This window comes from Deltaproteobacteria bacterium, assembly GCA_019308995.1.
Classification (GTDB): Bacteria; Desulfobacterota; Desulfarculia; order Adiutricales; family JAFDHD01; genus JAFDHD01.
Map to the genome: position 1 here is coordinate 1 of JAFDHD010000005.1, position 57671 is coordinate 57671.

Below are 57671 nucleotides of genomic sequence, written 5' to 3' on the forward strand. Positions count from 1 at the left end.
TGGTGCAACACCTGCATCCTTCCGAAAGACTCGATACCCAAAGGAGTTATCTGGGGTGAATCCCCGACCTTCAAGCCCACAAGGGTTGCTCCTCCGGGAACCGGCCCCTTCGAGGTGGTCGAGTACCAGCAGAAGCTTCAGGCGGTCTTTGCGCGGCATAAGGACTACCATATTTCCGGGTTGCCTTACCTGGATCGGGTAATCTTCAAATGCATTTCGAAAACTCAACCTCGAACCATGGCTCTTCGCGCTGGCAATCTGGATTACATTTTCGGTGTAGAATCAAATTACGCCAGCGAGCATCTTAAGGGTCATTTAGGAAAACTTGACGATCCTGAGCAGCCCCCGCCGGTTTATATCGAAAAAGATAAGATTTTCATTTGGGCCCGGCAAACCGAGTCAACGCATGCCTTATTTGCTAATAGTCATGATAAATTGGGAGATTCTCCGTTTAGGGATGTCAGAGTCCGGAAGGCCTTGGACCTTTGCATTGACCGCAAAGTGTTAACCAAAGTACTGTACGATAAACTGATGGTTCCCACGATTCAGGGTTTTGAGCCCGCCGTTTCACCATGGGGATTTGAGGATATCAAACCAAAACCACCGGACATTGAAAAGGCGAAAAAGCTGCTTGCTGAAGCAGGATATCCCAATGGCCTGGATGTGGTATTTCACATTACACCAACCTGGGGTAAACAGGACCTCATGGCCCAGATTGTTCAGCAGATGGCCAAGCCGGCCGGATTCCGCATGAAGATTGTTCCGGAGGTGGGGTTGCAGTATTGGAGTCATATCAGGGCGCGAACCTACCATATCATGGTCTATGGCCTGATGGGTGAGGACCCCATGAACTTCTACCACTACTACCTCCATACCCGCCCGGAAAAACCGTATGACGGCTATGCCTTACTTGGGGGGAAGGATAAGGTCATGGATCAACTCTTAGATGATATGGCTGGTGAAGTAGACTTCCAGAAACGAAAGGCCAAGTTCAAGAAGGTCGTCTTGAGGTGCAATGAAAAGGCCTATATCATTCCTTATGGAAATTCGGTGTCGGTCGCGGGTTGGAGCGAAAAGGTAAAAAACTTTAAGCCTCAGAATTATTATTTCCCGGAGCAGGCCTTTAGAGAAGCCTGGATCGAAAGATAACCATAACCAGCGGTTTTTTGGTTTTAAAATGGGTCAGGCCGGCCTGACCCGAGGATAAAGTTTATTGGTATTTAAAAAATGGGTTGACTTAAAAAGAGTTATGTAATAAAGAAGCATCCAATATGGTTAATAGGGTCTTAAAAGATAGGTAATTTTTTGCAGTCATAGCAGAACCACGGTTATCAGGTGCGTCTAGCAAAAGGAATTTTATAAAAATTGGTATGCATCATCCATTTCCAGTTCTTATGCCTAGCGCTCCCCCCTGGAAACCAGCTTACATAGATCACCTTAATTAAAACCCTTCTTTGTTTATGGTGTTTAGTGGTGATTTACTACACATATGGCTTTGAGGTGACGTGGAAATGAGTTTTACTCAATTCCTGATACGAAGGCTTCTATTCGTTGTACCCACTATCTTTCTGGTCACTGTCGCTGTATTTTCCATCCTTCAATTGGTTCCGGGCGACCCTGTTGACGCGTTGCTGGAAGAGGGGATGCAGGATGAGGAGATGCGGGAAATCATAATCAAGCAGTACGGTTTTGATAAGCCGATATACGTTCAATACCTTCGGTGGATGGGGAAGGTGCTACAGGGTGATCTCGGAAGTTCGATCCTGCATGCCAGGCCGGTCTCGGAGATAGTAGGCGACGCCCTTCCGCGTACGGTTTACCTTACTATTGCCGCCATGGCGATTGCATTGATCATCTCTTTTCCCCTCGGTATCTTTGCCGCGGTAAACCGCAAGTCCTGGGTGGATTATACAGCGCAAGTCACTGCATTAATCGGGTTATCCGTGCCCGGGTTCTGGGCCGCCTTGATGTTGATGCTCTATTTCGGCCTTATGTTAGGGTGGTTCCCGGTGGTGGGCTATACGCCTCCCACTGAAAATTTTACTGACTTTCTGCACCATCTGACCCTTCCGGCTTTTACTCTCGGGCTGGAGATGGTGGCTGTTCAGACCAGGATGACGCGTTCAACCATGCTGGATGAGCTGAACAAGGATTATGTCCAGACTCACCGCTCTCAAGGCCTGCCTGAGAGACAGATCATTGCGCGTTATACACTTAAAAACGCCATGATACCCACTTTGACCATTGTTTCGATTCGTTTTGCCGCGCTCCTGGGGGGTACGGTGGTTATCGAGTCTGTGTTTGCCTGGCCCGGGATCGGTCTCACGATCTATGACGGCATTATGACCAAAGATTTTCCAGTGGTTCAGGGCGGGATACTGGTGCTGGCCTTTTCATTCATCTTTATAAATCTATTGGTGGATATCGGCTACAAATGGCTGGACCCCCGTATTGTGCTTGAATAAAGAGGCGAATAAAAGATATGGATCAAGATAGAACAATATTTATGGAAACCGGCTTGAAGGGGGACGTCGCCCGACTTTTTCGGCGTTTCTGGTCATCCCTCGGCCTCCTGTCCGAGTCCCGCCTCGCCCTGGTCGGGTTAATTATTTTCACCATTGTGATGGTTATTGCCTTGATTGCCCCGTGGCTGGCTACGCACGATCCCCTCCATGGAGACTACCTTAGCATCAACGCCTCGTCAAGCCGTGCGCACTGGCTGGGTACTGATAACCTTGGGCGGGACATTTACTCCAGACTGGTGTATGGCGCCCAAAACGCCATGCTGGTGGCCTTCATCGTTGTACCCCTGGGTATGTTCGTGGGAGTCATTATAGGAGGGATCCCAGGCTATTTCGGCGGTAAGGTTGACAACATTATGATGCGTTTTACCGATGCCGCGCTCTCCTTTCCCGGTTTGATTATATTCATGGCCATTTTAGCCATACTCGGGCCGGGCCTGTGGCAGGTCATCCTGGCTTTGATCCTGGGGGGAACGCCAAGTCTGGTTCGATTCACCCGCGGCCTGGTCCTTGCGGAACGAGAAAGGGATTACGTCAAGGCCGCCAAACTGATTGGTGAGAATGACCTCCGCATACTCTTCAGACAGGTCATCCCCAATGTCTCTTCACCATTAATCGTTATGGCCACCGTCAGGCTCGGCGGGACCCTGCTGATCTTTGCCGGCTTAACTTACCTGGGCCTGGGGCCTCCACCCCCGGAACCCAGCTGGGGGCTGATGCTCAATGAAGCCCGGGACCTCATGGAAACAGCGCCCATGGTGGCCGTCTATCCAGGGCTGGCCATCTTTGTAACTGTTCTGGGCGTGAATCTTCTTGGAGATGGGCTTCGAGACGTTTTGGACCCGAGATTGTCGGAAAAATGAGTGAAAATCAGGAATTTCTCGTTGTAAAGGATCTGTGTGTCTCCTTTTATCTCAGAGCCGGTATCTTACAGGCCATTAGAGGGGTAGACTTAAATCTCAAGGCCGGAGAAACCATTGGCGTTGTGGGCGAATCCGGCTGCGGAAAGAGTGTCATGGCCAAGGCCATCATCCGCCTCAACCCCACCCCCCCGGCCAAAACCACGGGCGAGGTGTATCTGGACGGTATTGATGTCTTTTCGCTCTCAAAAGGACAGATGCGGGACGTTCGAGGGACCAAGACGTCCATGATCTTCCAGGAGCCCATGACGAGCCTTAACCCGGTCTTCAATATCGGCCAGCAGATGACTGTCGTCATGACGACGCATTTAAAGATAACAAAAGCAGAGGCCTTGGACAAGGCGATCGGACTCCTGGGAAAAGTCGGCATCCCCTCGCCCAAGGAACGCCTGAAACAGTATCCGCACGAGCTTTCAGGCGGCATGCGGCAGCGGGTCATGATGGCCATGGCCCTTTCCTGTGATCCAACCCTCTTGATCGCCGATGAACCCACCACCGCACTGGATGTGACTATTCAGGCCCAGATCTTAGACCTGCTGGCTGAGACGATAAAAACGCGCGGCATGTCTTTGATGTTGATCTCCCACGATCTGTATGTGGTCGCCGATGCCTGTGACAAAATTTGCATTATGTACGCCGGGCGGCAGGTCGAGAGGGGGCCGACCGAAGAGGTTTTTAAAAACCCGCGTCATCCTTACACCATTGGGCTGAAGGAGTCGCAGCCCGCTATTGGGGAGAAAAGAGACTACCTGAAACAGATTCCCGGAATCGTGCCTGATATGCTTCAGGTGCCATCCGGGTGCGCCTTTCACCCCCGGTGTAGTTATGCTGAAGAAATATGTAAAGGCAAAATCCCGGAACTCAAAGATGTCGCCCCGGGGCACTCAATCGCGTGTCACCTGTTTGATTAGTAAGACTGAGGATAATGGCTGAAGTCATGACCACTGATACGAAAACCGGTTTCGACCAGAACACCCCGATTCTTGAAACCAGAAACCTTTGTAAATACTTCACCGTAAGATCCAGAGGCAAAAAGGTCGCACTCAAAGCCGTAGATGAAGCGACCCTGAAAATCTATCCGGGCAAAACACTCGGCCTGGTCGGTGAAAGCGGTTCTGGTAAATCCACCATCGCCTTCACCATAGTCCAGCTTCACAAACCAACCTCAGGCGATATCCTCTTTGAAGGACAGTCCGTGGCCCACCTGAAAGCCCGAGCCTTAAAAAATTTTCGCCAACACGTCCAGATGGTCTTCCAGGACCCATACAGCTCTCTTGATCCGCGCCAGATGCTCAAGACCATCGTCGAGCGTCCCTTAAAGCTGCATACGGATCTTAATAGCGCGGCTCGTCTGGATAAGATTATCGAGATTCTGAATCAGGTTGGCCTGGACACAGGCCAGCTTTATAGATACCCTCATGAGTTTAGTGGGGGGCAGAGGCAGAGAATTGCCATGGCGCGCGCCCTGGCGGTCAATCCTCAGATGGTCGTCTGCGATGAGCCGGTCTCAGCCCTGGATGTGTCGGTCCAGGCCCAAATACTCAATCTCCTTAAAAAACTGCAGGAAGACCTTGGCCTGGCCTACCTCTTCGTTGCCCACGATCTCAACGTGGTGCGGCACATTTCTCATGAGGTCGCGGTGATCTATATGGGTTGCATTATGGAAACCGCGCCCACCGAGGAACTCTTCAATAACCCGACTCATCCTTACACTCGAGCCCTCTTAGCCTCCATGCCAGGGCTGGAGAGAAAGGATGCGAGCGTAAGATTGATCGGGGAAATCAGTTCGCCTATTGATCCACCTCCTGGATGCCGGCTCGCTTCCAGGTGCTCGGTGGCCAAAGAGGAATGCCACCGGATAACGCCAGAGTTAAAAGAAGTATCGCCCGGGCATATGGTAGCCTGCCTTTTTTAAGGCTGTTTTGAATACACGGTATTAATATCTCTTCCCAAATTACTCGCCTGCCTCTTTCCGGCTTTCCCTGTCAATGAGCCTTTTCCTCAATTCAGTCCTTAACACCTTGCCAATGGGACTTTTAGGCAAAGCGTCCACAAATTCTATATATTTTGGTTTTTTAAAACTTGCCAGATTCTTCTTTGAAAACTCGATAACCTCCTCCGCCGTCATCTGCTCCTCATTTTTTAATACCACGGCCGCACAAACCTTCTCGCCCCAAACCTTATCCGGCGCACCATAAACCGCGACCTCCACAATCTTGGGATGGCGATAGAGAATATCCTCAACTTCCTTGGGATAAATGTTTTCCCCGCCGCTGATGATCATGTTTTTCTTTCTTTCAACAATATACAGAAACCCGTCCTCGTCAAATCGGCCGAGGTCCTCAGTGTAAAGCCAGCCGCCTCGAAGCGCTTCAGCCGTTTTTAGAGGATCCTTGTAATATTCCTGCATGACGTTAGGGCCGCGCACAATGATCTCTCCAACCTCCCCCGGGGCGACATCGCCGCCTTGCTCGTCCACAACGCGCACCTGGATGGAAACCGGCGGCAGACCGACGGAGTAAGGCTTTGATGCGGTGTACTCTTCCGAGCGGGATGTCGTACCGCCGCAAGTCTCGGTCATGCCGTAATTTTCAATAATACCTGCCTTTGAGAAAACCTTTTTCAGTTTGTTTCTCGTCTCATCGGGCATCACCTCGGAACCGGACATAAGATATCTCACCGAGCTCACGTCATAGCGATCAATATCTGGTTGCTGAAGAATCATATTGTAAACGGTGGGGGGATTCCCAAGTCGGTTGACCTTCTCCTTATGGATGAATTCAAGCATCTTTTGCGGGTCGAACTCCTTGAGAATAATGAGGGCAGTTCCATTAAAGATGTTACCGGTAAGGTTGGCAATAGAACCGGCGTGAAAGAGCGGATAGACCGTCAGCGACTTCATATCAGGCTCATCTTTCCTCCCGGCGGCGGCGTTTATGTTCATCCAGACCCAGTTCTTATGCGTGGCCACCACTCCTTTTGGCTTGCCCGTGGTCCCGGCGGTATACAAAATGGTGGCTATCTCATCTTCTTTGACTTCTCCTGGCGGCTCCTTGGTGGATTGTCCCGGTAATTTGGCCTCTAAGTCCATGAAACCCTGGGAGGGATTCCTCCCAAAAGAAATGAGCCTCTTGACCTTTTTGATTTGAGGTTTTATCTGGTTGATGACATCCTCGAATCTATTCAGAAACAGAATGGTGGAGGCGTCGGAATGATCAATAATATAGATGAGTTCTGCTGGCGATAATCGAATGTTCAATGGGACAAGGACGGCCCCCATCCGCCAGACGGCATAAATGGACTCTACAAGCTCCATGCAGTTGGTGGCAAGGATTGCGACATGATCGCCCCTCTTTACCCCCAGGGCCAGCAGGGCGTTGGCTCTCTGGTTTGCGCGATCATTAAGCTGAGAAAAGGTAGCTCGCGCGTCCTCGAAAATAATTGCCTCATTATGAGCAAACTTGCTGGCATTCGTACTCAGAATGGAACTGAGCGTCATTTCCATGATCTAACCTCCGTTTTTATTTTCTCAATGATATTTTCTTTTTGTTTTCACAGGCCGGGTTTAGCATTAAAGACCCTGTTGCTTCTTGCGTTTTCGTTGAATCTTTTACTCATTCATGAGATACATAATAGACATGATCAATAAGACTCTTAATACTCTGATAAGGCGCTGTCTAAATAAATAGTGGGCTACCTGACCATTGTCAATTAAATTTACCTCTCGATTTGAAGAAAGTTGACTTTAATACTGGATTTTAAGAGCATTGTCTTGTTTCAACTAGGGTTTTACCAGGAGGCGGTTACCCTTATTGATAAAATATGGTAATAATCAGAAACAAAGATTCTGTGCCTGTATTTTGGCGGTCAGAGCTACATAATTTCAACGATCAGAAGTGAGGCGAATCATGAATCTGAGTGAAATCTACGAGAAAGGCGCAAGTATTATTAATGAGCAGGACTACGGCCTTTTGCTTGAAGGGGTGGAGACAGGATTTGTTCTAACCAATAACCGACGGGTCATGGATCGTTACACCTTCAGGCAGATGGTAATTGACGCCTTTGAAGCTTCCACAAGGTGTCAGGTTCTGGGAGTGGAACTGGCCACGCCGGTGATCATGTCGGCCATAACCATGCCCATCCCGGCCATTGCTGCTGACGGTCTCATGAAGGTGGCCCTGGGCCTCAAGGAAGCCGGTTCCCTGATGTGGACCGGCACCCCTGTCCCCGGAAACCTGAAGGAGCTCGCCGCGACCGGCGTTCCCTTCGCCTCCACGGTTAAACCTTTCAAGGATCGAAAAAGGGTTTTTCAGGAGCTGGAACGTGTCCAGGATGCAGGCGTCACCTGGGCCGGTATCGAAATTGACGTTGGTTATGGAACCAAGATCAAGGACAGGGCCATTGTCTCTGACTGCGCGCCGCTATCTCTGACTGAACTGAAAGAGATCAGAAGAGCTGTTTCCGGAATCCTTGTATTCAAGGGCGTGCTGAGCCGTGCCGACGCCTCCAAGGCCATTGAAGCCGGCGCAGACGGAATCGTGGTCTCCAACCATGGGGCCCATACCCTTGACTACCTCCCTCACCCGTTCCAGGTCATGGATGAAATCATGGAGGTTGCGCAAGGAAACACGGTGGTCATGGTGGACGGCGGATTTCGGCGCGGCAGCGATGTCCTGAAGGCATTGGCCTTTGGAGCCTCCCTGGTGGGCCTGGGCAGACCGATCCTTTATGCTCTGGCCGCTGACGGCCAGGCGGGCGTCCAAAGTCTCGTCGAGGAGATTACGGCTGAACTGAAACGGATTATGAGCATGGTCGGCGCTAAAGACCCGGGCAGCGTCAGCCGTGAAACCTTGATATCTGATGGAGGAGAATGATGATTTCAAATTTAAGCAGCAGCGATAAAAGCAAGAAGTCTGTTCCGTGGGCAACCCTGCCTCTCGGACCGGCTGAACTTTATGACATGAAAGAAATTCTTGACGAAAATACTCTGGAAACTAACATTATAAAAGATGAAATTATTGAAAGCACGGCCCGGCCCGGAAAAAAGGTGCGCCTTATCCACCTGACCTTCACCAGCCAGAACTGGCATGGGTTTGTCTGGAATCATACCGCCCATATTTATGTACCGGATGATTACAAGAATAAAGGAAACGTGGGTATCATCGGAACTGCCTGCTCTTTCTGGGACGAGGATTCTGAAAGGGCGTTTATCCAGGATACAGGTCTGGGAACTGAGGCGGAATATGCCGAAGGCACTGCTCTGGACCTCGAGACACCTATTATGATCTTCCCAACTCCCCCGGAAGAAATCAATGGCATGCACGAATCAGACCTTATGGGCTACGCCATGGGCAAGGTCGTTGAGACCGGCGACATTACCTGGTATGGCTACCACGCCATAGCCAAGTCCTATCTTCGGGCCATCACCCTTCTGCATTCCCTTCCAGACATACAGGCCAAGCGGGCGGTTCTTTTTGGCTGTTCCAAGAGAGGCAATGCGGTCTGTGTTGCCACGGGAGTGGACCCGGAGCGAGTGGCCGGGGTTATGCCCACCTGTTATCCAGGCGGGAATCACCTGTACATGATCGCCATGAAGTTTGCTCAGCTTGGTCCGGATATAGGCGGACCCTTTGAAGAAAGGGAAGGGCCCGGATACCAGCCTGCGTCAGTATTACTCCGCGCAATGAACACACCTCTGGGATTTCTATTGCTGCTGTATTTCGACCCTTATCTCTGGCGGGACAAAATCAAAGCCTCTTATATGCTGGCTCTAGGAACCAATGACGAATTTTACGGCCTGGGTACGCCTAACGAAATGATCAATCAACTTCAAGGCGATAAGGCCTTTCTGGCTGTGGACAACCTTCCCCATACCTGGGTATCGGAAAAACATCTGGCCGCGTGGAGAACGTGGCTGGCCCATACTTTTTACAAACGAAAAATTCCAACAGTGGAAGTGGATGCTGAAACCACCTCTTCCAGATTGAACGTAAAAGCCGAGATCAAGTCTGAAACTTCGATTCAAGGAGTTAAGCTCTTTTATGCCTATAATCAGACAACAGACTGGCGCCTGACTACCTGGTTTTCTTCCCCCATGAAGGCTGAAAATGAAATTTATTATGCCCAATTAGAGTTGAAACCAGGCGAAAGCCTTGCCTATTATGTTGAAGTGGAGGACACCGGCCTGGGCGGTCCCGGATATATAAGCTCACTGGTTGAAATTATTAAATAGAATTATTTAAGGGATATACGATTCACTCTAATTTTTCTCCTGTTAAACAGGCGGAGGATCTATTCTAAAAAAGGATGAACCGGGCCATTTCAAACAAGAAAGGATGGCGAACAGGCTTGACCCCGTGTCGGTACGAACTTGACAACCAGCGCCTGCGGGCAATGAAGCAGATCGTAATACGGAACCTGCTCATTCTACTGCTCCTGCTGACCATCGCCACGGTCCCTGGATGTGCGGTCAATCCGGTGACCGGCAGGCAGGAACTGGCCCTGGTCTCAGAATCACAGGAAATTCGACTCGGTGAGGAGCATTACGGACCGAGCCGACAGATGCAGGGAGGGGACTATGTCGTTGATCCAGGGTTGAATGAGTATGTAAAAAATGTGGGACTGCGGCTGGCCGCCGTAAGCGACCGTCCGAAACTGCCTTATGATTTCGTGGTCTTGAACAACTCCGTGCCCAATGCCTGGGCCTTACCCGGAGGTAAGGTCGCTATTAACCGCGGGTTGTTGCTGGAACTTAAAAACGAGGCCGAACTGGCGGCCGTTTTGGGACATGAGATCGTTCATGCCGCGGCTCGACACGGCGCCAAAAGCATAGAGCGCGGTATGCTCATGCAAGGCGCTATCCTGACGGCCGGTATTGCGGTTCGAGACAGCGAGTACGTGAATTTCGTGATTGGCGGCGCTCAGATTGCCGCGGGTCTGATCCAGCAGAAGTACAGCCGGAGCGCGGAACGCGAGGCCGATTACTACGGCATGTTATACATGTCTCGAGCGGGATATAATCCGCAAGCGGCAGTTGACTTGCAGGAACTATTCGTTCGTTTATCAAAAAGTCGAGACCCTAACTGGCTCGCAGGCCTGTTCGCCAGCCATCCCCCCTCCAAGGAACGCGTCGAGGCCAACCGCGCCACCGCCCTCAGCCTGCCTTCCAGGGGAAAATTAGGCGCCGAAATCTACCAACGCAAGATCGCTCACCTGCACAAGACCAGGGAGGCTTACCAGGCTCACGACAAGGGACGGCAGACGCTGAGCAAAGGAAAAATAGGGCCAGCCCTGACCCTGATACAAAAGGCCATCAAGATTGAACCCAGAGAGGCGACTTTTTATGCCTTGCGCGGGGATGTGCGTTTCAAACAAGGCCGATATCAGGATGCCTTGAAAAACTATAACCAGGCCTTGAACTTAAACAATCAATTCTTCTACTTTTTCCTCCAGCGAGGTTTAACAAAGACCAGGCTGGGTGATCGTCCGGGAGCACGCCGCGACCTGGAAAGCAGTAAGCGCCTGCTGCCCACAGCCACAGCTTATAACGCCCTGGGCAATCTCTACCTGGCTGACGGGGATCGGCAAAAGGCGAAGCAGTATTTCAAGACCGTGGCCGGATCTAAATCCGAACCAGGCAGGCAGGCGCTGCGCTCACTCATCCGGCTGGACCTTCCAGAAAATCCCAGCCTTTACCTCAAGGTGCGGACCGGCTTAAGCAGCAGGCGTTACCTAATTGCTCAAATCTCCAATCCAACCCCAGTGCCGGTCAGGAACATACAACTTACGATCCGATACCGCGACAGCCGCGGCCAGCTGCGTGTGAGTACGAGAACAATTCAAGGGATCATCGCACCGGGCCGGGTCGTACAAGTTTCACTGGGAGTGGGGCCAATCAAAGACACTGCCGCCTTACGTGACGTCTGGGTCAGGGTGGTCCGCGCCCAGGTGGCAGAGTGATGTTTAGAGATTCAAAAGGAAACGGAATTTTACTTACGAAAGAAAACTGCTCTTGCGGAAAGCCGAGTTAGCCTGCTATTAACTATAATGGCCAAATAAATCTAATAAAATGCTTAGGAGGATTCAATGGCTAGTTTTACAAATCGTATGATTCGGGCCGCCAGATTAGACGTTAACCTGTATGAAGAGGTTGAGGCTGACAGGGGTGCGCTGCGACAGGCCGTGGGTGTCGTTGTTCTGGCCAGCATAGCAGCCGGTATTGGAAGCATTGAAACAGCAGGGTTCAAAGGCATCATTGGAGGGACCATCGGGGCCCTGATTGGGTGGTTTATCTGGGCCTACATAACATATTTTATTGGCACGAAACTTCTTCCTGAACCCCAGACCGAGGCAAATCCCGGTGAACTGCTGCGAACGATCGGCTTTTCGAGCTCCCCTGGGTTGCTCCGAATATTTGGCATCATCCCAGGTCTCAACGCGATCATTTTTTTCATCACCTCCATCTGGATGCTGATCGCAATGGTTATCGCAGTGAGACAGGCACTAGATTACAAGAGCACCCGGCGCGCCGTAGGGGTTTGCATTATCGGCTGGATTATTCAAGGCATAATTCTCTGGATATTACTCTCTATTTTTGGAGGGTTCGGAGGACCAGCCTGAGGCTTTGCGTTGAGTCTAGGATCGGTTTGGCCGGCTTATGTCTTCAGCGGCTAAAGTTTTAAGGAAATCTTCGGCCTCGTCAGGCTTCATTCGATTTATGACATACAAGGCAAAACCTTTCCCGCCTAACTCCTGGACTATTTTACGCGCCCCTTCAGCGGTGACATAAACCTGGCAGCGCTTGCCGCCGTCTATGATGCGCTTGAGCAGGTCGAGCCACTTCTCGACTTCCGGCTGCCCGGCTCCTGGTATCCACTGAATCCCGGCCAGGTTTTCCATGGCGAGTAACATATCCAGGTGAGGAATCTGTCCCTTGCCATCAAGGTGATAAAAGGCATGATCCATGATTTCAAAACAGGCGTTCAGATCAGGGAGCACAAAACTTTCGAACATCTCGGGTGAGATCATATAGCAAAAATCACTCTGGTGCATGCAGGTCCGCTTGGGTGACCAGACAGCAGCCCAATTGCAGGTCCCTCGGCCGCCCTTTTCAATGATGGCATTGAGTTCATTATAGTAACGTATCCAGGCCGTGGTGATCTCTTTTGACAGTCGCATCACCTCGTCCGGCGCATCGTACAAATCATATAAAAGCTGGTTGGTTGTGCGAAAGGAGGCCAGAATATCGAGATTGCCTCCTATGTCCGTGTGGGCCACGGCGACTTTATCGCCCCATCGTTCCACCGCGCCGCGGGTTAGACTCAAGACTCGCTGCCACCAGATGTTGTCGGCATCATAAGCCAGATGTAACTTTTCTATAGGCACCTGCTGTGGAGCATCAAACCAGATAGTATGCTGATCTGGCATGCTGTGAACATTCGCGCCCAGGAAACCGGCGGCAATGCCCGGGCCGTGATTGTAAAAAAATTTGGGCCAGGCGTCCCCGTAATAATAAGCCTTCTCCATTTGCTCTTGAAAAATATCAAGCACCTCATTAACGGGCAGCTCCAGCATCCATTCTCTCGTATATATCTTCCTGGAGCCAAAAATCAGGGGATTGAACGTTTCCATCATGATCATCGGTCGGTTAAGTTCGCCCGCCCACCATACCGTCCAATCGCGTTCAATGCGCTCCCAGTCCTCTACAGTGAATTTGAGGTTAATGCTCATTGATACTTAAAGCCTCCTGATTGGCCGGTCTTGCTCTAGAAAAAGGAGACACCTAAAAAGGCTTGGTTGATGCGGTGTCTTGTATCGGGTATGAATGACGAATAAGCGTGCGTCCCGTCAGCTATATGTGCCCAGCGTGTCCACCAGATGGCGGATCAAACGAAAATTTTCAACCTGAGCGCCGCGCGGCGTGACATCTGCGCTTCCTAACAAAACGCCCCTGAACGGTTTGATACGTTTGATCAGGCCCGATATTTCAGCCTTCACAAAATCCGTATCCTGGCTGATAAAGGTGGTTGGGTCAATACCGCCAATGACCGTCTTTTCTGAAAGATTGGCCGCGGCTATATCTAAGGGAAAATCGCCGGTGGGAGGCGGAGGGACATAGGTTGATAAAGATACATGCTTCCAATCGGCTCTAATTTGCTAAGCCAATTAGCTCTTTAACCTTCTTAACGGCGCTTGCAGCGTCAGGGGCATAGCCATCAGCACCGATCTGCTCCGTATAAGCTGCCGTTACCGGAGCTCCACCAAACACCACCTTGACATGCTCATGCAAACCCGCATCGTTCAGCGCCTGTATAACTTCCGCGGCAGAAGGCATGGTGGTGGTCAACAAGGCCGACATCCCCAGGATCTGGGGCTCTTCCCGCCTGACCGCCTCCAAGAAATCTTCCACTGAAACATCCGTTCCCAGGTCAACAATCTCAAAGCCGGCTCCTTCCAGCATCAGCCCCACTAAATTTTTTCCGATGTCGTGAAGATCACCTTTTAGCGTACCCAATACCACTTTACCGGTGGGTTCTATGCCGGTTTCGGCTAACAGCGGTCTCAAGATCCCGATTCCGGTTTTCATTGCCCGGGCTGATATCAGCATTTCAGGAACGAAAAAATCTCCGGCCTCAAAGCGTTTTCCAACTTCATCCATTGCTGCGATAAGGCCTTCTTTCAGAATGACTTCAGGAATTATCTCAGCCTCCAGAGCCTGCTTCACTCCATCTTCAGCACCTGGGGCATCCCCCTCAAGAACTGCTTTGTAGATTGTGTTCAGGACCATTAATACTCCCTCCCGTCAGGAATGATTTTTCATTTACCCGCTGAATATAGCAAGTGAATTTAACACAACCTTATAGCGAATTCCACTAAATCTATAATCCAAGCAAGTATTGACCATGAAAGGACATCGGTCAGGCTGAGCCAGACCAGGCGGGGGATTCAGATTAGATTTAAGAAAATGAGGGAAAGGGAAATGGTCACGCAAGAAAGCAGACCTTAAGGCAAGGCATATCTTTCAGATTCCCTTTACATCGGATATCTTACAGACGTTCATCTGGTTCATACCATTCAACTAGCGGCGGCTCAAGCTCAAGCGCTCCAATGACAATCTTTTCCAGTTTGTCATGACCTTTTATCAAAAGGATGGACCCTATTTTTTGTGCGGCTTTGTGTGCACCTTCATCCTCTGCCTTGTTGAGAAAAACAAAGCGTCTGGCCCGGGAGGGGCTGCCTTTCATGAGCCCCTGATGGTGCAGGATAATCCTGGCCACAGAATCTTCTGTGACCGGCTTTCCCGGCGGCAGACCGGTAATTTGTGAATAAAGCCGCGACCTGAAGACCCATTGATCCTCCAGGGGTTTACCCACAGCGTCCAGGCCGATCATTGCTACCACCCATCCGGAGCAGGTTGGAATCACCGGCTCGTGCGATGCGGGCGCTTTAAGAGGTTTGCGGGCGGCCCCATCGGCCTCCACCAGAATCCACCTAAACAGACCGGTTTCCCAAAGCTGGTTGATAACGTAAGGCTTGAACCCGGTCAGCTTCCCCTGGGAGGCGAGATACCCACAGGCGGCCGTGATATGAGCACACTCCAGCTTGAATTTTTTGGCCTGCTTTACAACCTCTTCGAGATCGGCCGAAATTATTATGCAGGGGGATTGCTCCTTGGATGGCTTATAAATCTTGGTGGTGGTAGTGGTGAGAACGGTCTCGCCCGCGTCCGCGAGCTCTCTGGCGAGGCGGAACATAAGCGTCGTCTTGCCACCGGCGCCGACCAGACTTATCACTCCGCCACCCTTAAGCAGCAGCTTTTCGCGAAGGGACGCCATTTACGACTCGTTGAACACCCTGAGGATGGCCTCCAGCACGCCCCCGCCAATGGCCCGCGCCTTATCTGAAATAGTGCCGCAGTAACTCACATCCCCCCTGGGGTCAATATCCCCGATTTTAAGGCCTCTGTTGACCTGCACCCCGGAGGCAATCAATCCTCGAATCACGCCGCCGATCCTGGCTCTGACTTCATTTCCGTTCACGTCACCGACGATCTCATCGGGCTCGACCTGATCACCGATTTGAGGGAACGACCTGAAGAGGCCATTTGAAGGGGCTCTCAAAACCCTCTCTGCTGAAGACCCCAGGATCTCTCCGGGCACCCCTGTATTGGATTCTGCCTGGCCGGAAAGAATAACTCGGCCGAGATTGTGACCCCGGTTGGTTTCAATAACCATATGCACATCCTGTCCCGCAGTAAAACCCGGTCCCAGACCTATCACCAAAGAGGCTTCCCTCATAGTGGTTCCAAGATTTCGTTTGGCCAGGATAGCATCAACCACCACGTCAGGACCCATTTCATCAATGGTCTCCCAGCGGGGATCAACAATAACCGGAATCTGCGTCTGTTCCCAGGCGCGGGCGATTTCTTTTACGCCCGCGGCTCTAACCGCCTCCACCCCCTCAACCGTCTTCAGCCCTTCATGAAGAGCTTCACAAAAGGAGACCTCCCTTCTCACAGCCAGGGGCCGGGGGATCTCCATCATGAAGAGTTGACGTATTCTTGCCTGGTAGAGCCGCCAGGCGACCGCGCTTGCCATCTCGCCCGCGCCCTTCAGGCCGACAATCAACTCATTTAAAGCTTTTCCAGGCTTCATATTCCCCTCTTAACATCATTTTCCAAAAGGACAGACCGGATAACGACAGTCCTGGCAATTCAAGCACAAACCACCGTGGCCCATCTCGGCGATCTCATGCCTGGTGATCTGCCTCCCGGCCAAAACCCGCGGCAGGATAAGATCATAAACCGTTGTTTCGTAGTAATAGACGCAAGCTGGTAAACCCAGAATCGGTATCTCGCCAAGAATGGCATAGAGAAACATGGCTCCAGGCAGGATGGGACTGCCGTAGCAGATGATCTTCGCTCCAGCCTCCCTGACACCCCTTCGCGTCACATCATCCGGGTCAACAGAGAGCCCTCCTGTAGCCAGGATCAGCTCACAGCCAAGTTCTTTCAATTCCAGGATGGCCTGTGAGATAGCCCTGGCATCATCAGGAACAATAATCTTTTTCATGAATTGACAGCCGTAATCAATGACTTTCCTGGCCACATACCGGTCGAATTCATCCTTGATCAGACCCTGGTAAATCTCTGAACCGGTAACCACGCCGCCAACGCGCATTTTCCGGTACGGGAGCATCTCAAGGATGGGCTTGTACCGCTCGGCCAGATTCTCAACCTTCTCGATTTTCTTACGCGAGATGGTCAGGGGAATGATCCGCGTAGCGGCAACCGTCTGATCCTTTCTGCCAGGATAGTTCGTCTTGAGGGTCGAAACGATAATATTACCCAGCTTGTTTATCCTGAGAAGCCCCGCCACATTCACTTTCAGCAAGCCGTCTTTGAGGCTGACGATATTCGATTTGCCTTCCACCGGTTCGGTCCATCTTAAGTTATGGCCGGAGATGGCGCGGGCAATACGGAGAGCCGCTTCGTCTTCATGCAGCTGACCTTCTGGGAGATCAAGCACGTAGAGGTATTTCTTTCCGAGCTTGAGCAGCTCGGGCACGTCATCCCCCGTAACAATATGCCCTTTCTTGAAACCTACTCCTTTGAATTTTCCAGGAATAATCCGGGTTATATCGTGAGCTAAAACTGTTCCGACCGCATTTTCAACCTTTATCTTTTTCATCTATTAACTCTTAAACCTCTTCAAAACCGTGATATGACGTCACTTCACTCCAGCCCTGGACATATCAAAAATTCTTCGAGGATTATAGAGAGTAAGCGCCAAAAGTAAAACACAAATTAGAAGTCAATTTGTGATTGTATTGGACAGAGTGACAGCAATAATTGTAATATTTTTTTTTGATCATTCTTTATTGTCTTTAAAGAACCAAAGGCAAATTCCCTTACAGGGCGGATAAACGGGCCGACCGAGGTTGAGGCCAGGACTTTTTTAATCGAAAAGAGAGCATGCTATTAAGCCTCAACGTCGTGGTTCTTGTCTCAACTTTGCCTTCAGGCTGTTATCCGTGCTAAAATAAATGAAGGGGAAAAGCAGAAACATTTAGTTGGAATTCCGGGCACCAAGGTAAAAACTATGACTAATAATATATTTTTACAGGTAGATAAATTTTTAAGTCGCGGCAAACGAGTCGTTCTGGCTCGAATCGTGGCCCGCAAAGGTTCGACGCCGCGTGCTATCGGTTCAAAGTGCATCATCACAGAGGATGGAACCTTGGTCGGAACGATTGGCGGCGGTTTCGTGGAGCATGTAGTTCTTGAGCAGGCAAAAGACGTTTTCCGGGAGAAAAAATCTCATATCCATCACTTTGAGCTTACCGGCGAGGACTTATCCAGGGCGGACATGCTGTGCGGAGGCGTTCTGGATGTCTACCTTGATCCAATATTTCCTGAGAATAAAGACACGATTGATTTATTCCGAACAGTAACAGAACTGATTGAAACCGGTCTGGGAGGAACCTTTTTAACCTTGGTTTCTGAGGGAGCCTCTGCTCTGGATACTGGAAACAGAATGCTCATCAAAATAGACGGTTCCACACAAGGTGAGATCCCTGAATTAATGGGGAGCCTGGAAAGGCTCAGCCTGGCTGACAAACCATCCCTAATTGAATTTCCGGAACTTGAATTTCAAGTTTTTGTGGAATCCATCGAACTCGATCCCGTGCTTCTGCTGTTTGGCGCCGGCCATGTCTCCGCTTTCGTCGCCCGCCTGGCAAAAATGGTCGGCTTTCAGGTGGTCGTGATTGACGATCGTGCCGAATACGCCAACGAGGAAAGATTTCCCCAGGCCGATGAAATTCACGTCCTTCCGTTTCCCCGGGCCTTTGAGCCTTTTCAGGTCACTCCAGACTCCTACATCACCATCCTCACCAGAGGGCATACGTCTGACAGAATCGTTCTGAAATCAGTCCTTCAGACAGACCCGGCTTATATCGGCATGATTGGCAGCCTAAAAAAACGGAACACGATATATCAGGCCCTTATGGAGGAAGGGATTCCCAGAGAAAAGCTCGACCGGGTCTGTTCGCCCATCGGAATCGAAATCAACGCCGAAACACCCGAAGAGATCGCTGTCAGTATCGTGGCGGAACTGATTAAAACCAGGGCTAAAAGAGTCGGTGAGAAAATGACGCCATCATTGGTTGTAAAATCGAAGACCTGAGGCTCGGAAAGGCGATGATTCATAAAGATCATATGATCTCGGGAGTAATCCTGGCCGCAGGTCGGTCCACCCGTATGGGCCAGGTCAAGCAGCTTTTACATTTCAGAGGCCAAACCATCCTGGGCCGGATCGTGGAAAATGCCTTTAAATCTTCCTTACAGGAGATCATCGTGGTCCTTGGCCATGCTGCTCAGCAAATCCAGCAGACCGTTGATCTTCACCGTGTGAAAGTGGTCGTAAATGAACATTATGACCTGGGGCAGAGCACATCAATTAAGGCGGGCCTGGCAGAGGTCTCGGACCAGAGCGCCGGCGTGATGTTCATTCTGGGAGATCAACCACTAATAGAGGTGAAAGTAATTGATGCGCTCATTGAAGGCTATCGCCAGGATAGAGCCTGGCTGGTGATTCCCACCTGGCGCGGCAGGCGAGGCAACCCCGTGCTTATCGCCCGCTCACTCTTCCCTCGGCTAAACACACTAATTGGGGATCCAGGGGCGAGAGTGCTTTTTGAGGAATATGCAAAGCAGATCAAGGAAATTGAGGTGGAAAACGACAGTATTCATTTTGATCTGGATACCTGGCATGACTACACTGAACTGAAAAAAAGGGAAGGCGCAACTCCGCCGAACCGGTGCGGTTAAGTTTTTCTCCCGCACTTTGATAACGAATGTCTTTAGTCACAACATTACTTATTGTGATTACTGAAAGGGCGTCGGGGACATTAATTCCTCTACCTGCTGAAGGTATTCTTAGCGCTGGCACAGGGTTGTGAAACAGAAAGTGTTTTTATAATTACTCTTGGACAAGGATCAATCAGAGCTGACAGCAATCAGAAAGGAATGCGGTATGTCGAATTTGGAGATTTGCTTTATGACTGCCACGGAGTTGTGCGACCGCATCCGCGCCAAAACCCTGTCGGCGCGGGAGGTCATGGAGGCCCATCTGGCGCAGATCGAACGGGTTAACCCCAAGGTGAACGCCATCGTTACGCTACTGCCCGATCAGGCCATGGACCAGGCCAAAAAGGCTGACGAGGCCCTGACCCGGGGCCAGGAAATCGGACCGCTGCACGGTCTGCCCATGGCGCATAAAGATCTGGTACTCACCAAAGGCATCCGCACCACCTTTGGCTCGCCGATTTACAGGGACTTTGTCCCGACTCAAGACGACCTGATCATAGAGCGGCTGAAAAAGGCCGGGACCATAGCCATGGGCAAGACCAACACGCCTGAGTTCGGGGCCGGTTCGCAAACCTATAATGAAGTCTTTGGGCAGACCCTCAACCCATACAACACCACCAAGACCTGCGGCGGCAGCAGCGGCGGGGCGGCCGCGGCCCTGGCCTGCGGCATGCTGCCTCTGGCCGATGGCAGTGACATGGGCGGCAGCCTGCGCAATCCGGCCAACTTCTGCAACGTCGTCGGGTTTCGCCCCTCTCCCGGCCGGGTGCCCATGTATCCCAGACAGGTCGGCTGGACTACCTTCTCGGTGCAGGGCCCCATGGCCCGAACGGTCGAAGATACCGCGCTCATGCTGAGCACTATCGCTGGACCTGACCCGCGCTCACCCATCGCCCTGACTGAGCCGGGCAGCCTGTTTGCCCGCTCCCTTAAACGAAATTTCAAGGGGACGCGCCTGGCCTGGAGCCGCGATCTGGGGGGACTGCCCGTGGACGGGCGCGTGACTGCGGTCATTGACGGGCAGCGAAATGTCTTTGAATCCCTGGGCTGCCAGATCGAGGATGCCGAGCCGGATTTCTCAGGCGCGGATGAGGCTTTCAAGGTCTGGCGGGCCTGGGTCGTGGAACTGGGCATGGCCCGCCTGCTGGAGACGCGCCGGGATCAAATCAAGGACACACTGATCTGGAACACCGAACAAGGCATGAAGCTGACCGGCCCCCAGATCGGGCGGGCCGAAGTCCAGCGCACCCGGCTCTATCACCGCGTGCGGGAGTTCATGGAAACCTATGAGTTCATGATCCTCCCGGTGAATCAGGTGCCTCCCTTTGACGTGAAGCAGCCTTATATCACCGAGATCAACGGCGTCAAGATGGAGACCTACATTGACTGGATGAAGTCCTGCTACTACATCACCGTGACAGGGCATCCAGCTATTTCAATGCCCTGCGGCTTCACGCCCGAGGGTCTGCCCGTGGGCGTCCAGATCGTCGGCCGCCACCAGGACGATTTCGGCGTTCTGCAATTAGCCTATGCCTTTGAACAGGCCACCGAATTCTGGAAACAGCGGCCGCCAATAGTGGAGTGATTCAACGTTTATCTCCTCGTCACCCAGAGAGGTAGATGGAGGCATCCCTTTTTCACCCCTCACCTCAATCCTCTCCCGCAAGGGCTCATCTTTACCCACAAGTTTTTCTTTGTCACTCTTTCTTACAACTCGTTGAAATTACATAATAATTTACCATGAAAAAAAATCTAGACTTTTCAAGGTAAATATGGCATACCATATTATGTGAGTGCCAGATTCGTTCATACCGAAAAAATGCAATCCTTTTACCCTAATAGTGGTAATGGATTGAATGCTAAGCCGGGTCATGCCACAGAGGATATAGCAGAATGGGCCATGCGGCAATACAAAACCCTGGACCTCCCCGACGCTCGTTTGGAAAGAAGGTGTCTTAGGACTGTATTGACTTTGGCCAACAAACCTCAAGATAGTATTAACCAAGCTTCTGAGAACTGGGCGCAAGCCAAAGGTGCCTATCGATTTATTGAAAATGATCGAGTCACATCTGAATCCCTCCAGGCACCCATTGGCGATGCGACCGCCGATGCTTGCGCCAATCAAGACACTATTATTGCGGTTCAGGATACCACCACCCTGAGCTTTGGCAGTGCACGCCAGGCTAAGGGATTGGGAACGATTAACGACTCCTCTTCCGCCAGGGGCATGTTTTATCACCCTGTTTTGGCTCTTCGAGAAGACGGCCTCGCTCTCGGCCTTCTTGATCAGCAGCACTGGTGCCGGGAACCGGAAGTCAAACATAAAGCTAAAGACAGGTACAAACGATCCATCAATGAAAAAGAAAGCGGCAAATGGCTTAAAGGTGTGGCGGCTGCTAATTTGGCCTTGAAAACCAACCTGTCTAAAGATAAGCGCCCTAAAATCATTCATGTTTTTGACCGTGAAGGTGACGTGCACGAAGTCTTCCAACTCATTGAGACGCTGCAAGACGGGGCCGTGATCCGTAGCGCCCATAACCGCCGGGTGGTCACTGACCATGGCCACGCTGATTACGCCCACGACTTGGTCCGTAAGGCTCCGCTTCTTGGTGAAATCACCATTGATGTCCCCCGAAAACCAGGCCAGAAAAAACGAAAAGCCACCCTTCAGCTTCGGGCCGTAAGAGTGACTTTGACTCCAAAAAAACACAAACATCCCGACCGTTATCCCATCACTCTGACCCTGGTTGAAGTCCGGGAGATTATACCGCCAACCAAAACCACACCTCTTCACTGGCTGTTGTGGTCCAACGAGACCGTTCATGATCTCAATGGGGCTGGACGAATCATGCATATTTACACTATGCGCTGGAAGATTGAAGACCTTTTCTTGACCCTTAAACAAGGGTGTCGGATCGAGAAAGTTCAATTTGAAACCTCGGAACGCCTGGCCAAAGTCGTCTCATTACTTGCACCCATCGCCTTACGTATCCTCCAATGCCGGGACTTGGCCCGGCTGGAACCCGAGGCACCAGGCACCGTGATTCTCAGCGAAGATGAGTGGAAAACTTTGTGGGCTTATATCCATAAAAAAACGCCTGCAGAGGGTCAATCTCCGCCAAGTTTAAGGCAAACCGTTTTATGGATCGGCCGCCTAGGGGGCCATCTGGGCCGAAAGTCAGACGGTATGCCAGGGGTAAAAACCTTATGGCTAGGCCTTAAGGACCTGACCATCATGACGATAGGGTACAAAATAGCTCAAAGCTAAAGCCAAAAATATTTTCTATTTAAATTCCTTGGTAAATCCTCTATATTCAAACACCGATATTGCTTCTATTTGCCTACTCCCTTACCCTTACATCCATTTTTTAACTCTTGTGGGTAAAGATGAGCGCAAGGGGAGGAGGGTTTTATTTGAGCATCCTTTCGAGCAAGGCTAAACCCCGCTCCAACAATCCCCGAGTTTCGCCATTCAAACCTAGGAGCGGGATTTATTCCCGCCCGAATCATTCTGCAATTGGCGCGAAGAAAATTGGAAATTATCTGCCCGGGTTGGTTTCTGGTGTCAGGGAGGCGTTTAAAAAGTGATGTATTGATAAAAGTATTGAGAAAAAGCATCAAAGGGTTAAGCGAAATCGCTTAGCCCCTTGATTTTATTTGGTCGGGGCGAGAGGATTTGAACCTCCGACTTCTTGCTCCCAAAGCAAGCGCGCTGCCAGGCTGCGCCACGCCCCGAAATTATTATTCGATTTTCCTTTGTCTAGTCCTGCAAGCGGCTGCGCACCCAGTTCTGATAGGCTTGCAGGCCCTTAACCAGCGCCCGAGTGATGGCGTCCCGGTAAGCCTGGCTCAAAAGCCTTCTTTCCTCTTCCGGATTGGTCAAGTACCCCACCTCAATCAGCACCGCCGGGCGGGCCGCGCCAGCCAGTACAGACAACGGCAGCCCCAGCACCTCCCGACTCCTGATCCGAAGCACCTCACTTAAGGCCTGGTTGACTTCACCGGCCAGCCGCCGACTGGAAATAATAAAAGGGCTCTGCGCCAGGGCCCATTCCACGGGCTGCCCCGGGGCTGGCGGTTTCAAGGATACCCGATCCGCCAGGCCCTCTTGAAGGCTGTAATCCTGAAAAAAAACTCCGAAACCGGACTGCGCCCGCTGGGCCGCCCCCCCGGCGTGGAGGGACAGGAAAAGGTGCCCCTTGACGCGATTCACCACCGCGGTCCTTTCAGCCAAACTGGGATTTTCATCCCCGGTCCGGGTCAAAAAAACCCGCACCCCAAGCTCATCTTCCAGAACCATTTTAAGCTGACGGGCAAGCGCCAGGGTCAGGCGGCTTTCCGTCAGCCCGGTGGGGCCGGTCACACCAGTGTCCTCTCCGCCGTGGCCCGGATCAATGACCACCCGTTCTACGGTTTCTGACACCTGGCCCTGAAGCCGCTCAGCCTCTTCTGCCGCTATTGGCGAAGTGGCATAACAAAAGGCCGTAAGAGCCAGGAATATCACAGAATAAACGCGCACAGTCAAACCACGACGTATGAAATCATGTCCCTCTGGCAGTGTCAAGAATTTTATCAGGCAGGGAACACGGCTTCTTGACATCCACCAGTGCCTGTGCTAGTCTTGAGAGGTCTAATCAAAGATTTCCCATTTTTTTGGAGGTATGCCGTGGCCGACGAAAATGACACGCGTTCAGGTAACGGTACAGACCTTGATGTAACTAAAATCCTGGACGAGGATGTTGATTTTGAACTGGAAGACGTCCTGGTCGAGGAGGATGAATCTGCCTTGAGCGCGGTAGTGGAACCGGCTGAGGCCGGGGCTTCTTCCGAGGAGACCGAACGCGGTCTCACCCTGGAAGACATTGTTTTTAGAGATGAATTTGAGGCTCAAGTAGAAGGGGAAGTTGATTTTGAGCTTGAGGAGGAGGCCGAAAAGGGGGAGTTGAGCTTTGACGAGGAAGTCCAAACTCCGGATACGCCCGGTTTGGAAGAAGTTGAGGAAGACCTTGATTTTGAACTGGATGAGGTCGTCGAGGAGGCTCCTGAGATGATCGGCGCCGAGGCTGAAGCTCCTTCGGAAGAGGAAGACCTTGATTTTGGACTGGAGGACATCATTAAGGAGGCTCCTGAGGCCATGGAAGCCGAACCCGAAGCTCCTTCCCTCGAAGTCGAGGAAGCGGATGTTTTTGAACCAGAAGAGTTTCCTGAAGCGGTTGCCGAACCGGCCGAGGAGATACCTGCCGCTCTCATAAGCGAGGCAGGGCCGGTGGATGAACGGTCTCCAGCGACTGAGATGGCCCGGAGGCCCGGTGGTGTGGAAGTCCCTGCCCTGGATCAGGAACGGCTGGAGGCGATCGTCAAAGAAACCGTCCGGGAGACGGTCAGCCAGGTCCTGGAAGGCATACTGCCTGGCGTGATCGAGGAGGTTGTGACCCGGGAGATTGAAAAACTGCGGGCCGAACTGGAGGAGATTTGATGCGCCTGTTTAGAGGAAGCCTGTTTTTTGTAACTAGCCCCTCTTGAGGGGCGTTTGAAAAGAATATATTCCAAGGGATTGGCCCGAGGCTGATCCCTTCTTTTTTCTGGAAGGCTGGACGCAAAGGTTTTGACTTGCCTATGTTCGGGCTTTGCGCTAATTTAGCCGGACGTTTATCAATGTGAGATACAAACGGAGTGGTACATGACGACCGAAAAACTGGATAAGGCCTACGAGCCGCAAAAGGTTGAAGAGCGGTTTTATAGATACTGGGAAGAAGGCGGATATTTTCGGGCGGATGAAAACAGTACCGAGGAGCCTTATACCATTGTCATCCCTCCGCCCAATGTAACCGGTACCCTTCATCTGGGACACGCCCTGGACAACACGCTGCAGGACATCCTGATCCGGTATCACCGCATGAAAGGGTATAACGCCCTGTGGCTGCCCGGCACGGATCATGCCGGTATTGCGACTCAGAATGTCATGGAACGCCAGCTGGTCGAGGAAGGCACCTCCCGGGAGGAGCTGGGCCGGGAAAAGTTTGCCGCCCGCATCTGGGAGTGGCGCAGGCGGTATGGAGGCATCATCATCAACCAGTTGAAACGCCTCGGTTCTTCCTGCGACTGGAGCCGGGAGCGTTTCACCATGGATGAAGGGCTTTCGGCCGCGGTGAAGGAGGTCTTTGTCAGTCTTTATGAGCAGGGCCTCATTTATCAAGGAAACCGCATCATCAACTGGTGCCCCCGCTGCCAGACCGCGCTGGCTGACATAGAAGTCGAACACGAAAACCTCAAGGCTCATCTGTATTATGTCCGCTATCCCCTGGCCGAAGGCGACGGGCATCTGGTCGTGGCCACCACGCGTCCCGAGACCCTGCTCGGGGATACTGCCGTGGCGGTCAATCCTCAGGATTCCCGATACAAAGATTTCGTGGGCCGCAAGGTTGTTCTGCCTGTATTAAAGAGGCAGATCCCTGTTATTACCGATGATTATGTGGACCTGGAGTTCGGCACCGGGGCCCTGAAGATAACCCCGGCCCATGACCCGAACGACTTCGAGATCGGGCTGAAGCATGACCTGCCTTCTGTCAGGTGTATTGACGACGTGGGCCGTATGAACGAGGAAGCCGGTCCTTATCAAGGGCAGGATCGGTTTGAATGCCGCGAAAACATCGTGGCTGACCTCGAAAAGGAAGGGCTTCTTGAAAGAATCGAAGATTATCAGCACGCCGTGGGTCACTGCTACCGCTGCAAGACAATGGTTGAGCCCACCCTTTCCAAGCAGTGGTTCGTCAAGGTCAAGCCGCTGGCTGAAAAGGCCGTGCAGGCCGTGGAACAAGGCCGCACCCGCATCATCCCGCCCAACTGGGAAAAGACTTTCTTCGACTGGATGAACAATATCAGGGACTGGTGTGTTTCGCGTCAGATCTGGTGGGGTCACCGCATCCCGGCCTACTACTGCCAGGACTGCGACGAGGTCATTGTCAGCCGCGAGCCGGTGGAAGTTTGTCCCGCCTGCCAGGGCTCGAAGATCGAACAGGATTCGGACGTCCTGGACACCTGGTTCTCGTCAGGCCTCTGGCCCTTCTCTACCCTCGGCTGGCCGGAAAAAACCAAAGACCTGGAGGTGTTTTATCCGACCACCGTCCTGGTGACCGCCTTTGATATCATTTTCTTCTGGGTGGCCAGGATGATGATGCTGGGGATTCACTTCATGGGTGATGTTCCGTTTCGAGAGGTGTACATCCATGCCTTGATCCGTGATCCTGAAGGCCAGAAGATGTCCAAATCCAAAGGCAACGTCACCGACCCTCTGGAAATTATGGAAAGATATGGCACAGACGCCTTTCGTTTCACCCTGACCGTCCTGGCGGCCAAGGGACGGGACATTCGCTTGTCTGAGGAGCGCATCGCCGGATATGCCCACTTTGTCAACAAGCTCTGGAACGCCGCCCGCTTTACCCTGATGAACCTGGAGGGCTTCAGCCCGGAGCGGCTTAAACGGCCTGTTCTGGATGAAAAGGCCCTGACCCTGGCTGACGCCTGGATCATGAGCCGGATATCCTCCATAACGGCCGAAGTCGAAGAACACCTGGCTGGTTATGATTTTGACCGGATGGCCGGCTCCCTGTACCAGTTCGTGTGGCATGAATTCTGTGACTGGTATCTGGAACTGGCCAAGCCGGTGCTTTACGGGGAGGACCCCATCGCCAGAAGGCAGACCCAGGCCGTGCTGGCTCACGCGCTCTCGGTCATCCTGCGGCTGCTCCATCCAATCATGCCTTTTATCACCGAGAGGATCTGGCAGGCCCTGCCCGGGACAGACGAAAGCATCATGATCGCTCCTTTCCCCTCCCCGCAGGCCGGTAGGCCTGACCCCGAGGCCGAGCGGCGCATGGCGCTCATTCAGGGCGTCGTTACGGCGGTCCGTAACATCCGGGGGGAGATGAACGTCCCGCCTTCACAGGAGGTTGAAGTCATCGCCATGGACGATAACCCGGAGAACCGGCAGCTCCTTAAGCAGCAAAGGGGAGACATCCTGAAACTGGTCCGAGGCAAATCCCTTGAGGTCGCCCCTCCCCAAAAAAAACCAGAAGGCGCCGCGGCCGCGGTCGCCGGGGCGGTCGAGATCTTCGTCAAGCTAAAAGGCATAATTAACCTTGAGAAAGAAGCTCGCCGCCTGCAAAAGGAACTGGAAAAGGTCGCGAAGGAGATCGCCCGGTCGGGCCAGAAGCTGGCCAATGAAGATTTTCTGGCCAAAGCTCCGGCTGAAGTCGTGACGCGGGAAAAGGAAAAGAACCGGCTTTTGAACGAAAAAAAGGAGAAGCTGGCCATGAACCTCGAACGAGTGGAAGCCCTGAGAAGGTGAGCGCCATGCCTCCCTTTTATCTCACCGAGATTATCCGCCTGGCTCTGGCTGAGGACGTGGGCAGCGGAGACCTGACCACTTCTCTGATCGTACCTCCCTCTACGCCGGCCCAAGCTGAGATCGTGGCCAAGCAAAATTTGGTGGCGGCTGGACTTGAGGCGGCGCGCCTGACTTTTGAGACAGTTGATACGGCTGTTGATTTTGACCCGCTGGTTGCAGACGGCGGTCAGGCGGTTTCAGGCCAGGTTTTGGTCCGGCTGGCTGGCCCGGCTGCTTCCATCCTGACTGCTGAGAGAGTGGCGCTCAATTTCCTGATGCATCTGTCCGGCGTGGCCACGCTGACCGCCCGGTTCGTCAATGCGGTCAAGCCGCACCGGGTTCGAATTGTAGACACCCGCAAGACCACTCCGGGATGGCGTGTCCTGGAAAAGGCGGCCGTTCGGGCCGGCGGCGGAGAAAATCACCGCCTGGGGCTCTTTGATGGAATCCTGATAAAAGATAACCACATCGCTGCCGCTGGCACCGTTACCGCCGCCGTCACCCGCGCCAAAAAAGGAGCGCCTCATACCCTGAAGGTTGAGGTCGAGGTCAGTGATCTTCCCGGCCTCGAAGAAGCCATCGCCGCTGAGGCAGACGTGGTCCTGCTGGATAACATGAACCTGGATCAGCTCCGGCAGGCAGTGACCCTCACCAAAGGTCGGGTGCTCCTGGAGGCGTCCGGCGGGATCAACCTGGAAAACGTGGCCCAGGTGGCTGCCACGGGTGTGGATATCATCTCCATCGGCGCCCTGACTCACTCCGCTCCGGCCGCGGACATGAGCCTGAAGTTTAACCTGGGGGAGGCGTGCTGAGAAAGGTTCGCCTGGTTTGATCTTATTTTTTTGTAATATGAGGCGGTAAGCAGGCGGGTGAGGCAGAAGACGGCGGGCTTACTCTGTCTGCTGGCAGAAAAAACACAAGGACGGTCGTTGTCTCACAGGAGACAACCCCGCCCTTTTGATTTGTCTTGCCGCTCGTGTGGTTTGAATTTAAATTAGTGGTGGACTGCGTGGTGGACTGGCACGTCCTCTGTTTTCCCTGCTTCCGAGACAACAATTAACGTAGTCGCCAGCACTATCCCGGCCGTCACTACAGCTGGTACCAGGGATACACCGGCAAAGGTCGCTCCGGAAGAAACCAATCCTGCCGCAGCCATTGACATGCTTGGCACTAAAATTAACAGCCCAACAAGAAGCACCATCAGTGGTATTCTGACTTTCCGCATATCTCTTCCCCCCTTATATTTGATTACATCATATATAACTTTTTTCCCAAGTGTCAATGTTTTTTTTTAAAAATGCATTTTTTTTGATTTAAAGGGTTTCAAGGTTTGTTTCTCTCTCGTGAGCGATGGTCGAATGCGGGGTGGGCCCATAGTCATGGCCCGGCCAGACAACCGTATCCCCGGGTAAAGTATACAGTTTTTCTTTAATGGACTGAAGCAGCAGGAACAACGACCCGCCGCCAAGGTCCGTCCGGCCGATGCCTCCGACAAAGAGCGTGTCCCCGGTGAAAACATGGCCCTCGGTGTAAAGGCAGATGCCGCCCATGGTATGCCCAGGGGTATGAAGCACCTTGAGTGATTGTTCGCCGATATGAATCACGTCTCCGTCCTTCAGCAGCCGATCAGGCGACGGGGACCCTCTTCCGCCCATTAATCTGGATACGGCCCGGTTCAGAAACTTTTCCAGCCGTTTCGCCTCCAATTCATGGATGAGAAGTTCGGCGTTGGTGGCGGCAATTATTTGAGCGTTGCCGCCTATATGGTCAGTATGACCGTGCGTATTGATGACGTAGGTCACCGAAAGGCCGAGGGTTTCCGTCTCTTTCAGGATTTTTTTCGCTTCAGCCGCAGGGTCTACCAAGGCGCAGGTACCCGAGGCTTCATCCCCGATAATATAGCAAAGGGTAGCCATCGGGCCCACGCGAATCTGCCTTATTTTTATCACCTGGGAGCCTCCTCGGCCTGATTGGTGTGGAGTTTTGAAAAAGCGCCCTAAAAAAATATTTTATCATATTTTCATGGCCGGGGAAGCCATTGGCTCAAAAGGTTTGCCTCAGGACCTGCCGGCGCGGTATGAGAGGAGGGAAAAGATTTGCTTTTCAGGGTTAAATACTTTAATTTTGATGCTCTCAATTCTTTCAACGCCGCGCCTGGGCCGCCTGCAAATAAGGGTTCCCTGCCAGCCAGGCTCCTGAGGAGAAAAAAAGTGAACTTAAAGCAACGACTCGGCGGGAAGGCCCTTGAACTGGATTTTGAAGATGTTGGTTTTACGAGCGCAGAGCCTCTGGATGTGTATATTCAGGAGATTGAGTCCCGGCCGGAGATGTATAACTGGGTCATGAGGGAAGATTTTGACCTGAAGCGCGGCGCGGCGCTTTCTCAAAAACATCCCTGGGCCAGGTCCCTGGTGGTCCTGATTAGAAACTACCATCATCGCCGGTTCCCTCTTCAACTCATCGGGAAGATCGGCCGCTGCTACCAGGTGGATGAGCGGAGGGAGAGAGGCGCGGAATACCGGCGCCTGGTTGACTACTTTGCCTTTTTGGAGAAGCAAGGCATCCGTTTTTGCTTCGACGATGAGACGCCTGCCCGCATGTCGGCCGCTAGGGCCGGATTGGTGACTTATGGCAAGAATTGCTTTATCTTTGCCAAAAAAACCATGCTGGGCGCTTCATGGCTGGAAAGCATCCCCATCTTGCTGGACGCAGAGATCGAACCCGATCAGCCGTCCATTGAGCTTGGATGCCCTAGCTGGTGCAAGAATGCCTGTATTGCGGCCTGTCCCACCGGCGCCCTTTACGCGCCGAAAAAGATGAACCCTTTGCGGTGCATCGCCTTCAATACTTACTACGGGTCCGGGATCACGCCCATGGACTTGAGGGAACCCATGGGCACCTGTGTGTATGGGTGTGATCGCTGCCAGGAAGTTTGTCCGCGGAACCAATCCTGGATGAATCAGGACCTGCCGAAAAATCAAGAACTATCGGACAGGGCCGCTGACTTTCAGCTCGACACTCTCCTGAGGATGGACCAGGAACACTATGTCAATAAAGTCTGGCCGCTCGTCTTCTATATCTCCCGGAAAAATATCGCCAAATGGCAGATGAACGCTGCGCGCGCCCTGGGGAACCTGGGTGCGCGGATGTACGTCCCCATCCCGGTTGAAAGCCTGAACGAAAATCAGTACGAAACGATTCGGGGAATGTGCGCCTGGGCCCTGGGCAAGCTCGGCGGCAGCCAAGCCAAGGCGGCTTTGGAATCCCGCCTGCCAGGGGAGGCAGACCTGGTCCGGGAAGAGATCAACCTCGCCCTGAATAAAATGACATGAAAGTCCTCCGGGTTACGGGCCGGAGTTGAGCACGGCGTCACACCGTCCCAGGAGCCTTGCACCAGGATGCAGGGCTCAAAAAAGTTATAAAATCTAGGGACTTGACCGCCGGGCTGCCGCATGCTGCATCGGGCAGAGTCCTTCCGCCATTCCGGGCAGATAAATTGAACGATCTGCTGGCCCACCGCGGGATGAAGCCGGGTTGTATATAATTCCATTATCCATTATAATACATTATTCTCTGAAGGAAGGTTGTCACTCTCACCAAAAAAAAGAAAGACTTGCAGCAATTTTCACCCATCAGGCGGCAGGGCCTTGAAGCCCGAAGCAGCGATAGAGGAGAGGAGATGAAGGCTTATCGTTTTCACGCCCTCATTTGTGGGTGCACCACATGTCGCTCCCTGGGGAGTCTTGAGGTCAAGAAGGCCCTTGAGGCTGAATTGGCCAAACAAGGGCTTGCCGAGGAGGTCAAGGTTGGGGAAGTTGGTTGTATTGGCTACTGCACCGCCTCCCCCATCATGCTCGTTTACCCTGGAGGGCTGTATTACCAGAAGCTGACCCCTGAAGACATCCCTGAATTGGTTAGTGAACACTTTCTTAAGGGCCGGCCTGTAGAACGCTTCTTTTATCAGGAACCGAAAAAGAAGGAATTCATTCCGGAGTTGGCCAAGATCCCCTTTTTCGCCAACCAGCGCCTCGTGGTCTTGCGCAACCGGGGCCTTATCAATACCGACCGGATTGATGAATATATCGCTCAGGACGGGTACGCCGCGGCAGGCAAAGCCCTCCTGGAGATGACCCCCCAGGAAATCATCGAAGAAATCAAGGCCTCCGGCCTCAGGGAACGCGACGGGACCGGGTACCCCACCGGTTTGAAGCTGGAGTTCGGTTACAAGTCCAACCCGGAAGTCAAGTATATCGTTTGCACCGCCGGCGAGGGTGATCTTGGGGCCTTCATGGATCGCTCGATTCTGGAATCCAACCCGCATGCCATCATCGAAGGCCTGATCATCGCCGCCAGGGCCGTGGGCGCTCATCATGGTTATATTTATTGCCAGGAGGAATATTCCATGGCCATTGCCAGGCTCAACATCGCCATGGCCCAGGCCACTGATTACGGACTTCTGGGCGAGGACATCCTGGAGTCTGGCTATGATTTTGACCTCCAGGTCCGGGAAGGCGCGGGCATCTTTTTAAGCTCCGAGGAGTCGGCCATGATCGCCTTGATCGAGGGCCGATCCGAGATGACTCAGCCGGAAACGCCCACCCTCTCGGAGTCAGATATTCTCGGCCATCCCACCATCACCAGCAATGTGGAGACTTATGCCAATTTGCCTCCGGTGATTCGGCGCGGTTCGGAGTGGTTCGCATCCATTGGCACGGAAAAGAGCAAGGGGACCAAGGTCTTTGCCTTGACCGGCGATGTTTTTCACAAGGGTCTGGTTGAGGTGCCCATGGGCACGAAGCTCAAGACCCTGATTTACAACATCGGCGGAGGCATCCCCAGACAGAGGAAGCTCAAAGCCGTCCAGCTCGGCGGGCCCTCGAGCGGCTGCATCCCGGCCGAGCTTCTTGACCTGCCGTGCGACTACGAATCCGTGACTGAGGTTGGCGCCATCATGGGCGCGGGCGGGCTGATTGTCATGGACGATGACACCTGCATGGTGGATCTGGCCCGGTTTTATATGGAGCACGTTCAGAGGAAGTCCGATGATAAATGTCCTCTCTGCCAGGAAGGCACCAGGCGGATGCTTGAAATCCTGGAAAAAATCTGCCAGGGCCAGGGCGAGGTCGAAGACCTCAACACCCTTGAGTCCCTGAGTATCGCTGTCAGAAGGTGCGCTACCTGCGTCCAGGGTAAAATCGGACTCAACCCCGTGTATTCCACGCTCAAATACTTCCGGGACGAGTACATGACGCACATCCTTGAGAAGCGCTGCCCGGCCAAACGCTGCCAGAACTTGGTGGAGTTCGTGGTTGATGAGGAAAGGTGCAGGCAGTGCGGGGCCTGTTATCCGGTCTGTCCGATGGGAGCCGTGGCCTGGGAGGAAGGTCAGCCGGCGCGCATTGACCGTGATAAGTGCACCCGGTGCCTGGCCTGCATATCCGCTTGTGAGTTTTACGCCATTGACTAATCTAGTTTCATCCTTTATTCTTGAAATGGATGGCCGAAGAAATCGTGAAGGCCATCGTCAGCGTGCCAGTCGGGCTGCGGGCGAGCTGAGGTCCCGGATTCAACCCGGACCTAGGTCTGATGAAGATGAGTTGCTTGTGGAGCTGGCTCTGATCCGGTCGTTGAAAAGAAAATAGCTAAGGAGATCACAGGCCTCTTTGAAGACTGTCTTCTGACCCATATGACCGGTGAGACAGCCTCTGAGGCGGATAAAGACGTGTTACGATCTAACAATGCCAGCCTTTCAGTTATCGTAACACTCCCTCCTTTAGGAAGGAGTTCGAGCAATTCCTCATAAAATTGGTGTTTATGTCTGCCATTGCGGCACAAATATCGCAAGTAAGGTTGACTGCGCCGAAGTGGCGCGGTTCGCCTCAGGTTTAAAAAATGTCGTCATCGCCCGGGACTACCAGTTCATGTGCTCGGACCCCGGTCAGGACATGATCATAAGTGATATTAATGAGCTGGGCCTGAACCGCGTCGTGGTCGCCTCCTGCTCGCCCCAACTTCATGAGAAGACCTTCCAGAACGCCTGCCAGAACGCCGGACTCAACCCTTATCTGTTTCAGATGGCCTGCATTCGGGAGCATTGTTCCTGGGTGATCGAGGATCCGGTTGAGGCCACCGAAAAGGCCATGCACCTCGTGACCGCCGCGGTGAATCGGGTTGATCAGCACCATGAGCTGTTTGCCCCGGAGATTCAGGTGCGTCCGGGAATCATGGTGGTCGGGGCGGGCATCGCCGGTATTCAGGCGGCGCTGGATATCGCCGATGCCAGGCAGAAGGTCTATCTGGTGGAAAAGGCCCCGTCCATCGGCGGGCATATGGCCCAGTTCGACAAGACTTTTCCGACCCTGGACTGTGCGGCCTGCATTTCCACGCCCAAGATGGTGGCCGTGGCTCAAAACCCGTATATTGAAATGCTCACCTACAGCGAGGTCATCGAGGTCACGGGATACATCGGCGATTACCTGGTGAAAGTTCGCCGCAAGCCCCGCTATGTCAATGATGATGTCTGTACAGGATGCGGCTTGTGTATTGACAAGTGCCCGGTCAAGGTGCCCAGTGAGTTTGACGAGCTGCTGGGGACGCGCAAGGCGATTTACCGGTATACGCCTCAGTCGGTGCCGCTAACGCCTGTCATTGACCCTGAGCATTGCCGTTACTTAACCAAAGGCAAGGGCCGGGTTTGCGAGCAGCTTTGCCCCGCGCAGGCCATTGATTTCACCCAGGAAGAAACAGAACTGACTATCCCGGTGGGGTCCATTATCCTGGCCACCGGTTATGACCTCTTCGACCCGACTCCCTTATGGCAGTATGGTTTCAACCGCTTTGACGAAGTCTATACCGGCCTGCAGTTTGAGCGCCTGAACAGCCCCGTCGGCCCCTCCGGCGGGGAAATCATCATGAAAAACGGGAACCCTCCAGAGGGCGTGGCCATCCTGCACTGCGTTGGCAGCCGCGATCAGAATTACCACGAATATTGCTCTCGAGTTTGCTGCATGTACGCTCTCAAGTATGCTCACCTCCTCCGGGAAAAGGTCGGTCCGGACGTGCCGATTTATAATTTCTACATTGACCTGCGCTGCTTTGGCAAAGGCTACGAGGAATTTTACCACCGCGTCCAGGAAAAGGGGATCGTCTTCATCAGGGGACGTCCGGCCCAAGTCACCGATCAGGCGCTGACGCCTGAAGAAGAAGGCAAGCTCATCGTCATCTCAGAAGATACCCTGCTTGGAGAAATGCTGCGCGTTCCGGTGGACATGGTTATCTTATGTACCGCCATGGAACCGTCTCGGGAGGCGGCCGAAACGGCACGAATCTTCGGCGTCAGCCAGGGGCAGGATGGATTCTTCCTGGAAGAGCACCCCAAGCTGGGGCCGATCACCACCACCACTGATGGTATCTTCCTGGCCGGCGCCTGTCAGGGACCCAAAGATATTCCAGACTCCGTCTCGCACGCTTCCGGCGCCGCGGCCAAGGCCCTGGCCCTTGCCACCCGAGGCACGGTCACCGTCTCTCCGGCCACGGCCTGGATAGACCCGGACATCTGCTCCGGCTGCCTGACATGCCGGGAGCTTTGCGTTTACTCGGCCATTGAATTCGACGAGTACAGGGGTGTGTGCGTCGTCAATGAGACGGTCTGCAAGGGATGCGGAAGCTGTGCCGCCTTCTGCCCCAGTAACGCGGCCCAGATCAAGCATTTTACCGAAAAGCAGATTTTCGCCGAGATTGAGGGGCTCCTGGACAGGGTCTCGTCACAATCGGCTTGAAACATCCATGGAACGCGCCGCTATCGAAGGCAGGTTAAAGGAGGGAACCATCGCTGAATTTGAGCCGACAATCATCGCCTTTGTCTGTAACTGGTGCACTTACACCGCGGCCGATTTGGCCGGTACCTCGCGCATGACCCAGCCGGGCAACGTCCGTCTGATCCGTGTCAACTGCACCGGCATGGTGGACCCTAAATACGTCATCAAGGCTTTGCTGGCCGGGGCCGACGCCGTCCTGATCAGCGGATGTCATCCCGGCGACTGCCATTACGTCAATGGCAACTACAAGGCGCGCAGACGGGTCAAACTGCTTCAGGAAATACTGAGCAGATTCGGCATCGAAAAAAACAGGGTCAAAATGACATGGATTGGCGCCAGCGAGGGTAACATATTCGCCGACACAGTCAAGTCACTCGTCACGGAAGTCAAAACGCTAGGACCAAACCAGGCCCGGAACCTCATGATCTGATGAACATCCGCGCTCATTCACCTCTACCTCGGAGAAAAGTTCGATGGCAAAGATGGCCAAAATCGCGGTCAAAGACCGCAACCCCGTATCCTCGCTTCAGGAATTTCTAAAAAAGCTGCTCCACGATGAAGAAATAGCAGCCATCCTGGTCCCCCAGCATCTGCCGCTCAAAAATACGATCATGCCCATGCTGGTGACCGACCCTGGCAAACTCGACCAGGCCGACCCCCTGGCGCCTGTCTTTCCAATCAACGCCGCCAAAATACTCACCAGACTGACCAGCGCGCCTCTCGAACGGAAGCTGGCCGCGGTCCTTCGTCCGTGCGAAATCCGGGCTTTCATCGAACTAACCAAGCTCAACCAGGGAAACATGAATGAGGTGCTTATCATCGGGCTGGACTGCCTCGGGGCATATGAAAACGATGATTACTCCCGATTCGTCGCGGCCAGCGAAAACGACGGCCTCAAAGCGAGCTTGAGGTTTTTCCGGAACATTCGCGCCGGCCAAGGCACGGCCGAGCAGGACTTCAATATCGCCAGAGCGTGTCAGGCCTGCGAACGCCCGTCCCCGGACAAGGCAGACCTGGCCGTCGGTCTGATCGGGGTGAACATGGAAGACTGGCTGCCGGTCACGGCCAACACCGCCTGGGGCGAGGAAATCCTGAACAGGCTCGACCTGCCCGAAGCTGAAAAGCCGGAGGAACATGAGCGGGCCTTAGCCGAACTCGTTCAGGAGCGCCTGGCTTTTCGGGATAAGATGTTTGAGGAGACCCGCCAGGAAACGTCGAGTCTGGAGAAGCTGACAGAGTACCTCGCCGGGTGCGTCAACTGTTACAACTGTCGGGTCGCCTGCCCGGTTTGCTACTGCCGGGAGTGCGTCTTTCTCACCGATGTCTTTGACCACAAGCCCTGGCAGTATCTCGGATGGGCCGAGAGAAAAGGCGCGCTCAAGATGCCCACGGACACGCTTTTTTATCATCTGACCCGGCTGACTCACATAAGCCTGACCTGTGTCGGCTGCGGGCAGTGCTCCCGGGCCTGCCCAAACCATATCCCGGTCATGGAGCTCTTTCGGTTGATCGCCGCCGACGTCCAGGAAGCCTTTGGATACGAACCCGGGCGCGATCCGGACGAACCGCAGCCCCTGTCTGTTTTCAAGGAGGACGAATTTGGGGATGTCACAAAAGAAGCAGACTGACGGTCAGGACAGAGGTATGAGAAGATGAATTATACCGCTTTGGTCGTCGGTGCGGGCGTGGCCGGCGTTCGGGCCGCTCTGGACCTGGCTGAAGCCGGAAACAAGGTGGCGCTTATTGATAAGAGCCAGGGTCTGGGAGGCGTGCTGATCCAGCTGGACCGGCAGTTCCCCAGCGACCGCTGCGGCATGTGCCAGATGCTCCCCCTCGTGGAACGCGATGCGTGTTCTCAATACTGCCTGCGCAAGGGGCTGTATCACGAAAATATTGATCTCATGCTTTCCACCGAACTGACCGCGGTCGAGGGCGAGCCGGGTAAACTCCACGTCACCCTGCGGAAAAAATCAACCTTTGTCAATCCCAACCTCTGTATCGGCTGCGGCGAGTGTGCTGCGGTCTGCCCGGTGCAGGCGCCCGACGAGTTCAACGCCGGGCTGACCTTGCGCCCGGCCGTGCATCTGCCTGCGCCTTATACGATTCCCAACCATTATGTGGTGGACCTGGACAGCTGCCAGAGATGCTGGGCCTGTTTCAAGGCCTGCCCCACCGGAGCCATAGACTTCAGGTTTGAGGCCCGCTCTGATTTCAAGATTCTCATGGCCGACCCCGACCCCTCGACCAAGGACAACCTCGAGGCGTGGCTGAAGGACGAAATTTTTCCTCTGGATGCGGCCGGAACCGGGGCCGAAGCCCTGGAGAAGATGGCGCAGGATGGCAGTTACCGGCTGGTGCTTCTGGATATGGATCTGCCTGACATGCCTTTAGAGGAGGCCCTCGACCGCATGCAGGAACAGCATCCCGGGCTGCCAGTGGTCCTGATGGCCGCGCCGGGCGAAATCCAGGCAGCCCAAAAGCTTTTGGCTCATGGCGCCCTGGAGGTCCTGGCCAAGCCTTTGGAAGAAGAGGTCCTGGTCCCCTGGCTGGACAAGCTCTATCTGAAGCTGGAATCTGACGAGGAGTTCGGCCTGGAGGTCGGGTCCGTGATCCTGGCCGCTGGATTCGAATGCTTCAAGCCTTCGGAAGCCGCCAATCTTTACGGCTACGGCGCTCTGCCTGGAGTGGTCACGGCCGTGGAGTTCGAGCGCATGGCCAGCGGTACCGGCCCGCACCGCGGCGAACTCCTGATCCCCGGGAGTTCGAAACCGGCGCGCCGCATTGCCTGGCTGCAGTGCGTCGGGTCCAGGGAACCGCGGATTGAAGCCGATTTCTGCTCATCCGTGTGCTGCATGTTTTCGATCAAGGAGGCGGTCATGGCCAAAGAGATCACCCAGGGCCGGGCCGAGGCCGTTATTTTTTACATGGACATGCGCACCTTTGGCAAGGATTTCGAGCGCTACCGGGACCGGGCGGAAACAGAATTCGGCGTGAAATTCAGGCGAACCCGTGTTCACTCCGTCGCCTCGGCTGAGGGTTCGGAAGGGCTGCAGCTTGATTTTCTGGATGCAGCAGGGAAGAGGCGGAGGGAGATATTCGATCTGGTCATCCTGGCCGTGGGGGCCAGGCCGGCGGCGGACATGGAGGATCTTCTGGAAATAACCGGCGCCAAGGCCGGCCGCTGGGGGTTCTGTGAGACGTCCTCCTTTGCCTCGGCCCAGACCGGCCGGCTGGGCATCTTTGCCGCTGGCACTATCACCGGGCCAAAGGACATTTCAGAGTCGGTCATTCAGGCCGGGGCGGCGGCTATGGAAGCCTCCCGCCTGGTTATCGGCCATGAGGAGCTTACGGCAGAGGCGGCGGAGCCGGTTTACCGGGACGTATCCCTGGAAATGCCCCGGACCCTCGTGGCCCTGTGCACCTCCTGCCGCACCCTCGAAAAAGGCGTTGATCTGGACGCGCTTCGGAAAAAACTCTCCGGGCTTCACTCGGTCCAAAGCGTGATTCATGTTAAGAACATGTGCACCCAGATGGGCTGGTGGCAGCTGGAGAAGGAGGTCAGGAACTCCCAGGCCAACCGAATCCTGCTCGGCGCGTGTCAGCCTTTTGTGTACGAGCCGAAGATGAAGGAGTTGGGCCGGAAGATCGAGCTCAACCCGTCCCTCATGAGCGCGGTTGACATCTTTACCCCGACTTTTCCGGGATTACTGGCAGATGCGAAGGCCAGGGAACAGGAGATATTCGCCACCCTGAACACAGGCCTGGTCAGGCTTCTCGGGGCAAACCCCGCACCGGTTCCTTCCATCGCGGTGACCCCGAGGGCGCTGGTGGTCGGCGGGGGCGCAGCCGGTTTGACCGCGGCGCTCTCCCTGGCCGAGCAAGGGCTCGAGGTGGACCTGGTGGAAAAGGATAAAGCCCTGGGCGGCGTGGCCCTGACCCTGCAGTACACTCTGAACGGGGATTCACCTCAGGAGTACCTCCTGGGCCTGATCGAGCAGATAAAGAAGCATCCCAAGATCAGCGTCTTCCTGAGCACCCGGGTGGTTGCCTCCAGGGGAAGCGTCGGGCGGTTCGTAACGACCGTGAAGACCGAAGACGGGGAATCCGTGGACCTGAAGCACGGGGCCGTCATTCTGGCCACCGGCGGCCGCCAGGGGAGCGTCACATCGTATGGCTACGGCCAGCACGAGACAGTGATAACCCAGGCAGAACTGGAACAGGAGCTTACCTTCGGCAACCTCGACCCCACAACCCTGACCGCCGTGGTCATGATCCAGTGCGTAGAGTCGCGCCAGGAGCCGCACTTGTATTGCAGCCGGGTCTGCTGCCTCGCCGCCCTGAAAAACGCCCTGTTTCTCAAGAAAAAAAATCCCAATCTCCCCATCTTTATATTTTACAGGGACATGATGGCCTATGGCCTTTTTGAGGCTTATTACACCAGGGCGCGGCAGGCCGGTGTCATCTTCATCCCATACGACGTCGGGGATAAACCCCGCGCTAATTTTGAAGGCGACCGCCCGCTCGTTACCGCCAGGGACCCGGTTCTGGACATGGACATACAGATTCGCCCGGATTTGCTTATCCTGGCCCCGCCGATCGTGCCTCACGATGTTCATGATCTGGCTGAAATCTTTGGGGTGGAACTCAACCAGGACGGTTTTTTTCAAGAGGCGGAGTCCAAGTGGCGGCCGGTGGAATGCCTGAAGCAGGGGATATTCCTATGCGGGACGGCCCTTTCTCCCAGGTCTGTCAGCGAGAGCATTGCCTCGGCTGAAGCTGCGGCCGGCCGGGCTTTAAGCATCCTCAGCAAAGAGATGGTCGCGGGCAGCGCCGTGACAGCGGTGGTTCGCTTCAACCTCTGCTCCCGGTGCGAACTCTGCATCTCCGTGTGCCCGTATGGCGCCAGAAGCCTGGACCCTGAGGATGAGAAAATCGTGGTGGATGAGCTGTTATGCCAGGGCTGCGGCTCCTGCGCCGCGGTCTGCCCGAACAGCGCCACGGTGCTGAGGGGTTTTCATGACAGGGAGGTCATGGGGGCCATTGACGCTGCTTTGGAAGGATTTATATAATCAAAATTTATCAGTGCTCCGTTCGTTGAACCCTGCACGAAAAATTCCCTAAGTCTCCCTAAACCGCATCCCTATCGAACCAGAAGGCGAGGTATTTCCACCGGCCCCAGTCCTCATAGATCGCCTGAGCTTCCCTGTCGGACGGGCGCTGCCCCTTGAAGTATTTCCGGCTCACGAACCGGCGAAAGCCCGTATCCACGGCCAGCTCGTCGTACCGCCCTAAAAGCATGAGCAGGGTCGCGGCGGCGTAATGGCCCACGCCTTTAATGGCCAGCAGCTTTTTCTTCAGTTCAGGGCTTGGGATGTCTAAATCTCGAAAAGCCTCCAGGTCAAGCTCCCCGGAGGCGACGCGCCTGGCCAGGGTGTGCACGTAATCGCCGCGGTAGCCTAAGCGGACGGCCTGATTAAAGGTTTCAGGCAGGGCGGCGGCCATGGCTTCGGGGGTGGGGAAGGCGCGTAAATAGGAGTCGCCGGGGTACGGCTCGCCCAGAGTGTTCACCAGGCCCTCGACCATGCGCGTCGTGCCTCCCCACTGGATGTTGGTGGTGCAGATGGTCTTGACGACATCCTCGAACACGGTCGGAGAGCGCAGCAGACGCCCCAGGCCGTGATTCATTTTTACCCAGCGCTGGCCGCGCTTCTTGCACAAGGCATAAAACCCGGACAGGTCTTCATCGGCACGGAACATGCGCCCCACCACGGCGGTGACCTCGTTTTGCTCCTTCTGGGACAGCCTGCCCGCGTGGCTGACTTTAATGGCGATTCGCGGCCGTTTGATCGTGCCGTCACCGCTGATATCCAGAAGCACGACCTTGCCAGCGCTCAGGCGTTCCACGCGCTTGAGCGCACGGCGTTCTTCATCCCAGGAGTTGGGCGCCAACACCACCCAGCCATGTGAGCGGGCGCTGTGATAAAAATTAAAGGGGGCAGGAGGGGTTATTGAGAGATGTGTTGTGTTAATTTTCAAAATTTTATTTTACCCTCACTCATAGAGCAACAGCCAAATCCTCCTGTCCTCCGGCCCCGGACAATGAGTTACTAGAGCCACCCGTGACCCTCATCCTCTCTGTCTTTTGTACCTTCCCATGAGCACGCCTTCGGCCAGGATGTGGCCTTCAATGGCCTTCAGGATTTCTTTTTTCGTGGCGGCCTTTGGTTCCAGATTCACGGCTGTATCCAGCGCGTAAACCTTGAAACAGTATTGGTGAGCGCCAAAAGGCGGGCAGGGACCACCGTATCCGCTCTTCTTGAATGACGTCATGCCCTGCTTCGCGCCGCTGTCAAGCGTTTCTTTTTCAGGAACGGCCGGGGGGAGGGACGAGACATCAGGCCCAACATCGTACACCACCCAGTGGACCCACGTAAGCAGCGGGAGGTAGCGCATGGGAATGTCATGGTCGTCCATGATGATGACGAAGCTTTTCGTTCCTTCAGGCGCACCTGACCATGAAATGTCGGGAGACACGTTTTCGCCATCGCAGGTATGCTTCGGCGGTATCATTTCCCCTTCTTTAAAAGCAGAACTCGTTACCATGAGTTTCGTTTGCGGTCTATCAGACAATTTTACACCTCCTTTGCCTTTGAATCATTTCTCGGCCTACACTTCAGGTGATCAGAACTCTCTTCAAAGATATCCCAATGACCTGACTCCTGAATTTTATCTTTGGTAACTGTCCGTGGCTGATGGCCGTCGTCAATTACCAGTACTCCATCGTTCTTTGTTATTCTTTTTACTTCTCCTAAAAATTCAGAAGGATTTTTAATTATGAAGAACATGTCAATGGCGCAGACCACGTCTGCTGTATTATCAGGCAAGGTACTCTTATAACCGTTAATCAATACAGGCTCTATGTTTGTAAGGCCGTATTTATCAATTTTCTTTTTCACGGCTTCTATGGCCAGTTCGTGAATATCTATGGCATAAACCTTACCTTTTTCACCCACGAGTTCCGCCAGCCTGGCGGCATACCTCCCCGGACCGCAGCCATAGTCAACCACGGTCATGCCTTCGCGAACACCAAATTTTTTGATGCGTTTTTTTATATATGGATAAAAAAAATCAACAATTTTAAAAATGAGGGACATCCCCTTAAATGCTGTATTTGACATTTTTTCCATGCGTCTTTTCTCAACTCTTTTTCCTAGACTCATCACTACCTCCAAAAGCAGTAAGTATTATTTACGGAACTAAAAAAACAGGGGCAGTCTGCTCAACTGGATGCCATCAATTTTTTTCTCAGCTGTCTGACAAGAGGCAGGGCCCGGCCGGCAGCCCTCGCAATACTGTGTCCTGGAATTTACAGCCTTCAGTCCCTGACGAAGAACACCGGGCTCGACCAGGCCATCTCGCCATCTTCCTGAGTTATCCTGACGCAGTAGTAGCTGTTTTGCGTTCTGTCGTATTGCCTGTCCTCCAGGGCGGTGTCAAATTCTGGAGATTCTAAGTCCTGAAATAATTGAATGACGCTTCCGTTCTTGATCACTTCTATCTTCCTGATCTTATCCATGGCTCGTACGGCCAGTATAATCTCGGCCTTCTCTGCCGCACCGCTGCTTATTTCGCCGCCCATGACGCTGTCATTGACCGCAAAGTACAAGGCAATCGGCGCTCCAGTCACGGCGTATCAGCGTCTCATTTTAAGCGCCTCATAGACCGCGTCCCGGCCCAGTGTTTCCGCCAGGACCGCGGCCATCGGCATGAAAGAGTTCCATATTATGATCCTTGTCTCGCGAAATTTTTGGTTCTCATTATAACATTGGGTGAACCTCAGTCTAGAGATTAATACTCGGATAGTAGTCTGTCAACGCAGGAAAAGAGATGAACCCCCACCCCGGTTTGACTTAACAGAAGATGCTATTTCATCAGGATACGAGAAGGGGTTAGCGGGTTTTTCTTTATAATGTCCATTTTCATGCTTGAGCGCTCTTCGCGGCTTTGATAGACTGACTTTTTAATCGTATTTATGTTTTCTTAGAATCATGGTCCATTTCTTGAGCATTCCAGACAGGGCCGATCAGATTTTGCAGGTTTTAAATTACACTTAAGGAAATAAAGAATTTGATTACTCATAAGGTCTTTAAATACCTTGTTCAACATTGGCACGGCAAGGGCGGGTATCGCCAGGTACTCTTTTTAGCGTTTCCTCTTATCTTCAGCTCCACGGCCATGGCGGTCCAGCAGTTTGTAGATCGAATGTTCCTGGCCTGGTATTCGTCGGAGGCCATCGCGGCCACGATGTCGGCTGGCATACTCAACTTCACCGTCATAAACCTATTTGTCGGGACGGCCGGTTACGTGGGCACGTTTGTGGCCCAGTTCTGGGGCGCTGATCAGGAAGACAGGATCGGGCCGATTATATGGCAGGGCGGTTACGTAGCCGCCGCGGCGGCCCTGGTGCATCTTTTAATGATACCGCTGGCCGGTCCTTTTTTTCGCCTGGTCGGCCATGAGCCAGTGGTGCAGAACCTGGAAGTGATCTATTTTCAAATTATATGCCTGGGGGCGGGCCCGGGCGTGGCCAGTGCGGTTCTGGCCGGTTTTTTTCTAGGCAGAGGTAAAACGCTCTATGTGATGACAGTCAGTATCGCCGGTACCATTATAAACATGTTTTTCAATTATGTGCTCATCTTCGGGAGCCTGGGCTTCCCGGAAATGGGCGTTACGGGCGCAGCCATTGCAACGCTTATCTCGACCTTGTTCATTTTCACTGTTTTTTCCATTCTTGTCTTTCGCTCCGCCCATGAGAAGACTTATCGCACGCATTCCGGCTGGCGCCTTGACGTTCCCCTGTTTATTCGACTCCTGCGCTTCGGCCTCCCGAACGGGGTGCAGTTTTTTCTCAGCCATATGAGCATCGCCGCCTTCATCCTGCTCGTGGGCCGGCTGGGCACGGTCGAACTCGCCGCGACAAGCATCGCCTTTAACATCAACATGCTGGCCTTCATGCCCATGATCGGCTTTGGTATGGCGGTCATGATTCTGGTGGGTCAAAATCAAGGCCAGGAACGGCCTGACCTGTCGGAACGCAGTATATACTCAGGTTTCCTGCTCACCTATATTTATATGACCACCATCGCCTTACTGTACGTGATTGTGCCTCACATGTTTTTATGGCCCTTTGCGGTGAAGGCCGACCCCGGGAGCTTTGCGCCCATATACCGAACCACCACGATTCTACTCAGATTCGTAGCGGTGTATTGTTTATTCGACACCCTGAGCATCATTTTTGCCTCTGGAATCAAAGGCGCCGGCGATACGCGCTTTGTCATGATCGCCATTGCTTTTTTGTCTCTATTCGGTCTGGGGCTGCCAACTTACATCGCCCTGGTCCACCTGAACCAGGGGCTTTACACGGCCTGGACAATCATCACTATTTACATAAGCCTTCTGGGCTTTATTTTCATGTTTCGTTTTCTGGGCCGTAAATGGAAAACGATGCGAGTTATTGAAACGAGAGAGCCGGTCCTTCCCGCGGCGGTTCATATAGAGCCCGCTTTATCCGACGAATCATAGGATGCTTTTTAAAAAAGCACCGTGTTTGATTGCAAATCAACTGAAATAAGTATGGGATTTGGAGGCCACGACAATATCTTCTTCGAGGTGTTTGAAATTTTGCATGTCCGCATTGACGACGTCTAACCCATGTTCGAGGGTGTAGGCGTAGGCTCGTTGGAACGGGTTGAGCGGGTAGGCCATAATTTTTTTATCATAGATGTGGTCAAAGGCGAAGGGATCACCTTGGCCGCCGACCCACGCGGAGGCCAGGTAGCGGACCGTTTTCATACCAATGAGTCCGATCCCGGCCTGACGCGCTTTTTCGAGTAAGGGCTGAAGCTCCTTGAGGGTGGGCGTGCCTTCCGCCAGCGTTTTGGTATGCCAGTCATACCATCCGGCTGGCGTAATACCGATCATGGCCACGTCATACCAACCGATCTCAATTGCCGCCTTAAGGACCTCACCTGCATTTTCATGGGTGCTCAGGCCGAAATGCCTTACCTTTCCGGCAGCTTTGGCTTTTTGAAAGGCTTCGTACATTTCTTCGCATTTAACTAAGGCCGGGCTGTTGACGCCCATCAGGTAGTAAGTATCAAGAAAAGCGATCTCCAGGTTTTTCAGGCTTCTGTTCAATAGCTTCACCCATTTCCTGGCGGCCGCTTGAGCCTTCTTGGTCGTAAGTGACGCGCCAGGTCCTATGCGAATGTATACAGGTGCTTTTGATGCGACCCAAACTTCGTCGCGGTGCGCCTTCAGGAACGGCGCTAAGCTGCGTTCCGCGCCGCGATAGACCATCTCCGATCCCACGTCGAAATGGTTGATGCCAGCTTCAAAGGCCCGGTCCAGGAGACGCACGGCCTTCCCGCCAGCCAGCGCGGCGCCGCAGCCAAAGACCAGACGGCTGGAATGGAAGCAGGTTCGGCCAAGTTTTCGGTACGTCATCGAGGGTCGTTCATTTCGGCGGATAAGGTTGGAACTGCCAGCCTGTTTTCGGGCGCCGGCCTCGGGAGCGACAAGCAGTGTTTGGCCGCAGATGGCCAGCCCTGCCGAGATTTTCATAAAATCCCTTCGGCCCAAGCCTTGACTGTCACCCTTGCTGGTCATCCTAGCCTCCTTTTTAAGTAATTTGTTTTGAGCAAAGTGCCTGAACAGAGCTATATAAAACAGATCGCTGACGCCAGGTCAATCTCCTTTATAAGTTTCTTGAACGTCATCAGGGTGTCTCGTTCACCTGTTTCATCTGCTATAATGATTCAAATTATACCCTAAAGGAGCTTTTAGATGAAACAGAACTGGTTCATGGTTTTTCCCTGCAGGCCCGGGGTGGGCATGGCCCTGAGGCTACTTTTGCTCCTGGCTTTCTTGTTTTTCGGGTCAAGTGTCTGTTGGGCGGCTGAATCTGAAAAGCTGACCGAAATCATGGCTGGCCTCACCCCTGGCGGCTGGAGAATGTATGAGGAGGTCAGGCGTTACCAGGCAGAAAATCTGTATGAAAAAATTGACGGAGCAGCCGAACTATACCTCTCCTACGATGTGGTTCGTTTGACCTTGGCTGGGTTTGAAAATAAAAAAGATGAGGAAACGTTTATCGAGCTGTTCGTCTATGACATGGGCACAGCCACGAACGCCTTTGGCATTTTTTCAGTGGAACGGATGAACGGAACACCGCTTGATCTGGGTCGCGCCGCCTACCGGTCAGGCGCACACTGTTTCATCTGGAAAGGCAGGTATTATATTAAGATCATTGTCTCGCCTGAAACCGAAGCGGTGAAACAGATCGGCTTGCGCATGGCCAAAGGGATAGCCAGCGCTCTCAGCAATGCAGGCGAGCCGGTTTGGGGATTAATTCATCTCCCCCTTAGCAACCTTATCCCAGACTCCATAAAATATTTTAAGGTGGACGCCGGCGGCCTGGATTTCATGACAAATACATACACGGCCCGGTATCGGAAATATGGCAGCGTGATCAACGTCTTTCTATCCGGGCAGGACTCTGTCCGAGCGGCCGGCGAGGTGAAGGAACGGTACAGGGAATACGCGTTAAAATACGGCAAGGGAGCTCGAAACCAGAGCAGAGAAGGCATGACGTTCGTTTTATGCGATATGAAGAACACCTTTGACGTCGTCTTTCAAAAGGGACGTCTGGTGGGTGGCGTATCTGCAGTCCCGCACCAGGCCCTGGCCGTTCAGGCCGCCATGGATCTGTGGCGCCAGCTCCCCCATCAGGATTAACAGATAATAAGCGCTCAGCGGATATTGAGGAAATCAACCTTTTTAAGAAAATAAAAAGCCATGAAACAGGAGGTCATTATGAATCACAAGAAAAGGTCTGCCAGAAGCGAATTTCCTGAACTTAAGCTGAGGCGTAGAGATTTCATAGGGCTTATGGGCGCCACCGCTTTGAGCCTTTTAGCACCGGGCCTTGCCTTCGCCTCCCAGGACCGGCATGCGCGTCCGCCTAATATTATATTACTTTTCGCGGATGATCTGGGCTATTGCGACACCGGACTTTACGGATGCGACCGCGTCCCCACCCCGCACATCAATTCCATCGCCAGAGACGGCGTGCTTTTTACTGACGGCTACGTCACGGCCCCGGTCTGCAGCCCCTCCAGAGCGGGTCTTTTAACCGGCCGGTATCAGCAACGATTCGGTTGTGAATTCAACGTCGGACCTATTAGGAGAGCTTTGAGGTACGGCGTGGGTCTCCCGGCTTCGGAAATCACTCTGGCTCATATCTTGAAAAAGGCAGGCTATACCACAGGCGTCATTGGCAAATGGCATGTGGGGGCGCAGCCGCAGTATCACCCTTTCAAGCGCGGGTTCGATGAATTTTTCGGGTTTATCGCCGGGCAGAACTACTATCTCGATCCTCAAACACCTGACGCCCAAAGCATTTTTATCCTGTGGCGGGACGGCCAGCCGGGGTTCGCGCGATTCAGGCAGATAGACCCTATCAGGCGCGGGAGAGACCCGGTTGAAGAAAAAGAATACCTCACCGATGCCTTCACCCGTGAAGCGATTGATTATATCGAACGGCACAAAGCCGAACCTTTCTTCCTATACCTTTCTTACAACGCGCCGCATACTCCGCTTCAGGCCACCAGGAAGTATTATGATCGTTTTCCACACATCAAAGATGAACGCTGGCGGATTTACGCAGCCATGATCTCTGCTGTTGATGACTCGGTGGGCGCGATCCTGGGCAAACTTAAGGAAACTAACCTGGAAGACAACACCCTCATTTTTTTCCTGAGCGACAATGGCTGCGCCCTTTATACACAAGCGTGCGACAATAAGCCCTTAAGGCTTGGCAAAATGTACCTCCTGGACGGGGGAACTCGGGTCCCCTTTGCCATGAAATGGCCCGGCCAGGTTCCGGCCGGGAAGGTTTATCAGCACCCGGTCAGCTCCCTGGACGTATTCCCCACCGCCGCGGCCGCGGCTAGAGTTGATGTACCGAAGGACCGAAAAATAGACGGCGTCAATCTGGTTCCTTACCTCAGGGGCGATAAAACCAGCCCGGCCCATGACACGCTCTTCTGGCGCAACGGCTCGCTCTGGGCGGTCAGAAGCGGTTATTGGAAGCTTTTTCAGGGTGCATGTCATTACTGGCTGTATAATGTCTCCCAAGACATCGGCGAGCAAAAGAACCTGGCCAGTCAGAATCCCGGTGTCGTGAAACAATTGCAAGAGGCTTTTTTAAGCTGGAACGCCGGGCTTAAAGACCCCCTCTGGCCAAGTCGTCGCAGGATACCCTTTCAGTATGAAGGCGTGAGGCTTGAGATCCAAGTCTGATCAATAGAGCGGCTGGCAGAATTATGTTCGTTCAACCGGGTACAGGACGACGTTTCAGTAATCGTCCCCTAAGAGGTGAATATTGCCAATGTGTACCCGCCGCAGTCCAGCCCGCTTGGCTGCTTCCTGGCATCTAAGGGCATGACGGCGTGAGGTTGTGGGGAAGTCTCTGAGGTAAAACAGGGGATGGAAGGCCAGGAGGCTGTATGGGATGTCCGGGTTTAACCCGGCCATATAAGAGGCGATGGCTTTGACCTCATCTTCGTCCACGTAGCCGGGCACCAGCAGGGTGCTGGCCAGAAGGAACGGCGGGTCAGGCCTTTGCGATATCCGTCCGGACAGTGTTTCAAAATTTTCCAGGGTTTTCTGGTTGCCTACGCCACACAAGGCATAGTGGATTCTTTCGTCCCAGGCCTTGAGGTCAAATTTAACGCACCCGCCGGATTCGAGTGTTATCTCTGCCATCATGCTCAGAAAGGGTTCCTGCATGGCCCCGTTCGTCTCCCAGCAGACCCTGAGAATCCGGCCCGGGTTCTGCTGCCGCGCCAGCCTGGACGCCTTTAAAGCATGGAGAATCTGAGGGGTGGGGTCACCGCCAAAATAGCAGATACAGGTGGTTTTCTCGTCCACGGCATCGGCCAGGTCTTTTGAGGAAACCCTGATGGAAGAGGCGGTCTGGGTCTTGAAGTGATAGTTCTGGCAGTACAGGCAGTTGAAGGAACAGGCATGATAAAAAACAGCCAGGTTTTTATAGCCATACTCAGGTGTCCTGGAAACCGAATATTCAGGGTATCCGCCAGCCGTACCGGCCGGGCAGACAAAGCTGCCGACACAGTTCGTGGGCAGAGGATCATAGTAGTAGGAAAGATTTCCCTCGTGCGGTCTCCCGCCTAAAATTTTAGACGATTCCACGCGGCGAAGCCCGCAAAAGCCGGTGGCGCCCTCCGGGATACGACAGCCGTGAAAACACAGGCCGCAGGTCAGACCATCCTCGGCCCGGGGCGGATCAGCAGGCAGCCCAAAGGCCAGCCGACTGCGGTCATGGACCTTCTTGATTTCCGGCCAGACCTCGTCAAAATGATCCTGAATACAAGACGCGCAGTATCCGATGGTCGAGGAGATTGTTCTGTCGGTCCTGTCGCAATGTCGGCACGTGCCCATGGTAAGACTTACCCGTTATCATGATCCAGGGAGGTTTTGCTTGAACTGGCCTTGATTCTCAGAATCATCACTTAAAGACAGCCTTTATTATCCTGGGTTATTTCCAAAGGATCAAGTGCAGCCCTAACAGCTTTCAGCCTCCTACGATCAGGGTTTCTGGCAGGGTGCTGCCTCCGTCTATGACCACCTGCGTCCCTGTGATATAACTGGCTTCATCAGAAGCAAGGAAGGCGGCCAGCTCACCGATCTCATAAATATTACCGAGCCGACCCATGGGAATAGACTTCGCAATGGCCTCCAGAACGGCTTCCATGTTATCAGGGGCGATTTGACGAACTCCCTGTTCCACCATGGGCGTCCTGATCATCCCGGGACAGATGGCGTTGACGGTTATATTGTCCCTGGCCACTTCCCGGGCCAGGGCCTTGGTGAACCCCCAGTTGGCCGCCTTGGTCGTGGCATAAGCCGTTTCGCCGGGGTCCACGACCATCGGTCCTGTGACCGACGACATGATGACGATCTTCCCGTACCCGTTTTTTTTCATGTTCGGGAGAACGGCCTTGGTGCAGTTCCAGACTCCTTTGATATTGACATCGAATTGAAAGTCCCGGTCTTCATCGCTCATTTTTAAAAAAACGGCCGACCGGATCACTCCGGCATTATTGCACAGGATGTCAATCTTGCCCAACCTTGCAATGGCCTCCTCAGCCGCAGTTTTGCAGGCCTCAAAATTCCTGACATCCACCTGGTACGCTATCGCCTGGCCGCCTTCGGATAAAATTGCCTTGGCGGTTTCAAACACCTGATCCAAAACGTCCCACAGGACAACGTGCGCCCCGTGTCCGGCCATCACCCTGGCGATCCCTTCGCCATTACCCATGGCCGCGCCGGTAACCACAGCCACCCTTGAATCCAACTTTCCCATTACAGCACCTCCTGGAAAGAAGCCTGGCCCATGGCAGGCCCCAACCCATTAATAACGCTCTGCCCAAGGCACACTAACAAAAATACTCGGCTCGTTTCTAATTGTGGTATCACATTTTACGGTTCAATGCATCACCAGAGGCGCAGCAAAGATAAAAGGCAAGGCTTATGTGAAGTTAATAAAGGCTTTGACTGGTTAATAATAAGAAAAATAGACCGAAGGTAGAAAAAATCATAAAATCAAAATGATCCCATCGAATAGCGAAGACGCCGTTGTGCCTGATATTCGTAAAAAATTCGCTTGACAATCACCATGTCCCATACTAATTTTTTTTTACACTTCCCATAAAGTCCCGGAGTCAAAAAGCAGGGGAAAAGATTTATATGCCCGGGTTGATTCATATCATCATGGGTCACAGGCTTATCTGAGGCCCGGAAGAGCACCAGAAATATGCGCATGCAAGGAGGGAACACCATGAAGCGAAAGGTACTGCTAGGCGTCCTGATTGGCCTGCTGATCTTTTCAGCAGGAACGTCTTTTGCTGCCTGTAAAAACACGATGGCCCTGTTCACGGCTTACAAGGCCAAGAGGCTCTGCTCCGACGTCTTTATCTCGATGCGGGACCCAGAAATCATCCAGAGCCAGGACTTGGCGGCGGTTCGTGCTTTCCCGGCCATAATTGATTATGCAGGCAAGGCAGTTACGGTTACATTTCAAGGAAAAATCAGGAAACGCGCCATCTATCGTGAAGGATGCGGGTGCACTCTGGTCAATTATGCTACTGAAGAAGAAGTCTTAAATCAGGCCAGGGTTTACGTGGAACCCCGGCCGCGTCATCCGCAAAACGTTCCCTGGCCCACGGGAGACCTCACACCAAAGGCCGAACTCCCGGCCGGTGTTGATAAGGTGAAGCTGGCCGAGGCCATGGACAAGGCCTTTTCAGAACCCGATCCCAAGAAGCCCCGCCGAACCAGGGCCGTGGTAGTGGTTTATAAGGGCCGGATCATTGCGGAGCGTTATGCGTCCGGCTTTTCGCAAAGCACGCCCCTCCTGGGATGGTCCATGACCAAAAGCGTAACCAACGCCCTGATCGGCATCCTGGTTGGTCAAGGTAGGCTGCTCATCCAGGAGCCGGCTTCTGTGCCGGAATGGAGCGGAGCGGACGATCCGCGTCGGTCCATTACTCTTGACCAACTGCTTCGCATGAGCAGCGGACTGAAGTTTATCGAGGAGTACACCAAGAACTCAGACGCCACCTGCATGCTCTTTGGAACTCACGATACAGCGGCCTATGCCGCCTCCCAGCCCCTTGAAACTGAACCGGATAGCAAGTGGAGCTACTCCAGCGGTACGGCGAACATCCTCTCGCGCATCGTACGCGGCGCGGTCGGCGGCACGAGCGCGGATTACTTCGCCTTCCCGCGCCAGGCCCTGTTCAACCGCATTGGCATGCGCAGCGCCATCATGGAGCCTGACGCCTCGGGAACATTTGTCGGCTCCTCCTTCATGTACGCCACGGCTAGAGACTGGGCGCGCTTTGGCCTCCTTTATCTCCAGGACGGCGTCTGGGAGGGAACGCGTATCCTGCCCGAAGGCTGGGTAGATTATTCCCGAAGGCCCACACCCAAGGCTCCCCAGGGAAGATACGGCGCGCAGTTCTGGCTGAATGCCGGAAACCCCTCCGATGAAACCAAAAGGCCAATGCCGTTACTTCCAACTGATTTGTTTTTTGCCAGCGGTTTCGAAGGCCAGTCCGTCACGATTATCCCGTCCAAAAAGCTGGTGGCGGTGCGCCTCGGGCTGAGCCAGGCCAAGGGAGCCTGGAACCTGGAGGAGTTCCTGGCTGATGTATTGAAAGCGATTCCTTAGGGTAGACCAGGAAGGAGCTTGATCAGCTTTTTGTGATCCAGCTTTTAATCCGGGCGCAAGTTTTATAAACTCTAGGTGCGGCCGCTGTACTTCCAGGGGCTACCGCCTCAGCAGTTGATTGGCGATGATGATGCGCTGAATCTCGGAAGCTCCTTCATAGATGCGGAGCATACGGATTTCGCGGTAGAGCCTTTCCACGACGTATCCCCGTGAAACGCCGTAGCCGCCGTGAATCTGCACTGCTTCATCAATCACTTCCTGGGCAATCTCGGTGGCATACAGTTTGGCCATGGCTGACTCCTTGGTGATGCGCTCCTTTCCCCGGTCCTTTAAAAAAGCAGCGCGGTAGATCAGAAGCCTGGCCGCGCTGATCTTGGTGGCCATGTCCGCCAGCTTGCCTTGGATGAGCTGAAACTGGCTCAAGGGTTGTCCAAAGGCCTCCCTTTGCCTGGCGTAGGCTAAGGCTTCATCAAAGGCGGCCTGGGCAAAGCCGACGGCACAGACGCCGACCGTGGTGCGGAAAAAATCCAGGGTCTGCATGGCAATCTTGAACCCGGCGCCTTCCTCTCCCAGCCTGTTCGCCGCTGGCACGCGGCAGTCCTCAAAATAAAGGGAGCCAATCGGATGAGCCGCCACCAGGTCCAGCCGCGCCCCCGGCGTAAAACCCTCAAAACCCTTTTCCACGATGAAAGCTGTGACGCCCTTCGTTCCTTTATCCGGGTCGGTCTTGGCAAAGACCGTGTAGACGTCCGCATCCGGGGCCATGGAAATAAAGGTCTTACTCCCGTTGAGAATATATTCGTCCCCTTTACGCTCGGCCCGCGTCAGGATGGCCGCCACGTCCGAGCCGCCGCTGGGCTCGGTCAAGGCAAAGGTAATGACGCTTTCTCCTGAAGCCACGGGCGGGAGGTAGGCCTCCTTCTGGGTCTCACTGCCCGCCACCACGATCGGACCGGCCCCGAGGCCCTGCATGGTGAAAATCAGTTCGGCGTTGAGGCAGGTCCGGGCCAGCTCCTCACGGACAAGACAAAAAGAAACCAGGGACATGTTTTCAGGACCGCCGCCATACCTGCCCGGAACCGTGAGCCCCAGGAGTCCCTGGTCGGCCAGGAACTTGAGGATCTCCCGGCTGACGATATTGGTTTCCCCTATTTTTTCCTCCAGCTCCTTTAATTTCCCCTGACAGATTTTTATAACGGACTCCCTCAACATCCTCTGCTCTTGGCTGAGGAGGCTCAGAATAAATTCCATAGCTTCACCCTTTGGTTATGATTATTGGTTCTATCACCAGGAAGTTTGAGTAAAAAGACTGATGATCATCCGGGCTCGCGGCCCCTAGCATATCGAAAAATCATTTTTTTTCAAACTGTTTTTTAACTTCCTTTTTGTCCATCTTTCCGACGCTCGTCTTGGGAATCTCATTGACCAGGTAAATCCTGTCCGGAACAGACCATTTGGAGATAAGGCCCTCATTGACAAACTTGTCCAGGAAGGCCCGGAGGTCTTCTTCAGACGCCCTCGCCTTGCTTCCCAATTTCGGAACCACCACGGCGATGGGCCGTTCGCCCCACCTCTCGTCGTTTATACCAACCACCGCCACCTCGGATACGGCCTCATGCTGGCTCATAAGACTCTCTATCTCCAGGGAAGAAATCCACTCCCCGCCGCTCTTGATGACGTCTTTTAAACGATCGGTAATCTGCACATATCCCTCCTGGTCTATAGTGGCGATATCTCCGGTATGAAGCCAGCCTCCCCTCCAAAGTTCTTCAGACTTCTGAGGCTCCTTGAAGTACCCCTGGGTCAGCCAGGGAGACCGAACCACGATCTCTCCCGCAGAACTTCCATCTCTTGGGAGAGGGTCACCCGTCTCGTCCACTACCCTCAGGTCAACCAGAGGTATAGGGAATCCCGCCTTTCTTTGGACGTCCAATCTTCGTTCTATATCCCAGTCCAGCATGAAGGGCTTCAGGAGCGCCGCCGTCAGGATCGGACAGGTCTCGGACATGCCGTATCCGGCGATGAGCTTGACCCCCCGCTCCATAGCGGCCCTGGCCAGTCCTTTGGACAGGGCCGAGCCGCCGATGTTGACCTTCCATCCGTTTAGGTCAACCTTGCTGGCCATGGGGTCAGAGAGTATCATATGCAGCAGGGTCGGGACGCAGTGGGAAAAGGTCACCTTCTCTTTTTCAATGAGTTTCAGCAGTTTCCCGGCTTCGTACAAACCGGGGTAAACCTGCTTCACACCGAGCAGGGTGGCCACATAAGGAATCCCCCAGGCGTGAACATGAAACATCGGCGTGATGGGCATGTACACGTCCCCGGACTGGAAGCGGGGTTCCCTGAAGCAGCCCAGCATCATGCCCGCGGCCAGGGTATGGAGGACGAGCTGACGATGGCTGAAATAAACACCCTTGGGGTCCCCAGTGGTTCCAGTGGTGTAAAAAACCGTGGCCTGGGTGTCTTCCTCGAAATCGGGAAAGTCGAAAGAATCATCAGCCCGCTTCAACATCTCTTCATATTCCGCGGTGAGAGGCAGAGAGGTGGGCGGTCTTTCGGAATCATCCAGAAGCAAAATGAAAGTCTGCACCGTCTCCAGTTTGCTGGCAATCCCTTCCAGGAGAGGCAGGAAATCCTGGTGCGCCAAAACCACGGTGTCCTCGGCATGATTCATGGTGAAGAGAATCTGCTCCGGTGACAGGCGAATATTGACGGTGTGGAGAACCGCGCCCAGCATGGGAACGGCGTAAAAACACTCTAGATAGCGGTGGGAATCCCAATCCAACACGGCCACCGTATCCCCGGGCCTCACCCCCAGGGAGGTCAAGGCGGAAGCCAGGCGATTGATCCGGGCGTAAAAGTCCCGATAGGTATGACGCACCAGCTCCCGGTAAACGATTTCCTCATCCGGAGCGTATAAAAGGGGAGTATGGAGAAGCTGCTTGATAAGTAAAGGATACGCATAGGCCGACGGCGTGCGGGGGATAAGACGGGTGCCTTCCATTGAGACTCTAACCTCCTGCCTTAGGTCCAATCCAAGGTTGTATTTTTTCCCCGGACAGGGAATCTCGCGCCATCCTTTTTCTAAAGAATCCCTCCCCGGCTTGCCCTCAAATTTTGATCACCGTTATTGAACGTTAAGGTTACTATTTAACAGGCTTTGCTGGGTATTACAAGTGGCAGGCGACCCAGTGACCGCTACCGATGTCCTTTAATTCAGGGGCTTGTCTTTGGCAGACGTCCTTGGCCTTGTGACACCTGGGGTGGAAATTGCAGCCTTCAGGGGGATTGATAGGGCTGGGCACATCGCCGCTTAAGAGAATACGCTCCCTTTTTCGATCAGCGACCGGGTCAGGCAGGGGAATAGCGGAAAGTAAGGCCTGGGTGTATGGATGCTGCGGATTACCGTAAAGCTCGTCGCTGTTTGTAATCTCGACAAGCTTCCCCAGATACATGACCGCCACCCGCTCACTGATATGGCGCACCACGGAAAGATCGTGAGCGATGAAGAGGTAGGTCAGGTTAAATTCTTCTCTGAGCCGTTCCAGCAGATCAATGATCTGGGCCTGAATAGAGACATCCAGGGCCGAAACGGGTTCGTCGCATACGATCAGGCTGGGCCTGACGGCCAGGGCTCGAGCTATCCCGATGCGCTGACGCTGGCCTCCACTGAACTCATGGGGGTACCGCTCCATCATATCAGGATCAAGCTCGACCATCCGGAATAGCTCCTGAACCTTCTCCTTGTAATCCTTGCGGTTTTCGACCAGTCCATGATGTATTAGAGGCTCCCCGACAATTTTCCCAGCGGTCATGCGAGGATTGAGTGATGCGAAGGGGTCCTGGAATATCAACTGCATATGCCGCCGTATGGCCCTCAGCTTCTCGCCTCTGAGCTCACAAAGATCCAGGCCCTGGAATAAGACCTGGCCTGAGGTTGCTTTATTCAGTTGCAGGATACAGCGTCCGGTGGTGGTTTTGCCACATCCGCTTTCACCGACCAGCCCGAGCGTCTCTCCCTGTTTTATATAAAAGCTTATCCCATCAACGGCCTTAACTTCAGCCACTTTTTTTCGAAAAACGCCTGCAAGTACCGGGAAGTACATCTTGAGATCAATAATTTCGGTTAAGATATCATTTCGAGGCACAGGGAGGTCTCCGTTTATCTCAATGCGTCCTTATATCAATAAAACAGGCGCAAAAGTGATCGTCCCCAACTTTTACCAACTCAGGCTTTTCTTCCAGACATCGGTCCGCAGCATAACCGCAGCGAGGCGCAAAGGCACAACCCTTTGGCAGCGCAGCGAGATCAGGCGGCTGGCCCTTAATGGGCACCAGTTTGATACCGCGCGGCCTGTCCAGCCTGGGCACCGAGGCCAGAAGCCCAACAGTATAAGGATGTCTGGGCTGGATATATAAGACTTCGGTCGGCGCGGTCTCTACCAGCCGTCCGGCATACATCACGTTCACCCGGTCCACATAACGGGCAACAATCCCCAGGTTGTGGGTGATGAGGATGACCGAGGTTTCGAATTTGGACCTCAGGTCGTCTATGATTTCTAAAATCTGCGCCTGAACCGTCACATCAAGGGAAGTAGTAGGCTCGTCAGCTATGAGCAGTTCGGGGTCGCAGCTTAAGGCCATGGCGATCATGAGCCGCTGCTGCATCCCCCCGCTGAACTGGTAAGGATAGTCTGTCATCCTCCGTTTCGAATCCGGTATGCCCACAAGCTGGAGCAGTTCCAAGGCCTCCTGAGCGGCTTCATTCTTATTCAGGCCGCGATGCAGCTTCAGGGCTTCAGAGACCTGCTTCTGAACGCTAATCACCGGATTGAGGGAGG

47 protein-coding genes and 1 tRNA gene (1 of these 48 running past the window's edge) are annotated in these 57671 nt (G+C 53.6%); 26 read left to right on the top strand and 22 right to left on the bottom strand.

The window, feature by feature from the left end; genetic code table 11:
• The 5 genes from JRI95_01860 to JRI95_01880 form a co-directional block, all read left to right on the top strand.
• On the top strand, nt 1–1149 hold a 1149-nt coding region (locus JRI95_01860), incomplete at its 5' end, for an ABC transporter substrate-binding protein (protein ID MBW2060287.1).
• 362 nt (nt 1150–1511) lie between these two features.
• Complete coding sequence (locus tag JRI95_01865; protein ID MBW2060288.1) at nt 1512–2465, top strand: ABC transporter permease; 954 nt, start codon at nt 1512–1514, stop codon at nt 2463–2465.
• Nucleotides 2466–2482: 17 nt separating this feature from the next.
• Entirely contained in the window at nt 2483–3385 is a 903-nt protein-coding gene (locus JRI95_01870) for an ABC transporter permease (GenBank protein ID MBW2060289.1), read from the top strand.
• Entirely contained in the window at nt 3382–4353 is a 972-nt protein-coding gene (locus tag JRI95_01875; GenBank protein ID MBW2060290.1) for an ABC transporter ATP-binding protein, read from the top strand. The genes JRI95_01870 and JRI95_01875 overlap by 4 nt, the downstream gene beginning before the upstream one ends.
• 14 nt (nt 4354–4367) lie before the next feature.
• Nucleotides 4368–5357 (top strand): ATP-binding cassette domain-containing protein, encoded by a 990-nt coding sequence (locus tag JRI95_01880; GenBank protein ID MBW2060291.1) that lies wholly within the window; start codon nt 4368–4370, stop codon nt 5355–5357.
• A gap of 39 nt (nt 5358–5396) precedes the next feature.
• Here JRI95_01880 and JRI95_01885 read toward each other — a convergent pair whose 3' ends face one another.
• Nucleotides 5397–6947, bottom strand: a complete 1551-nt coding sequence (locus JRI95_01885; GenBank protein ID MBW2060292.1) for a long-chain-fatty-acid--CoA ligase — start codon at nt 6945–6947, stop codon at nt 5397–5399.
• Between the two features lie 403 nt (nt 6948–7350).
• Between JRI95_01885 and JRI95_01890 the strand changes: the two genes are divergently transcribed.
• The 4 genes from JRI95_01890 to JRI95_01905 all read left to right on the top strand — a co-directional run bounded on the left by JRI95_01890 (nt 7351) and on the right by JRI95_01905 (nt 12061).
• The gene (locus JRI95_01890) at nt 7351–8316 is read left to right on the top strand and encodes an alpha-hydroxy-acid oxidizing protein (GenBank protein ID MBW2060293.1); all 966 of its coding nucleotides are present in this window, start codon (nt 7351–7353) and stop codon (nt 8314–8316) included.
• A complete protein-coding gene (locus JRI95_01895) occupies nt 8316–9674 on the top strand; it encodes a hypothetical protein (protein MBW2060294.1) in 1359 nt (452 codons plus the stop codon). The genes JRI95_01890 and JRI95_01895 overlap by 1 nt, the downstream gene beginning before the upstream one ends.
• A 161-nt stretch (nt 9675–9835) precedes the next feature.
• Complete coding sequence (locus tag JRI95_01900) at nt 9836–11401, top strand: M48 family metalloprotease (protein MBW2060295.1); 1566 nt, start codon at nt 9836–9838, stop codon at nt 11399–11401.
• 126 nt (nt 11402–11527) lie between these two features.
• Entirely contained in the window at nt 11528–12061 is a 534-nt protein-coding gene (locus JRI95_01905) for a YIP1 family protein (GenBank protein MBW2060296.1), read from the top strand.
• Between the two features lie 15 nt (nt 12062–12076).
• Here JRI95_01905 and JRI95_01910 read toward each other — a convergent pair whose 3' ends face one another.
• From JRI95_01910 to JRI95_01935, 6 genes are all read right to left on the bottom strand, one after another.
• Nucleotides 12077–13171, bottom strand: a complete 1095-nt coding sequence (locus JRI95_01910; GenBank protein MBW2060297.1) for a hypothetical protein — start codon at nt 13169–13171, stop codon at nt 12077–12079.
• A gap of 117 nt (nt 13172–13288) precedes the next feature.
• A complete protein-coding gene (locus JRI95_01915) occupies nt 13289–13438 on the bottom strand; it encodes a hypothetical protein (GenBank protein ID MBW2060298.1) in 150 nt (49 codons plus the stop codon).
• A gap of 151 nt (nt 13439–13589) precedes the next feature.
• Nucleotides 13590–14228, bottom strand: coding sequence for a corrinoid protein (locus JRI95_01920; GenBank protein MBW2060299.1), 639 nt, complete (start codon nt 14226–14228; stop codon nt 13590–13592).
• A gap of 259 nt (nt 14229–14487) precedes the next feature.
• Nucleotides 14488–15276 carry a putative selenium-dependent hydroxylase accessory protein YqeC gene (gene yqeC / locus JRI95_01925; protein MBW2060300.1) on the bottom strand — a complete coding sequence of 263 codons (789 nt, stop codon included), beginning with the start codon at nt 15274–15276 and terminating at the stop codon, nt 14488–14490.
• On the bottom strand, nt 15277–16095 hold the full coding sequence (locus JRI95_01930) for an EF2563 family selenium-dependent molybdenum hydroxylase system protein (GenBank protein MBW2060301.1): 819 nt from the start codon (nt 16093–16095) through the stop codon (nt 15277–15279).
• 15 nt (nt 16096–16110) lie between these two features.
• Complete coding sequence (locus tag JRI95_01935) at nt 16111–17130, bottom strand: molybdopterin-binding protein (GenBank protein ID MBW2060302.1); 1020 nt, start codon at nt 17128–17130, stop codon at nt 16111–16113.
• Nucleotides 17131–17541: 411 nt separating this feature from the next.
• Between JRI95_01935 and JRI95_01940 the strand changes: the two genes are divergently transcribed.
• From JRI95_01940 to JRI95_01955, 4 genes are all read left to right on the top strand, one after another.
• Nucleotides 17542–18627 carry an XdhC family protein gene (locus JRI95_01940; protein MBW2060303.1) on the top strand — a complete coding sequence of 362 codons (1086 nt, stop codon included), beginning with the start codon at nt 17542–17544 and terminating at the stop codon, nt 18625–18627.
• 14 nt (nt 18628–18641) lie between these two features.
• Entirely contained in the window at nt 18642–19271 is a 630-nt protein-coding gene (gene mocA, locus JRI95_01945; GenBank protein MBW2060304.1) for a molybdenum cofactor cytidylyltransferase, read from the top strand.
• A gap of 205 nt (nt 19272–19476) precedes the next feature.
• Nucleotides 19477–20895: an amidase gene (locus JRI95_01950; protein ID MBW2060305.1), complete on the top strand. Its 1419-nt coding sequence runs from the start codon at nt 19477–19479 to the stop codon at nt 20893–20895.
• Nucleotides 20896–21210: 315 nt separating this feature from the next.
• Complete coding sequence (locus JRI95_01955) at nt 21211–22578, top strand: IS4 family transposase (GenBank protein MBW2060306.1); 1368 nt, start codon at nt 21211–21213, stop codon at nt 22576–22578.
• A 390-nt stretch (nt 22579–22968) separates the two neighbouring features.
• Here the strand turns inward: JRI95_01955 and JRI95_01960 are convergent.
• Nucleotides 22969–23045, bottom strand: a tRNA-Pro gene (locus JRI95_01960).
• A gap of 25 nt (nt 23046–23070) precedes the next feature.
• The gene (locus JRI95_01965; protein ID MBW2060307.1) at nt 23071–23910 is read right to left on the bottom strand and encodes an N-acetylmuramoyl-L-alanine amidase; all 840 of its coding nucleotides are present in this window, start codon (nt 23908–23910) and stop codon (nt 23071–23073) included.
• A 66-nt stretch (nt 23911–23976) separates the two neighbouring features.
• Here JRI95_01965 and JRI95_01970 point away from each other — a divergent pair, with 66 nt between their 5' ends.
• From JRI95_01970 to nadC, 3 genes are all read left to right on the top strand, one after another.
• Nucleotides 23977–24786, top strand: a complete 810-nt coding sequence (locus JRI95_01970; protein MBW2060308.1) for a DUF2497 domain-containing protein — start codon at nt 23977–23979, stop codon at nt 24784–24786.
• A gap of 204 nt (nt 24787–24990) precedes the next feature.
• Nucleotides 24991–27657: a valine--tRNA ligase gene (locus tag JRI95_01975; protein MBW2060309.1), complete on the top strand. Its 2667-nt coding sequence runs from the start codon at nt 24991–24993 to the stop codon at nt 27655–27657.
• Nucleotides 27658–27662: 5 nt separating this feature from the next.
• On the top strand, nt 27663–28508 hold the full coding sequence (gene nadC, locus JRI95_01980) for a carboxylating nicotinate-nucleotide diphosphorylase (protein ID MBW2060310.1): 846 nt from the start codon (nt 27663–27665) through the stop codon (nt 28506–28508).
• A 182-nt stretch (nt 28509–28690) separates the two neighbouring features.
• Here the strand turns inward: nadC and JRI95_01985 are convergent, their stop codons facing one another.
• Nucleotides 28691–28867, bottom strand: a complete 177-nt coding sequence (locus tag JRI95_01985; GenBank protein ID MBW2060311.1) for a hypothetical protein — start codon at nt 28865–28867, stop codon at nt 28691–28693.
• Nucleotides 28868–29009: 142 nt separating this feature from the next.
• Nucleotides 29010–29642, bottom strand: a complete 633-nt coding sequence (locus JRI95_01990; GenBank protein ID MBW2060312.1) for an MBL fold metallo-hydrolase — start codon at nt 29640–29642, stop codon at nt 29010–29012.
• Between the two features lie 264 nt (nt 29643–29906).
• On the opposite strand from JRI95_01990, the gene JRI95_01995 reads away from it, so the two are divergent.
• From JRI95_01995 to JRI95_02020, 6 genes are all read left to right on the top strand, one after another.
• Nucleotides 29907–31028, top strand: coding sequence for an epoxyqueuosine reductase (locus JRI95_01995; GenBank protein ID MBW2060313.1), 1122 nt, complete (start codon nt 29907–29909; stop codon nt 31026–31028).
• A gap of 347 nt (nt 31029–31375) precedes the next feature.
• The gene (locus tag JRI95_02000) at nt 31376–33163 is read left to right on the top strand and encodes a 4Fe-4S binding protein (GenBank protein MBW2060314.1); all 1788 of its coding nucleotides are present in this window, start codon (nt 31376–31378) and stop codon (nt 33161–33163) included.
• A gap of 325 nt (nt 33164–33488) precedes the next feature.
• On the top strand, nt 33489–35474 hold the full coding sequence (locus JRI95_02005; protein MBW2060315.1) for a CoB--CoM heterodisulfide reductase iron-sulfur subunit A family protein: 1986 nt from the start codon (nt 33489–33491) through the stop codon (nt 35472–35474).
• Between the two features lie 49 nt (nt 35475–35523).
• The gene (locus JRI95_02010) at nt 35524–35943 is read left to right on the top strand and encodes a hydrogenase iron-sulfur subunit (GenBank protein ID MBW2060316.1); all 420 of its coding nucleotides are present in this window, start codon (nt 35524–35526) and stop codon (nt 35941–35943) included.
• A 43-nt stretch (nt 35944–35986) separates the two neighbouring features.
• The gene (locus tag JRI95_02015) at nt 35987–37141 is read left to right on the top strand and encodes a Coenzyme F420 hydrogenase/dehydrogenase, beta subunit C-terminal domain (protein ID MBW2060317.1); all 1155 of its coding nucleotides are present in this window, start codon (nt 35987–35989) and stop codon (nt 37139–37141) included.
• A 24-nt stretch (nt 37142–37165) separates the two neighbouring features.
• Complete coding sequence (locus tag JRI95_02020) at nt 37166–40582, top strand: FAD-dependent oxidoreductase (protein MBW2060318.1); 3417 nt, start codon at nt 37166–37168, stop codon at nt 40580–40582.
• A gap of 58 nt (nt 40583–40640) precedes the next feature.
• Here the strand turns inward: JRI95_02020 and JRI95_02025 are convergent, their stop codons facing one another.
• The 4 genes from JRI95_02025 to JRI95_02040 all read right to left on the bottom strand — a co-directional run bounded on the left by JRI95_02025 (nt 40641) and on the right by JRI95_02040 (nt 43200).
• On the bottom strand, nt 40641–41549 hold the full coding sequence (locus JRI95_02025) for a DNA-3-methyladenine glycosylase 2 family protein (protein MBW2060319.1): 909 nt from the start codon (nt 41547–41549) through the stop codon (nt 40641–40643).
• A gap of 90 nt (nt 41550–41639) precedes the next feature.
• Entirely contained in the window at nt 41640–42116 is a 477-nt protein-coding gene (locus JRI95_02030; protein MBW2060320.1) for a YbhB/YbcL family Raf kinase inhibitor-like protein, read from the bottom strand.
• Nucleotides 42117–42145: 29 nt separating this feature from the next.
• Nucleotides 42146–42733 (bottom strand): class I SAM-dependent methyltransferase, encoded by a 588-nt coding sequence (locus JRI95_02035; protein ID MBW2060321.1) that lies wholly within the window; start codon nt 42731–42733, stop codon nt 42146–42148.
• A gap of 155 nt (nt 42734–42888) precedes the next feature.
• Entirely contained in the window at nt 42889–43200 is a 312-nt protein-coding gene (locus tag JRI95_02040) for a hypothetical protein (protein ID MBW2060322.1), read from the bottom strand.
• A gap of 548 nt (nt 43201–43748) precedes the next feature.
• Here JRI95_02040 and JRI95_02045 point away from each other — a divergent pair.
• Complete coding sequence (locus tag JRI95_02045; protein ID MBW2060323.1) at nt 43749–45095, top strand: MATE family efflux transporter; 1347 nt, start codon at nt 43749–43751, stop codon at nt 45093–45095.
• Nucleotides 45096–45131: 36 nt separating this feature from the next.
• Here the strand turns inward: JRI95_02045 and JRI95_02050 are convergent, their stop codons facing one another.
• Nucleotides 45132–46181, bottom strand: coding sequence for an aldo/keto reductase (locus JRI95_02050; GenBank protein MBW2060324.1), 1050 nt, complete (start codon nt 46179–46181; stop codon nt 45132–45134).
• Nucleotides 46182–46358: 177 nt separating this feature from the next.
• On the opposite strand from JRI95_02050, the gene JRI95_02055 reads away from it, so the two are divergent.
• Nucleotides 46359–47309, top strand: a complete 951-nt coding sequence (locus tag JRI95_02055; protein ID MBW2060325.1) for a hypothetical protein — start codon at nt 46359–46361, stop codon at nt 47307–47309.
• 153 nt (nt 47310–47462) lie between these two features.
• On the top strand, nt 47463–48875 hold the full coding sequence (locus JRI95_02060; GenBank protein ID MBW2060326.1) for a sulfatase: 1413 nt from the start codon (nt 47463–47465) through the stop codon (nt 48873–48875).
• A gap of 54 nt (nt 48876–48929) precedes the next feature.
• Here JRI95_02060 and JRI95_02065 read toward each other — a convergent pair whose 3' ends face one another.
• Both JRI95_02065 and ucpA read right to left on the bottom strand, forming a co-directional pair.
• Nucleotides 48930–50036 carry a radical SAM protein gene (locus JRI95_02065; GenBank protein ID MBW2060327.1) on the bottom strand — a complete coding sequence of 369 codons (1107 nt, stop codon included), beginning with the start codon at nt 50034–50036 and terminating at the stop codon, nt 48930–48932.
• A gap of 133 nt (nt 50037–50169) precedes the next feature.
• Entirely contained in the window at nt 50170–50961 is a 792-nt protein-coding gene (gene ucpA, locus JRI95_02070; protein MBW2060328.1) for an SDR family oxidoreductase UcpA, read from the bottom strand.
• 474 nt (nt 50962–51435) lie between these two features.
• Between ucpA and JRI95_02075 the strand changes: the two genes are divergently transcribed.
• Nucleotides 51436–52830 carry a serine hydrolase gene (locus tag JRI95_02075; GenBank protein ID MBW2060329.1) on the top strand — a complete coding sequence of 465 codons (1395 nt, stop codon included), beginning with the start codon at nt 51436–51438 and terminating at the stop codon, nt 52828–52830.
• 99 nt (nt 52831–52929) lie between these two features.
• Here JRI95_02075 and JRI95_02080 read toward each other — a convergent pair whose 3' ends face one another.
• The 4 genes from JRI95_02080 to JRI95_02095 all read right to left on the bottom strand — a co-directional run.
• Entirely contained in the window at nt 52930–54081 is a 1152-nt protein-coding gene (locus JRI95_02080; GenBank protein ID MBW2060330.1) for an acyl-CoA dehydrogenase family protein, read from the bottom strand.
• Between the two features lie 100 nt (nt 54082–54181).
• Nucleotides 54182–55834: a fatty acid--CoA ligase gene (locus tag JRI95_02085; protein MBW2060331.1), complete on the bottom strand. Its 1653-nt coding sequence runs from the start codon at nt 55832–55834 to the stop codon at nt 54182–54184.
• A gap of 166 nt (nt 55835–56000) precedes the next feature.
• A complete protein-coding gene (locus JRI95_02090) occupies nt 56001–56936 on the bottom strand; it encodes an ATP-binding cassette domain-containing protein (GenBank protein MBW2060332.1) in 936 nt (311 codons plus the stop codon).
• Between the two features lie 61 nt (nt 56937–56997).
• Nucleotides 56998–57671: the 3' portion of an ABC transporter ATP-binding protein gene (locus JRI95_02095; protein MBW2060333.1), read on the bottom strand. The gene runs 313 nt beyond the window's last position; only the last 674 of its 987 coding nucleotides appear in the window; the start codon falls outside the window, past its right edge; its stop codon occupies nt 56998–57000.

Coding starts and splice junctions, on each gene's coding strand:
- JRI95_01910 (MBW2060297.1), bottom strand. CDS start 13,171: ATGAGCATTAACCTCAAATTCACTGTAGAGGACTGGGAGCGCATTGAA.
- JRI95_01975 (MBW2060309.1), top strand. CDS start 24,991: ATGACGACCGAAAAACTGGATAAGGCCTACGAGCCGCAAAAGGTTGAA.
- JRI95_01895 (MBW2060294.1), top strand. CDS start 8,316: ATGATTTCAAATTTAAGCAGCAGCGATAAAAGCAAGAAGTCTGTTCCG.
- yqeC (MBW2060300.1), bottom strand. CDS start 15,276: ATGGCGTCCCTTCGCGAAAAGCTGCTGCTTAAGGGTGGCGGAGTGATA.
- JRI95_01965 (MBW2060307.1), bottom strand. CDS start 23,910: ATGTCAAGAAGCCGTGTTCCCTGCCTGATAAAATTCTTGACACTGCCA.
- JRI95_02075 (MBW2060329.1), top strand. CDS start 51,436: ATGAAGCGAAAGGTACTGCTAGGCGTCCTGATTGGCCTGCTGATCTTT.
- JRI95_01940 (MBW2060303.1), top strand. CDS start 17,542: ATGACTAATAATATATTTTTACAGGTAGATAAATTTTTAAGTCGCGGC.
- JRI95_02030 (MBW2060320.1), bottom strand. CDS start 42,116: ATGGTAACGAGTTCTGCTTTTAAAGAAGGGGAAATGATACCGCCGAAG.
- JRI95_01920 (MBW2060299.1), bottom strand. CDS start 14,228: ATGGTCCTGAACACAATCTACAAAGCAGTTCTTGAGGGGGATGCCCCA.
- JRI95_01865 (MBW2060288.1), top strand. CDS start 1,512: ATGAGTTTTACTCAATTCCTGATACGAAGGCTTCTATTCGTTGTACCC.
- JRI95_01930 (MBW2060301.1), bottom strand. CDS start 16,095: ATGAAGCCTGGAAAAGCTTTAAATGAGTTGATTGTCGGCCTGAAGGGC.
- nadC (MBW2060310.1), top strand. CDS start 27,663: ATGCCTCCCTTTTATCTCACCGAGATTATCCGCCTGGCTCTGGCTGAG.
- JRI95_01870 (MBW2060289.1), top strand. CDS start 2,483: ATGGATCAAGATAGAACAATATTTATGGAAACCGGCTTGAAGGGGGAC.
- JRI95_01885 (MBW2060292.1), bottom strand. CDS start 6,947: ATGGAAATGACGCTCAGTTCCATTCTGAGTACGAATGCCAGCAAGTTT.
- JRI95_02090 (MBW2060332.1), bottom strand. CDS start 56,936: ATGTACTTCCCGGTACTTGCAGGCGTTTTTCGAAAAAAAGTGGCTGAA.
- JRI95_02045 (MBW2060323.1), top strand. CDS start 43,749: ATGGCGGTCCAGCAGTTTGTAGATCGAATGTTCCTGGCCTGGTATTCG.
- ucpA (MBW2060328.1), bottom strand. CDS start 50,961: ATGGGAAAGTTGGATTCAAGGGTGGCTGTGGTTACCGGCGCGGCCATG.
- JRI95_02035 (MBW2060321.1), bottom strand. CDS start 42,733: ATGAGTCTAGGAAAAAGAGTTGAGAAAAGACGCATGGAAAAAATGTCA.
- JRI95_01905 (MBW2060296.1), top strand. CDS start 11,528: ATGGCTAGTTTTACAAATCGTATGATTCGGGCCGCCAGATTAGACGTT.
- mocA (MBW2060304.1), top strand. CDS start 18,642: ATGATTCATAAAGATCATATGATCTCGGGAGTAATCCTGGCCGCAGGT.
- JRI95_01875 (MBW2060290.1), top strand. CDS start 3,382: ATGAGTGAAAATCAGGAATTTCTCGTTGTAAAGGATCTGTGTGTCTCC.
- JRI95_02060 (MBW2060326.1), top strand. CDS start 47,463: ATGGGCGCCACCGCTTTGAGCCTTTTAGCACCGGGCCTTGCCTTCGCC.
- JRI95_02085 (MBW2060331.1), bottom strand. CDS start 55,834: ATGGAAGGCACCCGTCTTATCCCCCGCACGCCGTCGGCCTATGCGTAT.
- JRI95_02000 (MBW2060314.1), top strand. CDS start 31,376: ATGAAGGCTTATCGTTTTCACGCCCTCATTTGTGGGTGCACCACATGT.
- JRI95_02080 (MBW2060330.1), bottom strand. CDS start 54,081: ATGGAATTTATTCTGAGCCTCCTCAGCCAAGAGCAGAGGATGTTGAGG.
- JRI95_02020 (MBW2060318.1), top strand. CDS start 37,166: ATGAATTATACCGCTTTGGTCGTCGGTGCGGGCGTGGCCGGCGTTCGG.
- JRI95_01950 (MBW2060305.1), top strand. CDS start 19,477: ATGTCGAATTTGGAGATTTGCTTTATGACTGCCACGGAGTTGTGCGAC.
- JRI95_02015 (MBW2060317.1), top strand. CDS start 35,987: ATGGCAAAGATGGCCAAAATCGCGGTCAAAGACCGCAACCCCGTATCC.
- JRI95_01900 (MBW2060295.1), top strand. CDS start 9,836: ATGAAGCAGATCGTAATACGGAACCTGCTCATTCTACTGCTCCTGCTG.
- JRI95_01890 (MBW2060293.1), top strand. CDS start 7,351: ATGAATCTGAGTGAAATCTACGAGAAAGGCGCAAGTATTATTAATGAG.
- JRI95_02065 (MBW2060327.1), bottom strand. CDS start 50,036: ATGGGCACGTGCCGACATTGCGACAGGACCGACAGAACAATCTCCTCG.
- JRI95_02050 (MBW2060324.1), bottom strand. CDS start 46,181: ATGACCAGCAAGGGTGACAGTCAAGGCTTGGGCCGAAGGGATTTTATG.
- JRI95_01955 (MBW2060306.1), top strand. CDS start 21,211: ATGCGGCAATACAAAACCCTGGACCTCCCCGACGCTCGTTTGGAAAGA.
- JRI95_01880 (MBW2060291.1), top strand. CDS start 4,368: ATGGCTGAAGTCATGACCACTGATACGAAAACCGGTTTCGACCAGAAC.
- JRI95_02055 (MBW2060325.1), top strand. CDS start 46,359: ATGAAACAGAACTGGTTCATGGTTTTTCCCTGCAGGCCCGGGGTGGGC.
- JRI95_01935 (MBW2060302.1), bottom strand. CDS start 17,130: ATGAAAAAGATAAAGGTTGAAAATGCGGTCGGAACAGTTTTAGCTCAC.